Raw genomic sequence first — 40626 nt, 5'->3', positions numbered from 1 at the left:
ATCTACCCGGCCGGGAACACAGGCGGGGCGAACGTGTGGTTTTTCAGAGTCATTCTGCCTGTTCCCGAAGACTTAGCGGAGATTCATTAGGAGAAGTGATCGGATTATTCCAGATGGAGGACGACAGTTCTTACTTCCAGAGATCGCAGAATCGAGAAGCTGCAGGAACTTTGCCGTTTAGTCGACGCCGAACTACCGGTCGAGAATTTTCTACGTATGGCGATGACCGAGCGGGGTGCTTTACTTTTTGACCGATATGAGCACGACCTTCCATTCTTGAAATCAGCTGGCTGGTGTAAACAAAGTCTCACCCCGCTGTTTGCTGTTTGAGGGAAACGAGACAGCTCCTGTCTCTTTATACATGGTAGCACGGCCTCTGTCTTTTTTTTTCTGGGGGAATACTCCCGTTAAACCCAATAAACATTCAGAAAGCGAGTGGTATAGCTGTTGCATTCAGTTCCGAGTATATGAGAAGTCAGATCGCGCGATATATTGGGTTTTTTATTCTGGAGTACTGCGTCCTGTTCACGATTTGTCCCGCCTGTTGCGATACTCGCCCATGGCGGTGGGGATCATGGTGACGCGAAGCCAAAGTCCACGGCGAACGCGAAGGGCGTTGTATCCCATTCGACTCGTTTGGGCGAACTCAAGGCTAATGGTAAAGCACCCTTCGATGGAGCCGGACACGCCTACGACCGGGGTTCTTTGTCACGAGATTTGAGACCAACGAACCTTTCAAGCACGCGGTGCAAGGGTCGATCGAATCCGCGAACGGGTACGGTCTTTAGCGCGACCGTTGCGGCTGTAAACTGGCGGGCACATACAGCGTGACCTTTCCGGCGTGCCGTCCGGCGTTTACAAGATGCGGGCTAACGTGTCGCACGACGGCAAGAGCATAAACCTTGCCCGCCACTGAGTCGAAAGTGTAAAGCCGCCCGCGGTTGCGGCGAGGCGGAACGTCTTGGTTCACACAATTAAGTGAATCGGCGTTGTCCTTTTTTTTGCTTGATTTATTTTGCTTTTCGGGCTTCGTGTTTTTCGTGTGGCGTTTCGCCGCTGGCCCAGGAGTTAACGAGGAAGCACTTTCTGCGTAAGATTCTAAGCGAACATCGTTTACCGACACTCCATGGGCATGAGGAACTTCTTTAGCGATCGTGGGTTGAGTATTCAGCAAAGCTCGGTTTAGCCGTCCTCTTTTTTGGCGGCTTTCATTCGGCATTGGCCCAGCAAACTGTTCCCTCGCCCTTGCCGACTCCGGCACCGTCGCTGCAATACATTGGCCCGGATGGCGTGAGCGTCGAGCGGCTTGTAGAAAGTGCGGGCAGGCGTCGGGCGGATCTGCTTGCGGCGCGCAGCGGCTCGTGATCGCCGAAGGGCGCCTCGTTCAAGCCGGACTTCGGCCAAATCCGGTCTTTAGTACCGAATACGGCAGCCCCCGTTTTTTGGGCGGCGAAAGCGAGTATGACTTTTCGGCAGAGCTGGCCCAACCTTTCGAGCTTGGAGAAAAACGTGGAAAGCGTCGTACCGTCGCGGAACTCGAACTCCAACAGGTTCGATCCGAAGTCGCGGCTATCGAACGGAATATCGCGGTCGAAATTCGCCGTGATTATGCTCAGGCTATATCGGCCGCGCGGCAGCTCGATGTATTGGAAAGACTTCTGGCTGCTGACGCGGAATTGGTTCGGGTGACGGAAGCACGCTTAAACGAGGGCGATGTGGCGCCGCTCGACCTGAATTTAGTCAAGGTCGAAAGCGATCGCCTGAAGATCCAAAGGATCGAAGCGAGAAACGAATTGGAAATTGCCTTGTTAAGAATTCGAACGCTGATCGGATCCGATGTCTCGGAACCGCTTCGCTTGGCGCCGCAATCCGATCGGCCTCCACGTCTCGATATGGGTCTTAGCGAACTTACCCAAAAGGCGTTGAACGATCGCTCCGACTTACAGGCCGCCCGGATTGGCGAGCGGCTGGGAACCGCGAGGCTGGACTTGGCCCGTGCTCAGGCGGCTCCGGATATCACGCCGTCGGTGCGCTTTTCACGCACCAAGGCATTTACCGACCTGCCCCAGGCCGGCGGCGGCATTGTCAACAATCTGGACAATGAGCTGACATTCGGCGTGTCGATCGATCTTCCCGTGTCGAACCGTAACCAAGGCGGTATTGCCTCCGCAGTCGGTGAACAGGTTCAGGCGGTGCGGACACGTGAATTTTTAGAGGCGACGATACGGCGTGATGTCGCCGTTGCATACGGCCAGTATCGGGCCGCGGCGGAAAAGCTGGTGTTGTATACAACTCAAATCCTGCCGAGAGCCGAGGCAAATTTGCAGACTGTCCGGGCTGCATATAATGCTGGCGAGTTTTCGGTGTTTGAGGTCGTTAACGAACAGCGTCGTCTGAATGAGAACGTCACGAATTATAACCGGGTTTTGGAAGAATACTACACGACCCTAACGGCACTCGAAGCAGCAGTGGGTGCCGCCCTGCCGCCATCCGCATTCATGCCTGGATCGACATCGGTCCTGCCGGATACGAAGATCGTGCCGCGACAGTTTAACAGGGAAGAATTTTTGAAGTCGATCAACGAGCACAAAGCCGAACGTACCGGATTACTAAAATCGACTAAACCAAGAATAGAAGAGGAGAAAAAATGAAAATACTGATATTCGTAACTGTAATTACCGCGAGCCTGTTATCGCTGGCGTGTTCCGGCGGGAGCACAAACACCAGTCCCAACACCGCTACGGCGAATAAGGCGCCAGCGAACTCGACCGCAGCAAATAACGCTGCCCCACCAGCGAAAGCCGATGAGGTTCCGGCCTCGGTCAAGGCGGCACTTCCTGGAGCGCAGACGTTTACGGCCATGCACAAAGAGCTTACCGACGCTCAGGTCGCCTCGATCGAAAAAGATACGGGCGGAAAAGTCACCGAAAAAGATCATCATTCCTATCCGGGATTCTCCACCGTGAATGGTACAAAGACGCAGCTCGGATCGGTCACGATCGTCAAGGCGGCAGGCAAGGAGATCCTAGTTGTCTATGAGAACAAGGAAGGGTCGCCGTCAATTAAAGAGATCAAGGCCGAGGGCGTGCCGGCGGGTTTTCTCAGCCAGTTTACAGGAAAAGGCCACGATGACGATCTGCTGCTAGGGGCTGATATCAAGGCAAACGGTGCAAAGGATGATCTGGCAAAAGCAATCACTGACGCCATAAGGATCGACGTTCTGTCGATGCAAGCTCTGTACGGCAAGGCACACACACATTAATGGATAGGCCGATCAAAAAATTGATGCTCAGGGCTCGTTCCGGGAGTGCGAAAGTGAGGCGAAGTCAGATAGCATTTTTCCTTATCTCTTTATGCCTCGTACCGTCGTTCGCTGCAGAGGCTCCAGTTCCTGCGGCGGCGGGATCGACTCCGATTACGACGATCACCTCCGAACGGAATGTGAAAAACGACAGCGGCGAGCTGACCGTCATTATGAAACGTCTTCCCGGCGATCCGCTCCGGGTGAAACGGGACACGTACTTGTTTCGTTGAGCGAGACGGTTCAGGGCGGGTTCGGTTCGGGGCCGCTCCCGGTCGAAAAGGCCGCCGTCGTGTTTAGCATTACAAAGCCTGACGGTGCGGTAGTTGCCGGGAATATGCTGGCGACGGAAGAGCCGGGCGGTTTGTACCGGGGGATTTATGTTTTTGACAGCGCGGGCGACTACAAAATAGCTTTTTCTATAACCACGGAAGACAAAAGGACTTTTTCGGCTGATTTCCCTGTCACAGTTTCACGAGCACCGATCCGCACATCTTTTTGGGTCGGTCTTCTGATCCTGCTTGTGCTTTCGGGTGCTTCGTTCGCGGTTGTCTTTTATGCCTTGAAAAGAAAAGGGGATACGTCTTTTCGGCGACTTGCACCGGTAGGTGCGATTGTTCTAACGGTGTTTCTATTGAGCACGGTTGTACTGGCGTATCTTATTCCGCCTTCTCAGACGCGCGAAACGGCTGCGATTCCTCCAGACGCCTTTTCAACTGCAGCGGTTAACGAGTTGTCAAAGGGAACGACGATCACCGTGCCGAAAGAATCGCAGCTACTGTTTGGGATAAAGACTCAGTTGATCGACACGAGGCAAATTACGAGCGGTTTGAAAACCACGGGAGTAGTCAGGGCTCGACCGGACGCTAAAGGAGTTGTGACGGCTCAGGTGCCGGGAAGGATCGTTCTTAATCAGGCGGTATCTTTAGGTTCTGCTGTTGGTCGCGGCGAACAGATTGGATACGTCGAACAAGTGCTAGATGTATCGGGACAGACCGGGCTCGAGTCGCAAAGACTGGATGTCGAAGCGCAGCAGCGGGAGGTTGAAGCGCGGAAGTTGGAACTCCGAAAATACTGTCCTTTCGCTCCAGTCGCAACAGGCACAATCACGAGCTGCGGCCGGGCAAGCAAGGACGCGTCTCGCGCAGGCGCAGCGTGAACTTCGAAGATCGCAGAACCTTTTGGAAGTCGGGGCGGTACCGCGAAAACGTGTCGAGGAAGCGCAAACAGCCGTAAAGGTTATCGACGATGAAGTAACTTCGGCCGAGAAGCAGGTCGTTTTATTGGGCGAGCAGATCAAATCCGCCCAGGCCGGACAAAGTATTTTCCGCTCGCCTACGGTCAGGCAGCCCATGCGGAATTTTCCGTTAATATCGCCCATAACGGGAATAATCGACCAGATCAAAGCCACGAGCGGCCAGCAGGTCGCAAGCGGGGCCGAATTACTCAACATCGTCAATTTGTCCACCGTGCTTCTAGAAGCTCAGGTTTTTGAGAAAGACCTCACGACGGTTCGAGAATCCACACGGGCAAGCTTTACATCTTCGGCCCTGGCCGGCGAGGTCTACACAATTGGTACTGCTGATGGTGATGGGAGACTTGTTTCGATCGGACAAACCGTTAATGAACAGACGCGGACCTTCCCGGTCATTTACGAGGTCAAGAATCCATTCAACCGGCTTAAGGACGGTAATTTCATTGAGATCACCATCGACACAAGTGGAGACCGCAAGGTTTTGGCTGTTCCGAAATCAGCGGTTGTTCGCGAGCAAGGTGAGACTTTTGTGTTTGTCTTCGATGGTGGTGAGACGTTCGAGAGGCGTCAAATCGCACTGGGGGCCGAAGGTGCGGATTTCTACGAGATCGTATCAGGATTAAAGGAAGGCGATAGGGTCGTCATTGAAGGCGTGTATCAGCTTCGAACTACGCAGGCTGGTGAATAGATCAAGAGAAGTGATCGCCAAGGAAAAAAATCGAGAGAAAGAATAATGACAAAGAAAATGATTTTGGGAACAGTTTTAGTAATTTCATCATTTGGCATTTTTTAACGGCATGTAATGTCGGGGCAAATTCGCAAGGCGTTAACAACACGAATGCCGCAAGTGTGGTTGTCAGTGAAACCAATTCCGCGAACATGGTCGCTTCGGATTCGGCCTTTAAGGTTGATTTTAAAACGGAGCCGGGCCAGATTCAGGCCGGTGCTCCGGCGACGCTGGTTTTTACTGTTAAGGACAGTAAGAACGCGGTCGTTAAGGATCTTCAGATCGTTCACGAAAAGCCGATGCACTTGCTGATCGTGTCTAAGGACCTCGCGGAGTTTTACCACATTCATCCCGAGCCGTCGGCCGATGGATCTTATCGAGTTCAGCACACGTTTCCGAACGGCGGCGACTTTAAGTTCTACGCCGACTTCACGCCGCCTAATGCGAGGCAAGTGGTCGAACGCATTGATGTGAAGGTCTCGGGAACTGAAAGGGCAAAGGTTGCTCTCGTTGCGGATACAAAGCTGGAAAAATCGGTTGATGGCGTGAAGGTGACGATGAAGCCGAGTGCGAAGATCGAGGCGGGACAGGAACTGACGCTTGATTTCGCGGTCTTTGACGCGAAAACCGGAAAGCCCGCGACCGATCTGCAAAATTACCTGGGCGAACTGGCGCACTTCGTCATCATTAGTGAAGACCTCGTCGATTTCGTCCACGCACACCCGATAGCGAAAGGCGAAAAGATGGACGGGATGAAGATGGACGGCGATAAGAAAGAAAAAGATCACAATGCCGACGGCCATTCGCACGGGGCAGATTCGAAAGACCCGAAAAAACCAAGTGCTTACGAGGTTTCGGCTCATACCGCGTTCCCACGGGCGGGGCTTTACAAGCTTTGGGCCCAGTTTCAACGTGGCGGGAAGGTTATCAGCGTTCCGTTTATCGTGAATGTTCCGGCAGGTTCGGCTAAACAGGTGAAGGCCGCGAACGTTCCTGCGGGAGCGACGAAGATCACTGTTTCATCTAAAGGCTACGAGCCGTCATCCGTTTCGTTCGTCAAAGGACAACCTGTTAAGTTAGCTTTCTATCGAGCCGATTCGGAGAATTGTGGCGGCGAGGTCGTCTTTGCCAAGCAAAAGATACGAAAGAAACTACCCGTCGGCGAGACAGTCCTGGTCGAATTCACGCCAACCGAAGCCGGCGAGATCGCATTCGCCTGCGGGATGGACATGTTGCGAGGAAAGCTGATCGTCGTTGAGCAATGAGAGATGACATCAATTGAACAACTGCTGATGTCAGCTGCAAATTACATGACATCGGACAAGAAATAAGCGATGTCGGGCGTTAGTTAAGAGACATCGGACGGGAAATTAATGATGTCGGACGAGAAATAAGTGACATCGGACGCTAAATAAGCGATGTCTGTGGGCAGAGAAACGACATTAATCGTAGATTAAGCGACGTAAATTGGAAAAGAATTGAGAAAAATTGACGAATATTAGAGGAGATAAATATGAAAAGATCACTGATTGCCCTGTTTTTACTGGTTACCGGCGTGGTTGGCGTCGGGGTTGTTGCGGTGAACGTCGAGGCTCACACCAGAACGGTCAAAATTAGCGTCTCGAGAAGCGGCTTTTCGCCGTCGTCGATCGACGCCGAGGCGGGACATAAGCTAAATCTTGTGTTTAACCGCGCTGACAAGAACAACTGCGGCAGCAAGGTCGTATTTGCAAAGCTGGGTATTACCAAAAATCTGCCGGTGGGCAAAGATGTTGTCGTTAGCATCACGCCGACCGAGGCGGGACAAATATCATTTGCCTGCGGAATGGGAATGTACAAGGGAAGCATCGTCGTTAGCGAGGGCTGAGACCGCCTAAGTTAAAAGGGGGAAGAAAATGAAAACACTATTGTTAACGGCCACGTTGGGGCTGGCCGCCGTAGGTTTGGCCGCGTGCGGTCAGGCGGGGGGCAACTCGAGTTCCATGAATCATAACTCGATGATGAAGAATTCGAATTCATCAATGAATATGAACGGCATGGATCATAATTCGATGCCGATGAACTCGAACATGTCGATGGATCATTCGTCGATGAAAAGCTCGCCGAATGCAGCGAGTCAGCCTTACGATCTGCAGTTTATCGATACGATGACTGCCCATCACAAGGGAGCCGTCGATATGGCGAAGATGGTTGACGGTAAAACTCAAAATCCCGACATCAAGAAGTTCGCCGCGCAGATCATTGCCGATCAGGAAAAAGAGATCGGTCAGATGAAAGGATGGCGCGAGCAGTGGTTCGCGGGAAAGCCGGCGGCCATGAACATGGAAATGCCCGGCATGATGGATTCCATGAAGATGGATATGGCGAAGCTTACAAACTCCAAGGAGAAGGAATTTGACCTTGCGTTTATCGACATGATGACTCCGCACCACGAGGGAGCTGTTGCGATGGCGAAAGAAGCGTTGCAGAAGAGCGAAAAGGCAGAGATCAAAACGTTCGCCGGTCAGATTATCAAAGCTCAAGAAGCTGAGATAAAGATGATGAGCGAGTGGAAGGCGAAGTGGAGTAAATAGAAATCCCCGCACCTGATTCAAAATGCTGAATGGTGTTATCAAATGGTCCCTTCAGAACCGGTTGATCGTCGTCGCGATCTCTGCCCTTTTGCTTGTCTGGGGCAGTTACGTGGCGTTGAATTTGCCGGTTGATGTCTTTCCGGATCTAAATAAACCGACGATCACCGTCCTTACCGAAGCCAACGGCCTTGCACCCGAAGAGGTCGAGACGCAGGTGTCTTTTCCGATCGAGACCGTGATGAATGGTGTCCCCGGCGTGTCCCGAGTTCGCTCGGTAAGCGGCGTCGGGTTGTCCATCGTTTACGTTGAGTTTGAATGGGGAACGGATATTTACCGAAACCGGCAGCTTGTTTCGGAAAAGATAACCGAAGCTCGCGAGCAGTTGCCGGAAGGAGTGTCACCATTTCTCGCTCCCATCTCGTCAATAATGGGCGAGATCATGCTGATCGCGGTGTCGAGCAAGGACGGAACGACCGACCCTTTAGAACTGCGAACCTTGGCAGACTGGACCATCCGTCCTCGGCTATTGACTATCACCGGGGTTTCTCAGGTTATTCCCATCGGGGGAGGCGTAAAACAGTATCAGGCGCTTGTTTCACCTGAAAAGCTGAGGCAATTTGGCATCACCATTGAGGATGTTTCGGTCGCGCTGGAGAAATCGAATATCAACTCCACCGGTGGCTTTGTAGATGCCCAATCGCAGGAGTACCTTGTTCGGAACCTTGGCAGGTTTTATTCGATCGACGAACTGAAGCAAACGGTTGTTGCGTATCGTAACAACACGCCTATTCGTTTAGGTGATGTAGCCGAAGTACAGTTTGGCGCGAAAATTAAGCGGGGCGAGGCCGGAACGAACGGAAAGCCCGCCGTCATTGTTTCTGTTCAAAAACAGCCCGGGGCAAGCACTCAAGATCTGACAGAACAGGTTGACGAAGCGGTAAAGGAACTGCAAAAGACACTGCCCCCCGACGTTGAGATAAACCCTAATCTCTTCCGGCAGGCCAACTTTATCAACGCTTCAATCGGCAATGTTACCGAAGGATTGCGTGACGGTGCGATCCTTGTCGCGATCGTATTGTTTCTGTTTTTGCTGAATTTTCGCACCACGTTTATAACCCTCACGGCAATCCCGCTTTCTTTCATCGTTACCTTTCTTATTCTCTACGCGTTCGGGATCAGTGTTAATACAATGACCCTCGGCGGCTTGGCGGTTGCGATCGGCGAGTTGGTTGACGATGCGATCGTCGACATTGAGAATATCTTCCGTCGACTCGGCGAAAACCGGAACCTTGAAAATCCGCGTCCTTCTATTGAAGTGATCTATCACGCCTCGCTCGAGGTGCGCTCATCCATCATTTATGCCACGGTGATCGTCGCCCTCGTGTTTATTCCGCTTTTCGCCTTATCGGGTGTCGAAGGCAGATTGCTCGCTCCCTTGGGCCTCGCGTACATTACTGCACTCGTGGCATCTCTGTTCGTAAGTTTAACCTTAACGCCCGTCTTGGCGTCGTATCTGTTGCCCCAAACATTTAGGCGAAAGGAGACAAAGACGGTCGATGGTCCGGTTGAGATCGATCGCGAAGATGAGAATGGTGCCTCTATTTTCTCGAGAATGTGGCGGTGGTTTCGATCTTCGTCGGCTGAGGAACACCAGGACAGCTTCATAGTTCGCTGGTTAAAAAAATACGACACGCGACTTCTACATTGGACGCTCCGTCATCCTTACAAAGTCATCGTCGGGGTGGCGCTAGTGTTCATCCTGACGATGGCGACGCTCCCGTTTGTTGGCACATCATTCTTGCCGGAGTTTAATGAAGGAACGCTTACCGTCAATGTTCAGGCCCAGCCCGGTACTTCTCTGGCTGAATCCAATCGCATCGGCCAAATTTCCGAGAAACTACTTTTAGAGGTGCCCGAAGTTATCTCGACCGGCCGAAGGACGGGAAGGGCCGAGCTCGACGAACATGCCGAGGGTGTTCACTACACCGAGATCGATGTTGATCTAAAGAAATCGGTCCGTTCGCGTGAGGAGATCCTTTCGGCGATCCGAGATAAACTCGCGGTCGTTCCCGGAGTTACCTCTAACGTAGGACAGCCGATCTCTCATCGGTTGGATCATTTGCAGTCTGGTGTTAGGGCACAGATCGCGGTCAAGTTGTTCGGCGACGATTTGGCTACACTGCGTTCAAAGGCTGAGGAGATTCGCAATACGATCCAAACCGTCGAAGGAGCAACGGACGTTTCAGTTGAACGACAGGTGCTGATCCCGCAGGTGCGATTTAATGTTGACCGCGTCAAGGCGGCGCAATATGGGCTTCAGCCGGGCGAGGTTACGCAGACATTGGAAACGGCATTGAACGGGCGAACCGTCTCGCAAGCCATTGATGGAGCCCGGCGTTATGACGTGGTGGTTCGTTTTGATGAAGCGTCTCGCAATAGTCTGGATGCGCTCCAAAATGTCACGATCGATACACCGCAGGGAACCCAAATTCCTATTTCGGCGGTGGCTGCCGTTGAGAATTTCCCGGGACCGAACCAGATCTTACGCGAAGACACAAAACGCCGAATTGTAATTGGAGCAAACGTCGCCGGACGTGATCTTGGCTCCGTCGTGAGTGACATTCAAAGCCGTGTCGCAACACAAGTTCAACTGCCGACCGGCTACTTCCTCGAATATGGAGGGCAGTTTCAGGCATCGCAGGAGGCTAACAGAACTTTATCCCTACTTTCGATCTTCTCGCTTGTTGCGATCTTTTTTCTATTGATAAAAGCCTTTGGTGACTGGCGGGTAGCGCTTCAGGTGATGATAAACATCCCCCTAGCGTTGATCGGAGCCGTCTGGGCCTTGCACCTCTCGGGAGGCGTGTTTTCCATCGCGACCATGGTGGGATTCGTCTCTCTGGTTGGGATCACATCGCGAAACGGGATCATGATGATCTCGCATTATCTGCACTTGATGAAAGAGGAGGGCGAGGATTTTACCGAACACATGATCGTACGCGGTTCATTGGAAAGGCTCGTCCCCGTCTTGATGACTGCTCTGACCGCGGGGCTCTCGTTAATACCCTTCATTCTTGCCGCCGACGCCCCGGGCAAAGAGATCCTGCATCCACTCGCGGTCGTCGTTTTAGGCGGCATCCTGACCTCGACTCTGCTCGACCAAATTGTTACGCCGGCAATCTTTTATAAATTCGGACGGCCAAGTGCGGAGCGAGTCATCGCGGAACGCGAAGGCCTAAGCGACAAAGACTTCGGCGAAAACAACGATCTTCCGCCGTTCGGGACGCGGACGCACGATCTTAATTAAAAGGAAAATAGAATATTGATAAGAAAATCAGGCTAACACCTTTTACATATTATTTAGTCAGAGGCCTTTTCTTTCTGGCGTTTATTGCTCTGTTGGGAGCATGGTTGACCGAATTGACCGGAGGTTCGCTGCTCGGCTTGAGTCAGCAACATTTATTCTACGACGCCATTGTGTTATCGCTGTTCGGCATCGGGATGTATCTTGACGCGTAATGGACCGAGTGAATTGAATTTCCGTAAGACCTAAAATGAGGAGAAACTTATGACGAGAAAAATTTTTAATAGATTGTTGATGGCGGCGTTGGCTGTTGTGATCTGCACGGGAGTTATCGCCTTTAGCTTCAACGAGGGTGTGTCGGCACAAACCGACGAAGTAAAAGCCGTGACGGACGTCATGACGCGCGAAGCTCTGGCGGTCGAACAAGGCGATCTCGCGGCCCTCGATAAGATTTGGGCCAACACCGAGGACGTGACTGTTTTCGAAAGCGGACACGCCAACTACGGTTGGAATGATTACCGCAACACGCATCTCGCCCCCGAACTTAAGGAATTTAAGAACACGAAATACTCGTTCTCCGATATGAAGGTAAAGGTCGATGGCAAAACGGCGTGGGCGACATTTAAGTACAGTCTCACCGCCGAAATGGGAACAAGAAAGATAGAAAGCGGCGGACTTGGCACGGCTGTCTTAGAAAAACGCGATGGCAAATGGCGAATTGTTCATTGGCACTCAAGCGCGCCTCGCCGTGCCCCGGCACCTGCGGCGTCTCCGACTCCTAAAGCGTAATTTAATTTTGCTCGACACTGTATAAGGACATGTTAGAAGGGAGTCCAGAAGTTTATACGGTCAATGAGCAAAAAGGCGTCGGGTAGTGCCTATTTGCCCGACGCCTTCTTTCGGCGGCGAATTGGACGAGCACCTCGCAGAGCCCCGGCAGCCCAGCCATCGCCGTCTCCAAAGGGTTAATGTGAGTTGTAGACACGACGTCGGCGGCAATATGCCTCAATATTCGTGAAAATCATTATGAAGACTGGGGGAATAGCAATAAGCATTATTGGAATTGCCTTGTTTGCGTGGCATCTGATTAGAGTGAGTTCTAATCCGCACTACATAGGATATGCCTCACACCAAGTCATGTCCATCAACGGCGTGCTCGTGCTCGTCTTTGGTGTGACCCTTTATTTTATCGGCCGATGGCGAAAAAAACGCGAAGGAAAGGCCCGACCGGGCGTCGAGATGCGTGATTGAGTCATTGACATGGATCTGGGAACGACGTGTTGAGATTGACATTCTGCGCTAACCCGCTGTAGCCGCAGATAGATCTTTTGAGGCAATTCCTTGATGAAGAGTTTTTTGGGCCGTTCTTGCAGCTGAATTCGTCGGTGCTTGTTAGGTCCACTTGGCAAACTCGGAAAAACAATTTCCGGGGCGGATTTACAGGAGGAAAAGAATGGCTACACACAAGGATCCGGTCTGCGGAATGCAGATTGAGGAATCGGAGGCCGCTGGGCAAACCGACTACGAAGGGACAACTTATTATTTCTGTTCAACTGGCTGTCTACAGAAATTTATAGCTCCCGCGGACAGCAAACCGGCGAGCTGCTGCAGCGGTAATTAGGCAGGTGTGAAAGGGTATTTTTCCCACGAGGAGGGGCCATGACAGGAACTGGAAAACAGGGCGCAACAACAGACGAATTTATTGATCCGATATGCGGAATGACGGTCGATCCGGCGAAGGCCGCAGGAACTTTTAATCATGAGGGCAAGACTTACTATTTTTGCTCTAAGGGCTGCTTGCAGAAATTTATTGCCCAAACACAAGGCGTACCCCCGAGTGGTCTTGTCGAGATCGGACGCGAACAAAAAGAAACCGTCTCGCACGGCGCCATGGAGGCAACGGCGGGTGGAGAGTTTGTTGACCCGGTGTGCGGAATGACGGTCGCGCCCGAAACGTCAGCGGGCAAGTTTGATTTCGAGGGCGAAACTTATTATTTCTGCTCGACCAGTTGCTTGAACAAGTTCAAGCAAAATCCGGCGAGTTTCCTCGATGGGAAAAAAGAAGAAAAACTTGAGGCCGAAAGTAAGGGCGTGGAGTACACCTGTCCGATGCACCCAGAAATTGTGCAGATCGGCCCGGGAAGCTGTCCAAAATGCGGGATGGCACTTGAGCCGAAGGTGATGACCCTCGACGACGGGCCCGATCCGGAATATGTGGATATGAAGCGGAGATTTTGGATCTCGGCCGTACTCACGCTCCCTGTTTTTGCACTGGCAATGGGTGAGATGCTGCCGAACTATCACGAATACGTTTCGCCAAAGATCGCACTCTGGATCCAATTTGTTTTATCAACACCCGTTATCCTCTGGGGCGGATTTCCTTTCTTTCAGCGCGCCTGGGCTTCCGTAAAGAACGTCAGCCCGAATATGTTCACGCTGATCGCCATCGGCACCGGTGCGGCATATCTATTCAGTCTTGTTGCTCTCTTCCTACCCGAATTGTTCCCCGCATCCATGCGAAATGAGCACACTGGGTTGATCTCCGCATACTTCGAGGCGGCGGCCGTAATTACAACCCTTGTTCTGCTCGGCCAGGTGTTGGAATTACGGGCAAGGAGCCAAACGTCGAGCGCGATCAAGGAACTCCTCGGACTCGCACCTGAAACCGCAATCGTTGTTTTTGACGACGGCACTGAAGCCGAGATCGCGCTAAAGGACGTTCAGATCGATGCGAGTTTGAGGGTGAAGGCAAACGAAAAGATCCCAACCGACGGCTCGATCCTGGAAGGCGATACTTCGGTTGACGAGTCGATGGTAACGGGCGAATCGATCCCGGTCGAAAAGACGGTCGGCGATAAGGTCATCGGCGGAACGATCAATGGCCGACGCGGCTTTGTAATGAAAGCGGAAAAGGTTGGCAGCGACACGCTGCTTGCACAAATCGTTCGGATGGTTGGCGAGGCCCAGCGCTCTCGCGCTCCGATCCAGCGTCTTGTCGATGTCGTATCGGCCTATTTTGTCCCGGCGGTTATTGTTGTTGCAATTGTCGCGTTCGCCGTCTGGCTGATCTTCGGCAGTTTCGCATACGCGATGGTAGCTGCCGTTTCGGTTTTGATCATTGCCTGTCCGTGTGCCCTGGGCTTGGCAACCCCGATGTCGATCATGGTTGGGACCGGACACGGTGCTCGGCACGGCGTATTAGTTAAGAAAGCCGAGGCTTTGGAGATTCTGGAGAAGGTGAATTCGATTGTCGTTGATAAGACCGGCACTTTGACCGAGGGCAAACCCCGGCTTCAGAAGGTTATCTCGTTGAATGGATCAGCCGACATCGAGATCTTGCGCCTTGCAGCCAGTCTTGAAAGATCGAGCGAGCATCCGCTGGCGGAAGCGATCATCAAGGGCGCCGAAGAGAAAAATATCGAACTTGCGAAGGTGGAAGATTTTGAATCCATCACAGGTAAAGGGATCACGGGATCGATCGACGGGAAAAAGGTGTTACTCGGTAATGCGAAGCTGATGATGGAAAACAACATTGATTTCCCGGCAGATGGAAAAGCCGATGAGCTCCGAGCCGAAGGGCAAACGGTAATGCTTGTAGCCGTTGACGGGAAAGCCGCTGGCCTGGTCGGCGTTGCAGACACAATCAAAGAGTCTGCTAAGGATGCCATCAGTGAATTGCATCGGCAAAAGATCGAAGTCGTCATGATGACGGGGGATAATGCAATTACGGCCGACGCTGTAGCCAAAAAGCTCGGCATCGACAAGGTCTTCGCTGACGTTTTGCCTGAACAAAAGGCTGAAAAGATCAAAGAACTGCAGGCCCAGGGCAAGATCGTCGCTATGGCCGGCGACGGCGTGAATGATGCACCGGCGCTTGCACAAGCGCAAGTTGGGATCGCCATGGGGACCGGAACCGACGTGGCAATGGAATCCGCTGATATAACGCTTCTAAAAGGCGATCTGCGTGGAATCCTTAGGGCGAAAAAACTAAGCGAAGCGACAATGAAGAACATCCGTCAGAACTTGTTCTTCGCATTCATTTACAATCTCGTCGGCGTACCGATCGCGGCTGGCGTTTTGTTTCCGATCTTTGGTTTATTATTAAGCCCAATGATCGCCAGTGCGGCGATGACGTTTAGTTCCGTATCAGTTATTGTCAATGCGTTGCGTCTCAGAAATTTGAAATTGTAGACAGCATGAAGAATGATAGATACATCCCGGCATTGAGCTATGATTGGCTAACACCTTTTTATGACCCGGTTGTGCGGTTGACTACGCGAGACGGCGTTTTCAAAAAGGCTCTAGTGGAACAAGCCAGCATTGAAATCAATCATCGCGTTCTCGATCTTGCTTGCGGCACGGCGACGCTTACGCTTCTTTTGAAACAAGATCAACCGCTCGCCGAAGTAGTCGGGATTGACGGCGACGGCAAGATTTTGGCAATAGCCAAAAAGAAGGCCAGATCCGCCGGTCTGGAGATTCAAGTCGACGAAGGCATGTCGTTTGATCTGCCGTACCAGTACGAGTCCTTTGATCGCGTTATTTCGAGTTTGTTTTTTCACCACCTAACCCGAGAAAATAAACTCAAAACCATGGGCGAAGTGGCCCGCGTTCTCAAACCAGACGGCGAATTTCATGTGGCGGATTGGGGTCTACCCGCAAATCAGTTGATGAAGCTTTCGTCCCGTTTTATTCAACTTCTCGACGGATTCGAAACGACTGAGGACAGCTTCGCCGGCAGGCTCCCAGTATTGCTGACGGAAGCGGGATTTGTAAATGTCGAAGAGACCCGTTCTTTCAACACCTTGTTTGGAACAATTCGCCTGCACCGATGCGGCAAGACACAATAGGAGAATTATGAAAACGAAAAAAATTACAGCCCTTTTCCTGATCAGCTTGCTGCTGTCATTACCAGTGTTCGGTCACGATCTGTTTTTCAAGCTCGACAGCTATTTCGTAAAGGTCAACAAGAAGATTTCGATCAGCGTTATGAATGGCACGTTTCAGAAAAGCGAAGGCGCGGTTACGTTTGCGCGTTTAACGGATATGAGTGTCGTTTCGCCGTCCGGGGCGGTTTCACACCCGGTTGAGGCAAACCTTACAAAAAACGAAACCACGGCCTTTTTGAACGTTACGCCGACAGAGGCTGGGAACTACATTGCCGGTCTATCGACGATGTGGCGCGAAAGCGCGCTCCCAGCGGCTGAGTTTAACAAGTATTTGCCGGCCGAAGGCATTCCCGATATTTTAGAGGCCCGAACGCGTGACGGCGAGCTCGATAAGGACGCCCGTTACCGTTATTCGAAATATGTCAAAACGATCTTTCAGGCGGGCAATAAAGCAACCGATAATTACAATACGATCCTTGGCTATGCCGTCGAAATGGTACCTCAGCAAAATCCTTACAAGCTGAAGAGAGGAAGTTCGCTGGATATTTTATGCCTTAAGGATGGCAAACCGCTCGCCGGCCAGATCGTCACAACCGGATATGAGGCCGACGGCAAAATGCTGGGCGAAACCAGCGCCCGCACCGACAAGGACGGCATAATCAAAGTCAAACTGACCGGCGCGGGCAAATGGTACGCCAAGTTTATCAATATGGTCAAGATCGACGATCCGAAACTGAATTACGAATCGAAATGGGCAACCCTCACTTTTGAAATCAAGTAGAGAGGAAATCGAAATGAAAAAACACACTATCTTTGCATTTATTTTATCGCTGTCATTGGTCGCGTCGATCGTGGCGCACGATCTGTTTCTCAAAACGGACAGCTATTTCCTAAAGCCTAACTCGAAATTTACTGTCAAGGTAATGAACGGGACATTTCTTGCGAGCGAGGGAGCGGTTACATTCGCCCGGCTAAACGACGTGAGCGTCGTGTCGAGTGGAAATCGTGTGCATCCGGTGGAGGCCGATCTTTCCAAAGACGAAACGACCGCCTTTCTGAACCTGACAACCGGCGCGGCGGGGACCTATGTCGTCGGGCTTTCAACGAAATCGCGCGAGATCGCACTAAAAGCGGCGGATTTTAACGAATATCTTAAAGAGGACGGCCTGCCCGATACCTTGGAAGAACGCCGCAAGACCGGCGAACTCGAAAAGGACGCCAAGGAGCGTTACGCAAAGCACGTCAAAGCGATCTTGCAAGTCGGCAAAAAGCAAACGGATGATTACAAGACCGTTCTGGGCTATCCGGTAGAACTCGTCCCGCAGCAGAATCCTTACAATCTTAAAAAGGGTGACACGATGGAAGTCCTGTGCCTGAAGGACGGGAAGCCACTCGCGGATCAAGTCGTTCTCGCCGGTCGCGAGGAAAGCGGAAAGATCAAAACGTCACCAGAACTCAGAAGCGACGCGAAGGGCATTGTGAAGTTGAAACTCGACGGATCAGGGAAGTGGTATGTCAAGTTTATCAACATGAGCAAACTCGCCGATCCAAACCTAAATTACGAATCAAAATGGACAACGCTTACTTTTGAGATGAAATGATCTAAAAATGAAAGAAGCGAACGCCAAAATCTTGCTCGTCGATGATGATGATTCCTTGCGCCGCGTCCTTGAATTCCAGCTTTCCGAGGCCGGGCATTCTGTCGTGAGCGAGGGTGACGGCAGGGAAGCCTTAAAATCGTATTCAGCAGAAGATTTTGACTGCGTCATCACGGATTGGCGAATGCCGAAGATGACGGGGTCGCAGCTTGTCAGCCAAGCAACGGCGATCAACAGCGAAATACCGATCATTGTTATTACAGCTTTTGGAGATGTCGATACGGCGGTAGAAGCGATGCGCGGTGGGGCTTTTGATTTTATTACCAAGCCCTTTAATCGACAGGAGATCCTGCTTACAGTCGAGAAAGCTCTAAAATACGGCCATGCCCTAGCGGAAAATAGAAGGCTGAGACGGCAGATTCACGAAGACTTTCGAATCGAGAACGTTATCGGAACATCTGAGAAGATGCTTCAGGTTTTTGACCTGGTTGAGAGGGTGTCCAAAACAAACGTCACAGTTTTGATCGAAGGCGAAACGGGAACCGGGAAGGAATTGATCGCGAAAGGAATACACTTTTCCGGCACGCGCAAAAACAATCCCTTTGTTGCTATCAACTGCGCCGCCATACCAGAAACATTAATCGAAGCGGAGCTATTTGGATATAAGAAAGGAGCGTTCACCGGTGCGGCCCACGAATCGACGGGTAAATTTGAGGAAGCTAACGGCGGCACCTTATTCCTTGATGAGATAAGTGCCATGCCTCTCCAGTCTCAAACACGGCTATTGAGGGTTTTACAGGAGCAGGAAGTGACACGGCTTGGCGAGAACATCCCGCGTAAGGTAGATGCTCGAATAATTGCCGCCAGCAACGAGAACCTGCCTGAACTTATAAAAGAAAACGCCTTCCGCGAGGATCTTTACTACCGGCTAGCGGTCGTTCCCATCACGATTCCACCGCTGCGTGAACGCCGTGAGGATCTGCCGGTCCTGACCGAACATTTTGTCATCCGATCCGCTTCGAAACATGGTATGAGACCGCCAAAGATAGCCCGCGAGGTGTTCAAGGTGTTTTTTGATTATCCGTGGATGGGCAACGTTCGCGAACTGGAGAATCTGGTAGAAAGAATGGTGGTCCTTTCCGATGGCGATACTTTGACTCTCACCGACGTCCCCGAAACCGTGAAAAACCCATCGTCGACAAAAGGGGAATTGTGGTTTGAACTCCCGTCCGAGCCGATAAATCTAGAAGCCTTAGAACGGGAAATCATACGTAGCTCGCTTCTCAGGCATGGCGGAAATCAGTCACAAACATCAAAATATTTAGGTATTACTCGAAGCGCACTTATATATCGGATTCAGAAGTACGATTTAGACGAGTCGGGTTCCAGCATTTCGGACGACTAGATGGATACGCAGACCTTCAATATCATCTCCTCTCGAAACCGCCTGTATGTATGGATCGTCATTGCAGTGGTGATTATCCTAATTACGGTCCTTCACTTTCTCACGCCTACCGATCAGATCGTTTGGCACGAGATATATCAGCGGATCTACTACGTACCGATCATAGCTGCCGCTTTGATATTTGGTCTTAGAGGCGGGCTCGCGGCATCTCTTTTTACAACCATCATTTACTCCCCGCATATTTATTTACACTGGCAGCATGGGCACTTCGATTATTCTATAAATCAATATGCCGAGATAGTTATCTTCAATCTCGTTGGCGGAATAATGGGAGCTCTGGGCGACCGACTCCGAAAATCCAGGGAACGGGCTGAAAGAAATGCGGAGGAAAAGAGAAAAGCCTACGACGAGCTGCAAACAACCTTTCAACAGCTGCTCCAAGCAGAGAAACTGGCGTCGCTTGGAGAACTTTCGGCCGGCATCGTTCATGAGGTCCGAAACCCGCTCGCGTCGATAAAAGGAGCCATCGAAATATTAGAGGACGAGCTAATGGTTGACAGTCCTCGGCGTGAGTTCGTTGGTCTTGCAAAAGGTGAAATAGATAGGTTAGATCGGCTGGTAGGTGAGTTTTTACGATTCGCACGACCCAACGCACCGTCTAAAACGCCAACTGATCTTAACGAAATCGTGGACTCAATCACAGGTTTGATCGGGAACCAGGCTGCGTCACAGTCAGTTGCAGTCATTAGAGATTTGCAGAATAATATTCCGCTGATTCTTGTCGATGCGGAGCAGATAAAGCAGGTTGTACTAAATCTTGCGATCAACGCTCTGCAAGCCATGTCCCAGTCAAACGGAGCAGAACAGACCATTACGTTTAGAACTTTTCAGGAAGACAATAATTTTGTTGTCGAGGTCACCGATTCGGGTTCCGGCATTGACCCATCAAATCTCTCAAAGATCTTCGACCCGTTCTACACGACAAAGGATAAAGGGGTAGGACTCGGCCTTTCAATTGCCCATAAAATCGCTACTCAACATGGCGGGCACTTAACGGCAAAATGTACTACTCATCTAACCACTTTTTCACTGACTATTCCTCTTGACCCAGCGGCAAGCACTTGATGGCAGATCTGGACCTATACCCAAAATACCCAAACGTTTGAATTTAGAGCTGCCTTGTTTTTGTTAGCAATGTACGAACAACGCCGAAATCAAGAAGACCAATCTATGAATGCGCCGTTAAAAGCAAAAGTGTGAACGATCCGCGAATTGACGTCGAGCGTCGAGGTCTTTTGCTAGCCTATCTAACAATCGGCTGGAATTCGCTCGAAGGGGTCATTGCCGTTGGAGATGGGATCATTGCTGGAAGTATTGCTCTCTTGGGTTTTGGGGTTGTTTCGGTTATCGAGGGTTCGTCAGACGCGATCATCCTATAGCGGCTTGCGTCCGGTTCCGTGGCAAAAGCTATATCGCGATGCGTTTTATGTGATGCGGTTTCGAAATCTGAAACCCGAACGAACCGCCTCTATGACATTTTCTTCTTGTTACTTTCACTTAAGTCTTTTAAGGATATAGTCAACACGTTCTTCCGGCGGCAGTATCGGAACGTGGATAACCGGAAACGGCAACGACTCATAAACATCGGTAATCAACTCGTGGATCCTTTTCTGCGCCGCCGCATCCTCAGTTCGTGCGTAGTCCTTGACCAAAGGTAGTTTATCGAGAATAAATATCTTTTTATACGACGCCGTGTGTATTGCATTGATTAGCTTTTTATCCGGGGGAAGGTTCAGAAAGCGGCAGTACGCCAACGCATCGGGAATCGCTCTGTCAAGAAAAACTACTTCATCCGGTGAAAGGTCCGCTTCCTGTTCGATCTGCATATCGAGAACGCCGAGTTGAAACCTCGTCTGGTTGTCTCTAACCTCCTTTACAGTCTTGCCACCGGCGCGTTGGGTGTCAAGATAATGCCGGGCATGTTCGATAGTGGTTTTGTATCCACGCGTAGCCAGTAAATTAACCGTCGTTGTTTTGCCGGAGCTTGGGCCTCCGGTAACGACATACCAATTCGTTGGGCTTCCACGACCGGGGGCACTTTTGCTCACACGGGTACTCTCCTATGAAGTCCTAGACGATCTCGCCCTTATTCTCAAGCATGACGTGATGGACAGTGTTCACCGAGAGCCAGATCGCGATGAGCATAAGTACGCCTGAACATAGGAGAAAGTGTTCTCGCGTAATGCCAATCAAAAGGCTATTTCCCGCCACAACTCCGGCGATTGCAGTTGCAACACCTGCAAACCCCACAAGGACATTAAGGAAATGTATTATTTTTGATAGTTTCATTTTTTTGTTTAGACCACTAGTCTAGTATTACCTACTGATGTAATCTCGCCGGGATTTTTCTTGACTGTCTTAGGAACCAGGCACAATATGCTTGACCCTTTCGCCGCGAAACCAGACTTCCATCGCGACCCGTTCGTTCGCCGCATTTCGACGCACCAAAATCTTTGTTTTCCTTATTTCATTATCGACGGCCTCCTCGACACACTTCGACCTTGCTACTTCGTCACCAACCTTCAATGGAGCCATACTCTTGTACCCTTTCATCGCGACTTTTCGAATAATGATGAAATGTTCACCGTTAATGGACACCTGATAGATCCTATACATCCCTTTTCCAATTGTCTTGCCCCCAAATCTTGTTGGTGAATCAAAGTGAAATTCTCCGTCACTATCGACCCCGATGGTCTTTTCGCTTTGTGAAAAAACAGGAAGTATGAATAATCCTAATACCGCAACGATAAATATGAATTTAAAAATCAGTATATCTTTCATCAATTTCACCTCAACACGTCGGATTCTACTACTCCTTGATACTGGAGTTATGCATCCAAACCATATAGCTGCCGAAAATAACTGCAAAAACGAACATATAAACCGCACCGAGTATTACGCTGCCGACACTGAGCCAGGTAAATCCCGGTAAAGTCTCAAAGAACGTATGATGCAGCTCCGTACCTTTTGCAGTTCGTTCGAGTACGAACGCCCCAAATATGCAGAGGAAATAAACGATTTCCATGCCTGCCACACACTTCCAAACATATGAGAACAAAGATAGTCTTCCCATTTTCTCTCCTCCCCCAATGCCAATTTCGGCACCTACTCAAATCATCCACATAGCGTGAACGTCTGAATCCCGCAAAACACCTACCAGCTCGAGATGCATTCCGAAAAGTAGTCGTTCTTTGTAGAAAAACATAAGTGTTTCCCCGCTCTTGCGCTCTTAAGAGTATCTGTGTCGGCTACGCTGCGTTTGTCGTTGCGCCGCTTTCCAAAATCCTCTTTTTCTCTTGATATTCCTCGTTTGTGATCTCACCCGAAGCAAATCTCTTTTGTAGTATGTCGAACGGTGAATCTCTCCTGAGTCTTTTCTTTGGCACGGGTTCAAACCAGCCGAACATCAGGAACAAGATCAGTATCCAAAAGACCCACCACAACATGTGCATTCCCAAGAACCCATAATCTCCATACATCATGATTTTGTCCTCCTAACAGTAGAAACATCGGACCTTAGTGCCCGCCATGCCCTCGGTGCATAAACAAATGCATTAATGGGCACGCCAGCAAAAGCAAGATCAGCAATACGTTGCTTGAATCCCAAGTTCTTTGAAAAAAGAATAAGTATGCGGCTGCTCCAAGACCAAAAAGGATTATCACTAATATTCCCGGACTAAAGTTGCTGCCTGTTGACTCATGATGTTCCGTTTTCATAGATCCTCTTTCTTAGTACTGGCTTGTCAAAATTCACGAATTTCGCATAAAAAGTGCCAACCACGTATTTTCTTACAAAACTTGTGCCACGCTGATATCGTGGGCGCACCGTTTAGACTGGGGGGCCAGCACTACCGCATGCTTCGTCGGAGTCCTGAAAAAACTTTAAGATGTGTGTAAAACTTCGCGCTTAGTTCCAATGCTAAGTTCGTTCAATACAAATAGTGGTTGTGACCAACATCTTGTTATTTTCACTTTGTGACGTAAATCACTGATTTATCCAAAAAAATTGGAGTATACTGTATTCAATGTTCACTCGGGTCTTAATTATTTTCGTGCTTTTCACCGTCGTCGGTGGCGTCGTGTCGGGGACACCGCTCCATTCACCGAGCGGCAAGATGATGAAATGCTGCGATAAGGCCAAAAGCATGGACAGATCCCCCTCAGCCGAGGCTTCTCGCCTTTGCTGCGCGACAAACTGCTCAAATTCGGCGCCGACCTCGTCCGGCGGCTCATTTAATTTCACTCCTTCGAACGTGACGATCTACAAATCGATTGCCGATCAGATCGCAGCTTTGTTCCCAAATGCAAAAGCCGCGCCGTCTGTATCGCCTCAGTATTTGCGCAAGACGTTGACGCGCACTTTCCAGCCCAAATACCTCCAACATAATTCGTTCCTAATATAGTTCGATGGTGAAGTGCGCCCTTTTTTGGGTGTAATACGCCTTTGCGGCTATTTCAATGTGTCCCCGCGCACTGTTTTATGGACGTCGGGACTGTCAGGATATTTCCAACACAGGAGACTACAAAATGAGAAAGACTGTTCTATTCAGTAGTGTTTTGACCCTCGTAGGCGTGATTGCCTTCGTCGCGGCCTGCAGTTCCGGGACGCAGCCAACCGCCGAAAATCCGGTGCAGGGAAAAGTTATCAAAAGCGGTTCGATTAACAATTTGACGGTTTCCGTGTCAAGTGAGACGGGCAAAGTCAAAAACGGCGAGCAGGAACTAATGCTTGCTTTTACGGATGCTTCTGGCAAAGCGGTTGATGTGGGAGCGGCTTCGCTCAATTTCTACATGCCCGCGATGGGTTCGATGGGGGCGATGAACAACGCAGCGGCTTTGACCACAACTGGCACGCCCGGCGTTTATCGCGGCAAAGTCAAGATCGAGATGACCGGCGGATGGGAGATGCAGATCACTTACGAAGGTCCGGCGGGAAAAGGAAAGACATCGATTCCCGTAACGGCGCAATGAGTAGAGGCGAAGCAGGGCGATTTGCATTTTTTGTTCTAATGGCTCGGTTAAATGTCCGCCGAAAATATTAGAACGAGGGTGGTATTAGTATGATTAACTGGCTTATCGAATGGTCGCTTAAGAACCGAGTAATCGTCATCGCGATCTATGTCGCATTGGCGTTAGCGGGCTATTACGCACTTGTAAAGACCCCGATTGATGCCATCCCTGACCTTTCGGACAACCAGGTCATAGTTTTTACCGACTGGGCGGGCCGTTCCCCGCGAGAGGTCGAGGACCAGGTTACTTATCCGCTTGTGACGAGTCTTCAGGGGCTGCCGGGAGTTCGGACCGTCAGGGCTAGTTCCGCCTTCAGCTTCTCGATGGTCAATATTATCTTTGAGGATAATGTCGATCTTTATTGGGCCCGGACACGAGTGCTGGAGCGCTTAAATCTCGTCACGAAACAATTGCCTCAGGGCGTAGTGCCAACGCTCGGCCCGGACGCGACCGGTCTTGGCCAGGTATTTTGGTACACGCTCGAATCGGACGAGATGAGCCTCCGCGATCTGCGCACGCTGCAAGACTGGTTCGTACGCTATCAGCTTAATTCAACGCCGGGGATCGCGGAGGTCGCGACGGTCGGCGGCTTTGTCCAGCAGTATCAGGTGGACATAGACCCGAATAAGCTCCGCTTACAACATGCCGTTATCCACCGTGGTCGAAGCGGTTGAACGGTCGAATAACAATGTCGGCGGAAACGTCGTCGAACAGGGCGGCGAATGGGCCATTGTCCGCGGTATAGGGCTGGTTGAATCGGTCGCGGATGTCGAAAATATCGTCGTCGGCTCTCAGAACGGAACTCCGATCTATGTCCGAAACCTCGGCGAAGTCAAACTCGGCAACGCCTTTCGGACAGGCTCGCTTGATAAAAACGGCAAGGAAGCGGTCGGGGGCGTCGTCATCATGCGCTACGGCATCAGCGCGCTCGAAGCGATCGAGAACGTCAAGAAGAAGATCGAGGAGATCAAACCCGGTCTCCCTCCGGGCGTTCGGCTGGTTCCATTTTATGACCGCACCGATCTGATCAACCGCACTGCCAATACTCTCACATGGGCCTTGACCGAGGAGTTCATCCTCGTAACACTTGTAAATCTGATCTTCCTTGCTCATTTTCGTTCGACGCTGATAGTTACGATACCTCTTTTGCTTGCCGCGCTTGCCGCGTTCCTCCTGATGTATATCTTTGGGATCACGTCAAACATCATGTCGCTCGCCGGTATCGCGATCGCGGTTTCAGACCTCGTAGATGCTGGAATTGTTGTGACTGAAAATGCGTATCGGGCGATTGAGAAAGAGGGAGTGAGCTTTTCCGACAGAAAGCGTGTTTGGGAGATAGTGCTTGAAGCGACGAAGATGGTCGGGCGCCCGATCGTCGCATCGATAGCGATCATTGTTATCGCCTTTATCCCTGTCTTTGCATTAACGGGACAAGAAGGAAAGCTTTTTCATCCGCTGGCGTTCACGAAAACTTTCGCGATGATGGCGGCGGCGATAATCGCGGTCACGCTCATCCCTGTTCTGTGCGGCTATCTGCTCGGCGGGAAGTTGCGTCCCGAAGAGTGGAATCCGATCATGCGCTTTTTGCGTCGAGTGTACAAGCCACTGCTGACAAAAGCGCTTCGGAATAGGCTCGCGACGGTTTTGCTCGCTCTGGCGTTCTTCTCGGGCGCGATGTTTGTCGCGACTCAGATCGGCAGCGAGTTTATGCCGCCCCTGAATGAAGGCGACCTGATGTACATGCCCGTGACCGATCCCGCAATTTCACTGGACGAGGCAACCAGAATTCTGAGCAAACAAGACGAGATCCTGAAAGGCTTTCCCGAGGTTGAATGGGCGGTCGGAAAGGCCGGCCGCGCCGAAACTTCAACCGATCCCTCGCCGATAAACATGAACGAAACCATCGTTCATTTGAAGCCCGAAGATCAGTGGCGTGATGGGATGACGCGGGAGAAACTGATTGCCGAAATGGACGAAGCTACACGGCTGCCGGGCGTTACAAACATCTGGACGCAGCCGATCATCAATCGCATCGAAATGCTTGCCACCGGTATCCGCTCGCAGGTCGGCATCAAGATCTTCGGCAACAACCTCGATACTTTGGAAGAAACCGCGAGGCAAATTGCGACGGTGGTAAAAGATGTGCCCGGCGCAGCGGACGTTTATCCCGAGAGGATCGGCGGAGCGCCGTACGTCGATATTGATATTGACCGCACGGCGGCGGCCCGGTATGGAATTGACGTCGGAACAATTCAGGACGTGATCGAAAAAGGAATCGGCGAAACGAATCTGACCGTGACGATCGAAGGACGACGACGGTTTCCCATCCGAGTTCGCTACGCAACCGAGTTTCGCTCATCACCAACAGCGATCGGCCAGATTCCGATAACCTCTCCAGCTGGAGGGTCGATCCCGCTTTCGCAGCTTGCCGATATTCGCAGCCTCGAAGGGCCATCGATGATTCAAAGCGAGAACGGCCTGCTTCGCGGTACGGTTCTGCTCAACATTCGCGGCCGCGATATCGGAAGTTTCGTGGAGGAAGCTAAGGATGCTATTCGCGACAAAGTTGAGATGCCCGCGGGTTACTACATCACATGGAGCGGCCAATACGAAAACCAGGAACGCGCCCGCCAGCGGCTGTTGATCGTGGTCCCGATCGTCCTGCTTATCATCTTTGCCACGCTCTATATTACATATCACTCCTTTCTCGAAGCGGCCCATATTCTGCTTGCCGTGCCGTTTGCCTTGACCGGCGGCTTTTACCTGCTCTGGATGTTGCAGTACAACTTTTCGGTCGCTGTGTGGGTTGGCTTTATCGCTCTTTTTGGAGCGGCTGTGCAGACCACGATTGTGATGGTCGTTTATCTAGAAGAGGCGGTTAAACGTAAAGCGGACGAAGTCGGCCAGCTTGATAGGGAATCTTTGCTCGAAGCAGTCACCGAAGGTGCTCTTCTTCGTCTTCGTCCCAAAGTCATGACCGTAATGACCATTGTTGTCGGGCTCTTGCCGATCATGTGGAGCTCCGGCGCGGGGTCAGAAGTAATGAGGCCGCTGGCAACACCGGTTTTTGGCGGCATGGTCTCGAGCCTCCTGCACGTGCTGATCGTAACGCCGGTCATTTTTTATTGGCTTAGGGTACGCGAATTGAAACGAAATGAAAATTTGTAAGATTACAGGCAGTCTCTTGACGACCGACTGGACCGCAAGCGTCCCGCTTGCGGTGCCATCGCGAGACGCCAACAAGTTTTTTACGTGTTCGAGCTCGTGGCACGCTAGGACGCTTGCTCTCAAGTCCGTTGTTAAATTATTCGCGTTCGGGTTTATATTTGCGCTGGCGGCGACGGCTCAGACAGTCCAGAGCGACCAGCCGGTTTCGCTCCTATATTTGAATCCGCAAGGCGGAATGACGGCTGACGCAGCCGTGGCCTTCGCGCTCGAAAACAATGGCGAAATACAAGCTTTGCGCAAGGAGGTCGACGCAGCGAGGGCATTGGTCAAACAAGCGGGTTTGCGAGCGAATCCAAAGCTGACCGCCAGCGGAGCAAAGCAGATTGGCGCCGCTGATAATAATCAAATGGCCGAGGCCATGCTGCCGCTTGAGCTTGGCGGACGTCGAGCAGCCCGAGTTGCCGTCGCACAACGAGAGTTAGAAATTCGCGAGTTTGCGCTTGAGAATCAGGAACGTCTGCTTGCGTCAGAAGTGAGACTCAAATTCGGTGAAGCTCTGGCGGCGATCAAAAAGTTGGAGGTTACCGAAAAGACCTTGGCAGCGGCAAAGCAGGGTTTTGAGCTTGTTGCGGCTAGAGTTACTGAAGGAAAGATCGCACCGCTCGAACAGAATATTTTTCTTGTCGAGGTGAATCGGCTGCAATCGATCCGCGAAACCGCAGAAGGAAAGGCCGAGACGGCAATGTTCGAGCTTCGCAATATGATTGGGATGAAGCCGGAAGAACCGCTGCGTCTTCGCGGCGATTTCAATAACCTAATCGCAACGCCGCCTTCAGTCTCCGGATCAACCGATTACGCTTTGCGTGAGCGTCCCGATCTGCAAGGTGCAAGGACAATGGACCAACTGGCTGTCGCACAAATCGAAAAGGCAAAGTCTGAAGGTCGGATCGACGCAAGCGTCAAGGCGGGTTACCAGCGCATGAACACCGGCTTTATGCTCAGCGGTTTTGATGATCGCGGCCTTTTGCGGCCCATTCAGGATGTATTTCACTTTTTCACCTTTGGGGTTGAAATCGATCTTCCGCTGCTCAACCGAAATCAAGGCGCGGTCGAAGCCGCCAAATTCGAGCGAGAAGCGGCTCAGAGGCGAATTGAGTTTGGCGAACTTACTATCCGGCGCGAAGTTGCCGTGGCCTTCGCTCGATATAACCGTGCGGCGCGGTCATTGTCGATCTTTCAAAACGGCGTTCGCGATCAGGCAAATTCTAATTTGCAGGTAATTTGGCAAACCTACGAACTTGGTTCGAGAAGTTTGCTTGACTACATTGCCGAGCAACGGCGTTTTCTCGATGTCGAGAACGAATTGATCGATGCCGGACTCGAAACATACATAGCAAACATTGAGATCATGCGGGCGACCAATGCACCGGAGTTGAAAAAGAAATGACCGAAGAGAATAACGAAGAGTTCAATAAAGAAACAGAAATGGGCGAAAACTCGAAGCCAACACCGAATCGAAAGCCGCTGTATATCGCATTATCGGTCATCGGCGTTGTCCTAGCGGGAGTGTTACTTTTTTGGTATTTGGGCTCGCGTGAGGGTGGAAATGCCGTCCCGGCTCCACGGACGGTCACATTCGACGACAACAGCACCGGACAAACAACAGAAACTACGGCCGAACAAACTGTCACCATTCTGCCCGATCAGGTTGAAAAGATCGGCTTGAAGATCGAAACGGTTGGCGAAACGTTATCGAGTGAAGCAATGGATGTGGCCTCGACCGGCGTCGTCCAGTCAAATGCCTACAAAGAAACGCCGGTGATCTCACTTCTCGGTGGGGTACTGCGATCCGTTAGTGGCGAACTAGGCCAGTATGTTGGCAAAGGCCAAACGCTTGCCGTTATCTTCAGCGATGAACTTGCAGCGTCTCAATCGCTATCTGGCCTTGCAAACCGACGCTCAGGCCGCACGGCAAAACTACGACCGGACGGCAAAACTCGTTAAGATCAGCCCCGTGAGCAATACAGACGTTGACCAAATGTTGTCGCGGTTAAAACCGTTCAGGCTGAGCTGGAAGAAAACCGTAAGAGACATGACCGTACGCTTAAGTTACTTGAAATAGGGGCTGTCAGCCGCGAGGAATTTGAGCAGGCCACGACAAAAGTACGAGCGTCGGAGGCGGACGTTGAAGAAGCGAAAAAAAGATTTGACCGTGCCGTCAAGGTCGCCGAGATCAATCCTGTCAGCCGAAACGAATTTGAGCAGGCCGCCGTCAAACGCCAAACGGCCGAATCCGACCTTGCGACCGCCAAGCAAAGACTCTTGTTGCTAGGTTTGTCACCGCAAAAAGTAAATTCGCTCCGCTCCCCATCGCAAATAACGTCGGAGATCGCATTGATGGCGCCTATATCAGGCACGATCACAAAGCGAGACGTAAACGCGGGTGAAGTTGTCGAGGCAAACAAGGAATTGATGCGTGTTACAAATCTCGCAAGCGTTTGGGTTATCGCTCAGGTCTTTGAAAAGGACCTTTCATCAGTTCGTGATGGAAGCGGAGCAAGCGTTACAACCGGCGCCTATCCTGACAGGCTCTTTCGCGGTCACGTAACCTACATCGACCCAAATATCAGCCCCGAAACACGCACCGCACAAGTCAGAGTCGAACTCGACAATCCGGGACAAGTCTTGAAGATCGGAATGTACGTAAACGTCGCCTTTGGCGCGGGTGGGATGGCCGAACGCACAATGCCGATGATCCCGTCGTCTGCCGTCCAAAATATGAACGACAAACAGGTTGTTTTCGTCGCCACCGACAAACCAAATGTCTTTAATATAAAGCCGGTGCGTCTCGGCAAAGAAAACAACGGTAGGTTTGTCGTTCTCGAAGGGCTGAATGTCGGCGACAAGATCGTCACAGACGGCAGCTTCCTGCTCCGTGCTGAAATACTAAAAAAGGACCCGACGCATCATTAACGTCGGATACGAGTTGTCAGAGTACGGCCTGCTTTGCCGCACATTTATGGAGAACATGATGATTATAGACTTGGTTTGTAAAATGGAGATTGACGAAGAAGCCGCCAGCTATTCGTTGAATTATGATGGCAAAGACTACTTTTTTGTTCGGAAGGGTGTATGGAAGAATTCACGCGTCGCCCGCTTGATTATGTAGAATCCGTTTAGCCGCTAGACGTAGGAGACAATCGCGATGTGTAGATTTCTCGGTTATTTGGGAAGCGAAATTTTGCTCGCTGACCTGATTTCAAATCCAGCTAACTCACTCATTCGTCAAAGTTATAAGTCCAAAGAACGGAGCGAGCCCCTAAATGGCGACGGGTTTGGCGTCGGTTGGTACTCACCAGCGATTTCCAACGAGGCTTGTGTTTTTACCAGCATAACTCCAGCCTGGAACAACCGGAACCTGTTGAATTTGGTCGAGCATATCCGATCGCCCTGTTTTTCGCTCACGTTCGCTCCGCATCGCCCGGAATGGTTGTCTCCGAAAGTAATTGTCATCCATTCCGTCAAGGGCGATTTATGTGGATGCACAACGGTACGATCGAAGGCTTTAGTTCTATAAAGCGCCGCCTGCGACACTCGTTGACTGACGAGATTTATCAGACGATTGAAGGCACCACGGATTCCGAGCACGCTTTTGCTGTTTTCTTAAACCTTCTGGGCCGACACACGGAAAAACTAGGAGCAGTGGATTTGGCGAGCGGATTGGTGAAAACCATTCGCCAACTTGAGGAATGGGCGTATGAAGCTGGAATCAAAAAGCCTTCAGTTTATAATTTTGCGGTCACTGATGGTGAGAGCCTTGTAACAGTGCGTTATGTCTCCAATCCGCAAATTGAGCCGATTTCACTCTACTTTTCAAACCGCGGAAAATACAGGTACCGTGAAGGGAAGTTTGAAATAGTTGAATCCGACAGTGTACAAAGCGGAATCATCATCGCTTCCGAGAGATTGACCGATGATCGCACGAGTTGGACTAGAGTCGCCCCAAACCACGTCGTAATTATTAATAGTGGATTGGACGTGGTGGTACAACTTCTACCCAACGTACGGGTCAGTTAAATAAATCCCGCAAATGGAGAACCAGGCAGACCTGTCGTGTCAGCCTCAAATCATCAATCAGTAACAAGCTAACGTCGCCTTCATTTGCCACTGCAATATGTCGTTTGACACTGCCGACAGGGTCTTGTACTTTTACTATTATGAAATTGAAAATCGATTTCAATAAGATTTCTTGTTTTTAGTGGCTCGTAATCTAACTGGTGTTTTTATGAAGAATATTGCTGTGAGATCCGTTGCTTTTAGTTTAGCCTTTTCCATTTTTGCCGTAATCGGTTATTCACAGGGGCGTAACGGCGTGGAGGGGCGAATTGTTGATAGTAACGGCGACGTAGTTGCGGGAGCAACGCTGACCGTTCGGCATCAGGATGTCCGGTTGGTTGCAAAAGCCGTAACAGACGGCGAAGGCCGGTACTCGCTTACAAATATGTCAGATGGTAAGTATGACGTCACGATCGGTGCCATAGGTTTTGCGACACTACGCAGTGAAATGACGATCCCGTCGACGCAGCTAGTCGTCTTTACCATAACACCCGGAGGGCATTGCAGTGGACGTTTCCGTTACGTCAAGCTATCTCGCTGGAACCCCGGAAAGCCTTTCGGAAATTCCGGGTTCTATCGAACGGATCGATAGGCAAACACTGGAAAACAGCCGCGTTCAATTTCTCCGAAGTGCTTAGGAAAGTATCCGGTGTGAATGTTAGGGATGAGGAGGGGTTTGGTTTGCGACCCAACATCGGCATTCGCGGCACCAATCCGACGCGCTCAACCAAGGTGTTGCTGCTTGAAGATGGACTTCCATTGTCTTATGCGCCCTACGGAGATAATGCGTCTTACTACCATCCTCCGGTGGAGAGATACGAATCGATCGAGGTCCTAAAGGGATCGGGTCAGATTGCTTATGGCCCACAAACGATTGCGGGCCTAATCAACTATTTGACGCCAAATCCGCCCGATAAACCGACTTTTAATTTCAAACTAGAAGGCGGCAATAGAAGTTTTTTCAACGGCGGAGCAGGTTTTGGCGGCACGTTTGGCAAACTTGGCGATTTTTAATTTCAATCATAAGCAGGGTAACGGGTCGAGAGAGAGCACAAGTTTTAAGTTATATGATTTTTCGAACAAATCGGTTTTGCAGTTAAACGCTCGCAACGCCCTGACTGGAAAATTTACTTTCTTTCGTGAGGATTCGAATCTAACCTACACAGGTGCAACCGAGGCGGAATTCGCCGCAGACCCCCGCGGCAACGTATTTAAGAACGATTTCTTTTATGGCCGCAGGTCCGGTTTCTCGCTGCAGCACGCCGCGGTTCTGACCTCTAAAATCAATCTGACGACTAGCTTTTACTCAAACTATTTTTCACGCGACTGGTGGCGTCAGTCGTCCAATTCCAGTCAGCGTCCTAATCGTTTGAATGTCGATCCCGACTGCCTCAGCCTGGCTGCATTGAACACCACCTGCGGCAACGAAGGAAGGCTTCGCGATTATCTTACTCAGGGCGTCGAGACGCGGCTGACCACAAACTTCAATTTCGGATCAGTTGCGAATGAACTTGTCGTCGGTTTTCGAATTCATGGCGAAGATCAGGAACGGATCCAGCGAAATGGCGACCTTCCAACATCGCGACGGCACTATTGCTGAAAACAACGAGCGTAAAGCTTTCGCTCACTCCGGATTTATTCAACATCGCTTTACATGGAAGAACCTCGCATTGACGCCGGGCGTACGTTTTGAGCGCGTCTTTTTTAGCCGAACGAATCGTCTCGCTAACAACGGAGCGGGGGCGACCGGTGAAACAACCGTGACCGAGATCATTCCGGGTTTTGGCATCGCTTACTCGGGTGTAAAGAATACTACGCTTTATGCCGGCGTTCATCGAGGGTTTTCCCCTCCCAGAGTAGAGGACGTCGTAACAAATTCTGGCGGCGTGATCGAGCTTGATTCAGAATTGAGTTGGAACTATGAGGTCGGAGTGCGAACTCGACCACTCAGAGGAACCGAATTTTCGGCCGCATTTTTCCGCAACGATTATCAGAATCAGATTGTGGCGGCTTCGATAGCTGGCGGGGCGGCCTTTACAAACGGCGGAGCCACACTACAGCAGGGGTTTGAATTTACGGGGCAGATCGATTCCGGCTCTCTTTTTCGCAGCCCCATAATCTTTACCTGCGCACCGCCTATACCTTTTTGCCGACGGCGGAGTTCCGTGGCATGCGCTAAGCTCTATCACCAGTTCGGCAACACTTAATGTACTGCCCGACAACCAGGCGGGTCTCGGCCACCAGTTGTTCGATTACTGAGAATCGCCTTCCGTATGCACCGCGTGTCCTTATGACGACAAGCATCGGCTATTCGCATCCCCGCGGTTTCGACGCTTTTCTGGAAAACGTTTACATCGGGCGCCAGTTCGGCGACGATTTGAACGCGGTTAACCCGAACTCGAATGGCCAGCTTGGAGCGATACCAAGCCAAACTTATTGGAACGCGACGGCAAACTATCGTGTCGAGAAATGGAGGACGACATTTTTCGTTACGGGTAAGAACTTGCTCGACCGGATATACATCGTTGACCGTACGCGTGGATTGCTGCCCTCAGGTCCGCGTCTCGTTCAAACCGGAATCAAGGTGAGTTTTTAATTTGGCAGAGTAGAAATATCCTTAGGAAACACGGAGTTTAGCTTTGAGTGTAGAAAGCTTTATCTATGCACTCCGCGGTTCGCGTCTTGCACCTGAAAGAGAGATCATACTCACGTCACTCTTGAGGCATGACGGCAACGACAAAAGAGAAGGGAGTGGGACTTGAGCTTTCGATAGCGCACAAAATTGCCACACAGCACGGTGCGGCATTAAACTGTCGAGGGTGGCGTAACGGGAACTGTCCTTAGATTGACTTTTGCCTCCAGTAAAGAAAATTAAGTTTGTCTTCGTCTCATTCGGGACTAATTTTTGACATTGCGTGGTGAGGATTGTATGATTAAGAATTCTCTATGGTCGTGAATCGCTCAAAGTCTCAAATAAGATTAAGGAACAAGCTCACAAGCCTTGTTGCTTTTTTGTTTGTGCTTTATGCGGTAGCGGATGTTAGCGTTCTTCAAGCCTATTGTGGAAACGAGGCCGTCGGCATTCCACCCGCTCATCATTTTACAAAAACTGCCCGCGATCCTGACAGTCGCTCCGCTACTAAATCCATTCAAACTCGTCTGCAGTCAGACGGGGAATCCCGACAAGGAAACGACCCGACTCAGGATTGCGACGACGATACCTGCTTTTGCTGCTGTTCGCATGTCATCGCGGGATATTTCGCAATTCCATCCGCCAAGCCTACAAACAAATTAGAGTTTTCATAGTCCGATACTTACGTAGGACGGTATTCCAATTCAAGCCTAACTCAACTCTTCCGTCCGCCTAGAACAGCCTAATTCTTTCAATCGAAACGACTGCGCTTTTTATCCTAGCTTATTGCCGGGAGACAAGCGAGATTTTCCAGTTTCTAATTAAGGATCAGGTTTATGTATGTTCTTTTTGGTAGACGTGCCGTTGGCGCGTTACTTTTGGCAGTTGCCATCTTAACAAGTACTAGTTTTGGTCAGTCGCAGGTAGCAATAGTTGGAAGAGATTCAACTCCCTCGACGGGCGACATTCCCATCAGAACCAACGCTTTCACGATTCTGTTGGTGCCAAATTATTATAGTCAGACGGACGGTATGTCGCTGGCTGAGATTATCAGACTTGCGTTTGAAACAAACGGCGACATAAAGATCGCCCGTCTCGAAGTCGATAAAGCCAGGGCTCGCCTGACCCAGGCTGGGCTGCGGCCAAATCCGACGCTTGAGGTTGAACAAAGTTCCGGCCGTCTGGCCGGGTCGCCCGGTGACAGCCAGTTCAGCGCCGGGATCGCGGTTCCACTCGAACTATTCGGGCGACGGCAGCGGCGCATTGATGTGGCAAATGCCGAAATCACCTTGCGAGAGGCTGAAATCACTGCCCGGCAGCGAACTCTGGCGAGTCAGATATTTGTGTCTTACACCGAAGCCCTCGCGGCATTGCGTGAGCTACAGGTGTCAGAGGAACTGCTAAGTCTTGACGTGCGGACCGTCGAGTTTGTGCAGATCCGCGTAAACGAAGGCGAGACACCGCCGCTCGAACTTAGCCTTCTGCAAAACCGAGGTTGAGCGGCTGCGGGCCCGCCGGCAGTTAGTTGAGGGACGGCTGCAGGCCGCACTGACACGATTGAGATTCTACGCCGGAGTCGAGCCGCAAGCGCCTTTCAAACTTCGCGAAGATATATCAACGGCGACTCTCCCGTCACTTCCACCCTCCATCGACACAGGTATTGCCGTCGGTTTGCGCAACCGGCCGGAGATTCGGCTTGCAGAGCTAGACGAGCAGCTTGCAAGCGCCGGTCTGCGGCTGATCAATTCTCAGAGCAGGCCGGATCTAACTGCTTATACCCGTTACACTCAGGGACGTTCATCCATCGATCTACCGACCGGCCCATTTCCGCAGGATCGCGATCGATCGCTAACCTTTGGTGTTGCAATTGCGCTGCCGCTATTCAACAAGAATCAGGGAGCAAAGGCGGAAGCGGCGATCACGATACGCCAGGCTCAGGAACGCCGTGCGTTTGCCGAGCAGTTTATTAAGAACGAGATTACTGTTGCATTTCAACGGATCGAAGCGGCCAACCGATCCCTAATGACCCTCGAAACCGCCGTGCTGCCGCGCTCGCGTCAAAACATTGAAACCATTAGAAGAGTTTATGAACTGGGAGAACTCAAGATTACCGATCTAATTGCGGAACAGCGCAGATTGTTGGATGCCAACCGTGATCTGACCGAGACTCTGACGGAACGCTATCGGGCGCAGGCCGATCTTTTTATTGCACTAGGAATCACACTGTAAATCTGAAGAAGTTATGTCAAACAAGAATATCGCAGAACCAAACGAGTACGAAAGAAACGACGAAGCAGAGCTTGAACGTCTTGAGAACAATCTGGATTCGGCAGATCTCAAAGTCGAGTCTACGCGGCCCGGTACAGCTAAATCAGCCAGGGCGTGGATCATCACGGCGGCGGTCGTCGGTCTTATCGCGATAATTGGAATTGCGTGGATCGTTAACAAAAACTCCGCAAGCGGAGATAAAGCTACCGCCGAGGAACATAAGGAAGAACCGGGAAATTCTGAGGACGAGGAAGGCAAAGAAGTAAAGCTCGATCCTGAGATGATCGAGTCCGCCGGTATCGTCACGGAAACCGTCACTCAACGACCGGCAATTGCCCGATTAATGGTTACGGGTGCGGTCGAATTGAATCCTGAGACGACCGAGATGGCGACGGCATTAGTTGGCGGAAGAATCGAGAGAGTTTTCTACGGTGTTGGTGACAATGTGCAAAAGGGAGCCGTGCTTGCCGTTATTTCGAGTCCGCAACTCGCAGATGCACGGCAAAATGCACGAGGCTAAAACTAAATATGAGCTAGTTCAGCGAAATCTGACGCGTGTGCAAAAATCTGAGAACCGCGTAGCTGTACTACAGGCAAAAGCTAAGCTCGATGAGGCCGAAGCTACGTTGAAGCGAACGAGGCGACTTATCGAACTCGGGGCGGGTGCTGGAAAAGATTTGATCGCAGCAGAAACAGTTTACAAAACTGCGAAGGCGGACTTGATTTTCAGTCCAATATCGCTCTCAACAAAGAATTGCAGGAAGCGAGAGCCGAGGTCGAAACGGCCCAGGTCGATCTGCGGCATATCGAGGACGAATGCGGGCGTTTGGTGTTCCTGTCGAGTCGGGCAAGCCGGACGATCATCGTAGCGACACGTCGCTTGTTTCTCTGAGATCGCCGCTTTCTGGTGTTGTCACAGAAAGAAAGTTTAACGCTGGAGCGGGTATAGAGGCGGCGACTCCAATTTTTTCGATCTCGAATCTGGGAACGGTTTACGTGATCGCAAATGTGCCGGAAACAAGTATGGCAAGGCTTCGTGTCGGTTCGGTCGCAGAAATTACGTCGCCCGCTATCGGAACGGTCAGCGGTCGCGTTTCCTACATTGACCCGCAATTGGATGAAACGACCCGAACTGGACGTGTCGGCTTGAGGTTCCAAATTCGAACGGAAAGCTTCGGGCAGGAATGTTCGCGGAGGTGGGTTTCTATGCCGGGAACGAATGCGGAGAGCGGCGAAGAGTTGGTTGTGCCATCATCCGCAGTCCAGCGGACGGGTGACAAAACCGTCGTCTTTGTTCCGCGACGACGAGCCGGGCGCTTATGAAGTGCGCGAAATCGAGGCCGGGGCAGACATCAACGGCTACACGAAAGTCATTGAAGGATTAAAGCTTGGCGAAAAGGTTGTGACGAAAGGCAGCTTCACCTTAAAGACACAGCTTGAAAAAGGTGCAATGGGGGACGATCACTAAAAATATGATCAACGCATTAATAAGATTTTCCATTGCTCAAAAGCTGATCGTTCTTTTGCTCGTTGCGATCATGGCGGCGGGCGCGCTATAGCCTTATAAATTTACCAATCGATGCCGTGCCTGATGTGACGAATGTTTCAGGTCCAGGTATTGACCAACGCCCGAGCCTCGCGCCGCTTGAGATCGAACGGCAGATCACCTTCCCATCGAGGTTGCGATGTCGGGAATTCCGGGAGTCGAAGAAATACGCTCGGTTTCGAAGTTCGGAATCTCGAACGTCACTATCGTTTTCGAAGAATCGACCGACATTTATTTCGCTCGTCAGCTAATTCTCGAACGCATGGCAACCGCCCGCGAAAACATTCCACCGGGCATCGGCTCGCCGGAGATGGGGCCGATAGCAACAGGCTTGGGAGAGATCTACCAATACGAAGTCCGCCCGAACCGGGAAGCAATTACACGGCGACCGACCTCAGGACGATCCACGACTGGAATATTCGCCGACAGTTGATGGGCGTTCCGGGTGTGACCGAAGTCAATTCGCACGGCGGCTACGGCAAAAGTATGAGGTGCGTCTATCGCCCGAAAGCTGCAATCCTACGGATTGACGCCATGATGTTCACGAGGCGGTAACCGCAAATAACGGCACGGTCGGCGGCGGTTATATTCGAAAAGGTGCGGAACAGTATTTGTTGCGAGGCGTTGGTCTTGTCGAAAAGATGGACGACATTACCAACATCGTGGTCAAGCCGGCAAGGAAGGTGTTCCGATATTTGTCCGCGATCTCGGCGAAGTTGTCGAGGGCCAAAGTATCCGACAGGGTGCAGCTTCACTGCCAACGGAGAAGGCGAGATCGTTTCCGGGTATAGCGATTATGCTGAAAGGCGAAAATTCCGCAGCGTTGCCGAACGCGTCCAGGCGAAGATCGATGAGATCAGCAAAACTCTGCCGAAGGGCGTAACCATCGAGCCATTCTACGACCGGACTTCTCTTAGTCAAAGGGCGATCGCGACGGGTGGGAAAGAATCTACTGGAAGGTGCGGCAATTCTGGGGATCTTGGTTTTGCTGGTGCTACTGGGGAAACTGGCGTGGAGCATTGTTGGTTGCGACATCATTCCGCTGTCGATGTTATTTGCCGCGATTCTGATGAGAATTTTCAACGTATCAGGAAACCTGATGAGTCTGGGTGCACTGGATTTTGGGTTGATCGTTGACGGGGCGGTGGTAATGGTCCGAGAACGTCGCCCGTCGCCGGGCGGAGGCGCAGACATGAAGGATCTCGTGAACCGCCGTGAACGCACAATTCTCGAAGCGTGTCTCGAAGTCGCACGGCCTGTCGTTTTTGCCGTTGCGATCATCGCGATAGTTTATCTGCCTATCCTCAGTCTTCGCGGTATCGAGGGCAAGATGTTCGTGCCGATGGCTTTGACGGTGATCTTTGCTTCTTAGGCCCGTTTCTCTGTCACTTGACCCTTTTCCGGCGATGCTTACATTGATACTTGCGAGGTAATGTTTCGGAGAAGGAAAGCTTTTGATCCGTTGGGCAAAGCAGATCTACAAACCGGCGGGTACAATTCCATGGCGAAATATCGCCCGCAAGCCGGCGATAGCGATAGCGATTGTTTTGGTCGTCATTTCCGGCGCCGATCTTTCCCTTTAGGTTCAGAGTTTATACCGCGACTTGACGAAGGCGACCTTGCGGTTCAGGTTCAGCAATTGCCGGTGTTTCCTCGAACAATCAATAAAGGAACGACGACCGAGGCTGAGAAAGTATTGATGGAATTTCCCGAAGTAAAGACGGTTATCTCAAAGACCGGACGTGCCGAGGTTGCCACCGATCCTATGAGCGGGGTCGATTTCTCCGATTTGTATATCGGCCTCAAGCCAAAGAGCGAGTGGAAAACGACGAAAGACAAGACTGTTTTGATCGAAAAAGATGTCCGAGGGGGCATCGGAACAGCAGCCTTCGGCCATTATCAGCTTTTTTCGCAGACCGAGTTGCGTGTGTTGCGGAACCGATCTCAGGAGTCCGAAGCGATGTTGCCATCAAAATTTAGCGGTGACGATCTCGATGTCTTAAAAAGATAAGGCGGATGAGATCGCAAGGTCTGTTTCAAACGGTCTCAGGAGCGGGGAGGATGGGTGCCGAGGGGGCGACTTCGCCTGTTGCAGCTTCCTGATCAAACCCGACCGTGCGGCTATCGTCTCGTTATGGTTTGAACGTAGAGGACGTGAACGATCTTGTTGAATCTGTAAAGCTCAGCCGGGTAAAGAGGCCGGTCAAGTCTATGAAGGCGAACAGCGGTTCAATCTTTGTCGTTCGTTTGAATGAAGAATCAGGGGCGACCGTCGATTCGATCCGCAATTTGGCAATTGACTGCATCGAATGGTTCCCGCGTTCCGCTATCGCAAGTCGCCGAGATAAGTTTCTGCGCGAAGGTGCCGCTCAAATAACGCGAGGATACGCGCCGCCGGATCGGTGTTGAGCTAAACGTTCGCGGTCGTGACATCGGTTCGTTTGTTGCGGAAGCCCAAGCCAAGATCGAAACGGACGTTCAGCTTCCGCCGGGATACTATCTGGAAATGGGGCGGAAACATTCTGAAAATCTGCAGCGGGCGTCAGCTAGCTTTTGATCGTTGTTCCGATTGCGCTTTTTCTCGACCTTCATTTTGCTCTCTATACGACGTTTAGTCTGATAAAACAGGCGTTTATCTACACCGGAATTCCATTCGCCATCGTTGGCGGTGTGATCGCATTGGCGATGCGAGGGATGCCATTCTCAATATCCGCAGGCGTCGGCTTTATTGCCCTATTTGGCGTTGCGGTATTGAACGTGGTCGTGATGGTAAG

General features: G+C 51.2%; 48 protein-coding genes and 2 pseudogenes. 41 read left to right on the top strand and 9 right to left on the bottom strand.

From position 1 onward, the window contains the following. Positions 1-784 precede the first annotated feature (784 nt). Positions 785-970 carry a hypothetical protein gene (locus IPG22_17000; GenBank protein MBK6589985.1) on the bottom strand — a complete coding sequence of 62 codons (186 nt, stop codon included), beginning with the start codon at positions 968-970 and terminating at the stop codon, positions 785-787. Between the two features lie 248 nt (positions 971-1218). Between IPG22_17000 and IPG22_16995 the strand changes: the two genes are divergently transcribed. The 20 genes from IPG22_16995 to IPG22_16900 all read left to right on the top strand — a co-directional run bounded on the left by IPG22_16995 (position 1219) and on the right by IPG22_16900 (position 20491). Then, the gene (locus IPG22_16995; protein MBK6589984.1) at positions 1219-1365 is read left to right on the top strand and encodes a hypothetical protein; all 147 of its coding nucleotides are present in this window, start codon (positions 1219-1221) and stop codon (positions 1363-1365) included. After that, positions 1362-2651 (top strand): TolC family protein, encoded by a 1290-nt coding sequence (locus IPG22_16990; GenBank protein MBK6589983.1) that lies wholly within the window; start codon positions 1362-1364, stop codon positions 2649-2651. The genes IPG22_16995 and IPG22_16990 overlap by 4 nt, the downstream gene beginning before the upstream one ends. Continuing rightward, a complete protein-coding gene (locus tag IPG22_16985) occupies positions 2648-3262 on the top strand; it encodes a hypothetical protein (protein MBK6589982.1) in 615 nt (204 codons plus the stop codon). Before IPG22_16990 ends, IPG22_16985 begins: the two co-directional genes overlap by 4 nt. Then, positions 3262-3534, top strand: a complete 273-nt coding sequence (locus IPG22_16980; protein MBK6589981.1) for a hypothetical protein — start codon at positions 3262-3264, stop codon at positions 3532-3534. Before IPG22_16985 ends, IPG22_16980 begins: the two co-directional genes overlap by 1 nt. Positions 3535-3593: 59 nt before the next feature. Further along, positions 3594-4460 carry a hypothetical protein gene (locus IPG22_16975; protein MBK6589980.1) on the top strand — a complete coding sequence of 289 codons (867 nt, stop codon included), beginning with the start codon at positions 3594-3596 and terminating at the stop codon, positions 4458-4460. Further along, positions 4345-5244 carry an efflux RND transporter periplasmic adaptor subunit gene (locus tag IPG22_16970; GenBank protein ID MBK6589979.1) on the top strand — a complete coding sequence of 300 codons (900 nt, stop codon included), beginning with the start codon at positions 4345-4347 and terminating at the stop codon, positions 5242-5244. The genes IPG22_16975 and IPG22_16970 overlap by 116 nt, the downstream gene beginning before the upstream one ends. A gap of 161 nt (positions 5245-5405) precedes the next feature. Next, positions 5406-6548, top strand: coding sequence for a cupredoxin domain-containing protein (locus IPG22_16965; GenBank protein ID MBK6589978.1), 1143 nt, complete (start codon positions 5406-5408; stop codon positions 6546-6548). A gap of 248 nt (positions 6549-6796) precedes the next feature. Beyond that, positions 6797-7150, top strand: a complete 354-nt coding sequence (locus IPG22_16960; GenBank protein ID MBK6589977.1) for a cupredoxin domain-containing protein — start codon at positions 6797-6799, stop codon at positions 7148-7150. A 28-nt stretch (positions 7151-7178) separates the two neighbouring features. Next, positions 7179-7856, top strand: coding sequence for a DUF305 domain-containing protein (locus IPG22_16955; GenBank protein MBK6589976.1), 678 nt, complete (start codon positions 7179-7181; stop codon positions 7854-7856). Between the two features lie 22 nt (positions 7857-7878). Continuing rightward, complete coding sequence (locus tag IPG22_16950) at positions 7879-11163, top strand: efflux RND transporter permease subunit (protein MBK6589975.1); 3285 nt, start codon at positions 7879-7881, stop codon at positions 11161-11163. Between the two features lie 261 nt (positions 11164-11424). Further along, on the top strand, positions 11425-11949 hold the full coding sequence (locus IPG22_16945; protein MBK6589974.1) for a nuclear transport factor 2 family protein: 525 nt from the start codon (positions 11425-11427) through the stop codon (positions 11947-11949). Positions 11950-12252: 303 nt separating this feature from the next. Further along, positions 12253-12411, top strand: coding sequence for a hypothetical protein (locus IPG22_16940; GenBank protein MBK6589973.1), 159 nt, complete (start codon positions 12253-12255; stop codon positions 12409-12411). Positions 12412-12613: 202 nt separating this feature from the next. Next, entirely contained in the window at positions 12614-12781 is a 168-nt protein-coding gene (locus IPG22_16935) for a YHS domain-containing protein (GenBank protein MBK6589972.1), read from the top strand. Between the two features lie 38 nt (positions 12782-12819). After that, complete coding sequence (locus IPG22_16930) at positions 12820-15351, top strand: heavy metal translocating P-type ATPase (protein MBK6589971.1); 2532 nt, start codon at positions 12820-12822, stop codon at positions 15349-15351. 5 nt (positions 15352-15356) lie between these two features. Further along, positions 15357-16010, top strand: coding sequence for a class I SAM-dependent methyltransferase (locus IPG22_16925; GenBank protein MBK6589970.1), 654 nt, complete (start codon positions 15357-15359; stop codon positions 16008-16010). 7 nt (positions 16011-16017) lie between these two features. After that, the gene (locus IPG22_16920) at positions 16018-16830 is read left to right on the top strand and encodes a DUF4198 domain-containing protein (protein ID MBK6589969.1); all 813 of its coding nucleotides are present in this window, start codon (positions 16018-16020) and stop codon (positions 16828-16830) included. A gap of 13 nt (positions 16831-16843) precedes the next feature. Then, complete coding sequence (locus IPG22_16915; protein MBK6589968.1) at positions 16844-17650, top strand: DUF4198 domain-containing protein; 807 nt, start codon at positions 16844-16846, stop codon at positions 17648-17650. A 7-nt stretch (positions 17651-17657) separates the two neighbouring features. Beyond that, the gene (locus tag IPG22_16910; protein MBK6589967.1) at positions 17658-19052 is read left to right on the top strand and encodes a sigma-54-dependent Fis family transcriptional regulator; all 1395 of its coding nucleotides are present in this window, start codon (positions 17658-17660) and stop codon (positions 19050-19052) included. Next, a complete protein-coding gene (locus IPG22_16905) occupies positions 19053-20177 on the top strand; it encodes a GHKL domain-containing protein (GenBank protein ID MBK6589966.1) in 1125 nt (374 codons plus the stop codon). Between the two features lie 131 nt (positions 20178-20308). Further along, positions 20309-20491 (top strand): hypothetical protein, encoded by a 183-nt coding sequence (locus IPG22_16900; protein ID MBK6589965.1) that lies wholly within the window; start codon positions 20309-20311, stop codon positions 20489-20491. A 114-nt stretch (positions 20492-20605) separates the two neighbouring features. Here IPG22_16900 and IPG22_16895 read toward each other — a convergent pair whose 3' ends face one another. The 7 genes from IPG22_16895 to IPG22_16865 all read right to left on the bottom strand — a co-directional run bounded on the left by IPG22_16895 (position 20606) and on the right by IPG22_16865 (position 23355). Then, complete coding sequence (locus tag IPG22_16895) at positions 20606-21160, bottom strand: ATP-binding protein (GenBank protein ID MBK6589964.1); 555 nt, start codon at positions 21158-21160, stop codon at positions 20606-20608. 22 nt (positions 21161-21182) lie between these two features. Continuing rightward, positions 21183-21401, bottom strand: coding sequence for a hypothetical protein (locus IPG22_16890; GenBank protein ID MBK6589963.1), 219 nt, complete (start codon positions 21399-21401; stop codon positions 21183-21185). 69 nt (positions 21402-21470) lie between these two features. Next, positions 21471-21893 (bottom strand): hypothetical protein, encoded by a 423-nt coding sequence (locus IPG22_16885; GenBank protein ID MBK6589962.1) that lies wholly within the window; start codon positions 21891-21893, stop codon positions 21471-21473. Positions 21894-21921: 28 nt separating this feature from the next. Further along, positions 21922-22185, bottom strand: a complete 264-nt coding sequence (locus tag IPG22_16880; protein MBK6589961.1) for a hypothetical protein — start codon at positions 22183-22185, stop codon at positions 21922-21924. 175 nt (positions 22186-22360) lie between these two features. Then, positions 22361-22594 (bottom strand): SHOCT domain-containing protein, encoded by a 234-nt coding sequence (locus tag IPG22_16875; GenBank protein MBK6589960.1) that lies wholly within the window; start codon positions 22592-22594, stop codon positions 22361-22363. A 34-nt stretch (positions 22595-22628) separates the two neighbouring features. Further along, positions 22629-22829 carry a DUF2933 domain-containing protein gene (locus tag IPG22_16870; protein MBK6589959.1) on the bottom strand — a complete coding sequence of 67 codons (201 nt, stop codon included), beginning with the start codon at positions 22827-22829 and terminating at the stop codon, positions 22629-22631. Between the two features lie 268 nt (positions 22830-23097). After that, positions 23098-23355 (bottom strand): hypothetical protein, encoded by a 258-nt coding sequence (locus tag IPG22_16865; GenBank protein MBK6589958.1) that lies wholly within the window; start codon positions 23353-23355, stop codon positions 23098-23100. Positions 23356-23639: 284 nt separating this feature from the next. Here IPG22_16865 and IPG22_16860 point away from each other — a divergent pair, with 284 nt between their 5' ends. From IPG22_16860 to IPG22_16775, 18 genes and pseudogenes are all read left to right on the top strand, one after another. Further along, a complete protein-coding gene (locus tag IPG22_16860) occupies positions 23640-24083 on the top strand; it encodes a FixH family protein (GenBank protein MBK6589957.1) in 444 nt (147 codons plus the stop codon). An 89-nt stretch (positions 24084-24172) separates the two neighbouring features. After that, a pseudogene (locus IPG22_16855) lies at positions 24173-27290 on the top strand (efflux RND transporter permease subunit). Then, entirely contained in the window at positions 27277-28737 is a 1461-nt protein-coding gene (locus tag IPG22_16850) for a TolC family protein (protein MBK6589956.1), read from the top strand. The pseudogene IPG22_16855 and the gene IPG22_16850 overlap by 14 nt, the downstream one beginning before the upstream one ends. Beyond that, positions 28734-29294, top strand: coding sequence for a hypothetical protein (locus IPG22_16845; GenBank protein ID MBK6589955.1), 561 nt, complete (start codon positions 28734-28736; stop codon positions 29292-29294). The genes IPG22_16850 and IPG22_16845 overlap by 4 nt, the downstream gene beginning before the upstream one ends. Before the next feature lie 66 nt (positions 29295-29360). Next, positions 29361-30263 carry an efflux RND transporter periplasmic adaptor subunit gene (locus tag IPG22_16840; protein MBK6589954.1) on the top strand — a complete coding sequence of 301 codons (903 nt, stop codon included), beginning with the start codon at positions 29361-29363 and terminating at the stop codon, positions 30261-30263. Positions 30264-30635: 372 nt separating this feature from the next. Continuing rightward, positions 30636-31367 (top strand): class II glutamine amidotransferase, encoded by a 732-nt coding sequence (locus IPG22_16835; protein MBK6589953.1) that lies wholly within the window; start codon positions 30636-30638, stop codon positions 31365-31367. A gap of 208 nt (positions 31368-31575) precedes the next feature. Then, positions 31576-31998 carry a carboxypeptidase regulatory-like domain-containing protein gene (locus IPG22_16830; protein MBK6589952.1) on the top strand — a complete coding sequence of 141 codons (423 nt, stop codon included), beginning with the start codon at positions 31576-31578 and terminating at the stop codon, positions 31996-31998. Between the two features lie 38 nt (positions 31999-32036). Beyond that, positions 32037-32420 (top strand): TonB-dependent receptor plug domain-containing protein, encoded by a 384-nt coding sequence (locus IPG22_16825; protein ID MBK6589951.1) that lies wholly within the window; start codon positions 32037-32039, stop codon positions 32418-32420. 76 nt (positions 32421-32496) lie between these two features. Then, positions 32497-33006, top strand: coding sequence for a hypothetical protein (locus IPG22_16820; protein MBK6589950.1), 510 nt, complete (start codon positions 32497-32499; stop codon positions 33004-33006). Continuing rightward, positions 32912-33613 carry a TonB-dependent receptor gene (locus tag IPG22_16815; protein ID MBK6589949.1) on the top strand — a complete coding sequence of 234 codons (702 nt, stop codon included), beginning with the start codon at positions 32912-32914 and terminating at the stop codon, positions 33611-33613. The genes IPG22_16820 and IPG22_16815 overlap by 95 nt, the downstream gene beginning before the upstream one ends. Then, positions 33613-34002 carry a TonB-dependent receptor gene (locus tag IPG22_16810; GenBank protein MBK6589948.1) on the top strand — a complete coding sequence of 130 codons (390 nt, stop codon included), beginning with the start codon at positions 33613-33615 and terminating at the stop codon, positions 34000-34002. The genes IPG22_16815 and IPG22_16810 overlap by 1 nt, the downstream gene beginning before the upstream one ends. Positions 34003-34443: 441 nt before the next feature. Next, positions 34444-34701, top strand: a complete 258-nt coding sequence (locus IPG22_16805; GenBank protein MBK6589947.1) for a hypothetical protein — start codon at positions 34444-34446, stop codon at positions 34699-34701. Positions 34702-34874: 173 nt separating this feature from the next. Continuing rightward, positions 34875-35537: a TolC family protein gene (locus IPG22_16800; GenBank protein MBK6589946.1), complete on the top strand. Its 663-nt coding sequence runs from the start codon at positions 34875-34877 to the stop codon at positions 35535-35537. Positions 35538-35595: 58 nt separating this feature from the next. Continuing rightward, positions 35596-36267 carry a TolC family protein gene (locus tag IPG22_16795; protein ID MBK6589945.1) on the top strand — a complete coding sequence of 224 codons (672 nt, stop codon included), beginning with the start codon at positions 35596-35598 and terminating at the stop codon, positions 36265-36267. Positions 36268-36280: 13 nt separating this feature from the next. Next, positions 36281-36826 carry an efflux RND transporter periplasmic adaptor subunit gene (locus IPG22_16790; protein MBK6589944.1) on the top strand — a complete coding sequence of 182 codons (546 nt, stop codon included), beginning with the start codon at positions 36281-36283 and terminating at the stop codon, positions 36824-36826. 233 nt (positions 36827-37059) lie between these two features. After that, entirely contained in the window at positions 37060-37629 is a 570-nt protein-coding gene (locus IPG22_16785) for an efflux RND transporter periplasmic adaptor subunit (protein ID MBK6589943.1), read from the top strand. A gap of 1 nt (position 37630) precedes the next feature. Further along, positions 37631-37774, top strand: coding sequence for a hypothetical protein (locus IPG22_16780; protein MBK6589942.1), 144 nt, complete (start codon positions 37631-37633; stop codon positions 37772-37774). A 217-nt stretch (positions 37775-37991) separates the two neighbouring features. Next, positions 37992-38285, top strand: coding sequence for an efflux RND transporter permease subunit (locus IPG22_16775; GenBank protein ID MBK6589941.1), 294 nt, complete (start codon positions 37992-37994; stop codon positions 38283-38285). Between the two features lie 233 nt (positions 38286-38518). On the opposite strand, the gene IPG22_16770 is transcribed toward IPG22_16775, so the two are convergent. Further along, positions 38519-38773: a hypothetical protein gene (locus IPG22_16770; GenBank protein ID MBK6589940.1), complete on the bottom strand. Its 255-nt coding sequence runs from the start codon at positions 38771-38773 to the stop codon at positions 38519-38521. A 16-nt stretch (positions 38774-38789) separates the two neighbouring features. On the opposite strand from IPG22_16770, the gene IPG22_16765 reads away from it, so the two are divergent. The 3 genes and pseudogenes from IPG22_16765 to IPG22_16755 all read left to right on the top strand — a co-directional run bounded on the left by IPG22_16765 (position 38790) and on the right by IPG22_16755 (position 40626). Then, entirely contained in the window at positions 38790-39224 is a 435-nt protein-coding gene (locus IPG22_16765) for an efflux RND transporter permease subunit (protein ID MBK6589939.1), read from the top strand. Positions 39225-39284: 60 nt separating this feature from the next. Further along, a complete protein-coding gene (locus IPG22_16760; GenBank protein MBK6589938.1) occupies positions 39285-39863 on the top strand; it encodes an efflux RND transporter permease subunit in 579 nt (192 codons plus the stop codon). Between the two features lie 387 nt (positions 39864-40250). Continuing rightward, positions 40251-40626, top strand: a pseudogene (locus tag IPG22_16755) (efflux RND transporter permease subunit).

Source organism: Acidobacteriota bacterium (assembly GCA_016703965.1).
GTDB lineage: Bacteria > Acidobacteriota > Blastocatellia > Pyrinomonadales > Pyrinomonadaceae > OLB17.
This window is presented reverse-complemented; position numbering and strand designations above follow the sequence as displayed.

Bases quoted from the DNA above. Each gene is read 5' to 3' on its own strand.
- IPG22_16985 (MBK6589982.1), top strand. From the start codon at position 2,648: ATGAAAATACTGATATTCGTAACTGTAATTACCGCGAGCCTGTTATCG.
- IPG22_16980 (MBK6589981.1), top strand. From the start codon at position 3,262: ATGGATAGGCCGATCAAAAAATTGATGCTCAGGGCTCGTTCCGGGAGT.
- IPG22_16960 (MBK6589977.1), top strand. From the start codon at position 6,797: ATGAAAAGATCACTGATTGCCCTGTTTTTACTGGTTACCGGCGTGGTT.
- IPG22_16955 (MBK6589976.1), top strand. From the start codon at position 7,179: ATGAAAACACTATTGTTAACGGCCACGTTGGGGCTGGCCGCCGTAGGT.
- IPG22_16950 (MBK6589975.1), top strand. From the start codon at position 7,879: ATGCTGAATGGTGTTATCAAATGGTCCCTTCAGAACCGGTTGATCGTC.
- IPG22_16945 (MBK6589974.1), top strand. From the start codon at position 11,425: ATGACGAGAAAAATTTTTAATAGATTGTTGATGGCGGCGTTGGCTGTT.
- IPG22_16935 (MBK6589972.1), top strand. From the start codon at position 12,614: ATGGCTACACACAAGGATCCGGTCTGCGGAATGCAGATTGAGGAATCG.
- IPG22_16930 (MBK6589971.1), top strand. From the start codon at position 12,820: ATGACAGGAACTGGAAAACAGGGCGCAACAACAGACGAATTTATTGAT.
- IPG22_16925 (MBK6589970.1), top strand. From the start codon at position 15,357: ATGAAGAATGATAGATACATCCCGGCATTGAGCTATGATTGGCTAACA.
- IPG22_16920 (MBK6589969.1), top strand. From the start codon at position 16,018: ATGAAAACGAAAAAAATTACAGCCCTTTTCCTGATCAGCTTGCTGCTG.
- IPG22_16915 (MBK6589968.1), top strand. From the start codon at position 16,844: ATGAAAAAACACACTATCTTTGCATTTATTTTATCGCTGTCATTGGTC.
- IPG22_16910 (MBK6589967.1), top strand. From the start codon at position 17,658: ATGAAAGAAGCGAACGCCAAAATCTTGCTCGTCGATGATGATGATTCC.
- IPG22_16905 (MBK6589966.1), top strand. From the start codon at position 19,053: ATGGATACGCAGACCTTCAATATCATCTCCTCTCGAAACCGCCTGTAT.
- IPG22_16890 (MBK6589963.1), bottom strand. From the start codon at position 21,401: ATGAAACTATCAAAAATAATACATTTCCTTAATGTCCTTGTGGGGTTT.
- IPG22_16885 (MBK6589962.1), bottom strand. From the start codon at position 21,893: ATGAAAGATATACTGATTTTTAAATTCATATTTATCGTTGCGGTATTA.
- IPG22_16880 (MBK6589961.1), bottom strand. From the start codon at position 22,185: ATGGGAAGACTATCTTTGTTCTCATATGTTTGGAAGTGTGTGGCAGGC.
- IPG22_16875 (MBK6589960.1), bottom strand. From the start codon at position 22,594: ATGATGTATGGAGATTATGGGTTCTTGGGAATGCACATGTTGTGGTGG.
- IPG22_16870 (MBK6589959.1), bottom strand. From the start codon at position 22,829: ATGAAAACGGAACATCATGAGTCAACAGGCAGCAACTTTAGTCCGGGA.
- IPG22_16860 (MBK6589957.1), top strand. From the start codon at position 23,640: ATGAGAAAGACTGTTCTATTCAGTAGTGTTTTGACCCTCGTAGGCGTG.
- IPG22_16850 (MBK6589956.1), top strand. From the start codon at position 27,277: ATGAAAATTTGTAAGATTACAGGCAGTCTCTTGACGACCGACTGGACC.
- IPG22_16845 (MBK6589955.1), top strand. From the start codon at position 28,734: ATGACCGAAGAGAATAACGAAGAGTTCAATAAAGAAACAGAAATGGGC.
- IPG22_16830 (MBK6589952.1), top strand. From the start codon at position 31,576: ATGAAGAATATTGCTGTGAGATCCGTTGCTTTTAGTTTAGCCTTTTCC.
- IPG22_16815 (MBK6589949.1), top strand. From the start codon at position 32,912: ATGAACTTGTCGTCGGTTTTCGAATTCATGGCGAAGATCAGGAACGGA.
- IPG22_16810 (MBK6589948.1), top strand. From the start codon at position 33,613: ATGTACTGCCCGACAACCAGGCGGGTCTCGGCCACCAGTTGTTCGATT.
- IPG22_16805 (MBK6589947.1), top strand. From the start codon at position 34,444: ATGTTAGCGTTCTTCAAGCCTATTGTGGAAACGAGGCCGTCGGCATTC.
- IPG22_16800 (MBK6589946.1), top strand. From the start codon at position 34,875: ATGTATGTTCTTTTTGGTAGACGTGCCGTTGGCGCGTTACTTTTGGCA.
- IPG22_16790 (MBK6589944.1), top strand. From the start codon at position 36,281: ATGTCAAACAAGAATATCGCAGAACCAAACGAGTACGAAAGAAACGAC.
- IPG22_16775 (MBK6589941.1), top strand. From the start codon at position 37,992: ATGTCGGGAATTCCGGGAGTCGAAGAAATACGCTCGGTTTCGAAGTTC.
- IPG22_16760 (MBK6589938.1), top strand. From the start codon at position 39,285: ATGTTTCGGAGAAGGAAAGCTTTTGATCCGTTGGGCAAAGCAGATCTA.